This window comes from Oceanobacillus sp. B139/18 (assembly GCF_055524595.1).
Map to the genome: position 1 here is coordinate 57672 of NZ_JBVFXI010000003.1, position 57671 is coordinate 115342.

Below are 57671 nucleotides of genomic sequence, written 5' to 3' on the forward strand. Positions count from 1 at the left end.
CAAGATAGACTGCCGTCCATCGTTGTAAAAGCAGGTGATGTTTATAACAAATCAACTACCTTTACATTTGGCACGAATTAGCTTTCTGATTTTATCAATGCACGAAATAACCTTCCAAAAAAAGCGAATCCGATTGAACAGGATTCGCTTTTTTTGGAAGATGACTCGTTTCCCTTCTGAAGTTAAGCCATATTCCTATATGATTCTTTCGTTATTTTGTATTGAAGCGGCTCACCTGCCGTAAAGCGCTTTGCTTCTTCCAGCATGAAAGCCCCTAAACGAGCCCTCTCATTACCAGAACTTCCTGCTATATGCGGTGTTAAAACAACGTTAGGCAGAGTGTATAATTTGGATTGTTCCGCTGGCGGTTCTGGATAAGTCACATCTAAAACAGCTGTAATATCTGTACGTTCTTGTAAAACTTCTATCATCTCATCTTCTCGAACAATAGCACCTCTAGCTGTATTAATAAATGTTGCATTTTGCTTCATAGACTGAAAATGCTCTTTTCTAATCATTCCTTTTGTTTCGGGCAAAAGCGGGCTATGTAATGAAACAACATCTGCATGTTTAAAAATCGCTTCTAAAGAACAAAGCTCTACATTTAAATTACTAGCTTCATCTTCGTTTACAAATGGATCATAAGCTAATACATTCAAGTCAAAATGCCGTAATAAATCCGTTACTTTCCTGCCGATTTGACTCAAAGAAATAATACCTGCCGTTGCTTGATAATTGCCGATTAGCGGCTGATACATACCATTAATATAATTTTTTTCCTCTTTTAGCCATCTGGATAGCTGCCAACCGTTTTTTAAAGAAAATAGAATTTCACTTAATGTAAATTCTGCTACTGGAATGGCATTTGCCTGATTAGCTGTGGTAACTTTTATGTCTCTTTCCCATATCTCGTCTGATAATAATTTCTTCATTGTTCCAGCTGCATAAAAGATGGCTTCTAAAGATGGCGTTTTTTCTAAAAACGATTGATCAAATACCGGAGCACCCCATCCAGAGAAAATAACCTCTGCTTCTTTTAATAAATTACCTTCTTCTTGATAATTATATTTGGTCAATGGTTTTCCAATAACATCAATATATTGCGAAATCTCTCTTTGTATATCAGGTGTATAGACTTTTTCAAACAAATTTTCGTCCATTATAAACAGACCTTTTCTCATATGTTTTTACTCCTTTGACCGACGCATTGCAGAAATACTGCTGCTTGTTTTTTGTTTCTGAAACAGTTTAATAAGCGGTCCAATAATCAAAGCTGATATAATGGTTCCTTCTCGAACACCCTGAACAGAACCAAATACGATAAACGAAATAAACATTGCTAAGCATACCAAACTTATATCAAAATAAAGCTTTACCTTTCCAAACTCCTGTGAAGTTTTGTAAGAAATCACTTTTACAATTCCTTCAGCCGGATTATTTACCACTTGTGCCTTCAACTGTATCACCGTGCTAAATGCAATAATAACACAGCCAATGACAACCATATTTAATTGAACCCAGTAATAAGGTTGCGGGATATGAATAAGGAGATAAGACCAAGAATCAATAGCTATTCCTAATATTGGCCCTACTAATAATTGCAAATACTGAACTCTGGGAAAATTTTTGCCCATCATTATTATTTCGATTAAGACAAAAAGAAGATTAAACAGCATCGTCAGCATTCCAAAACTAATAGGTAAGAATAGACTAAATGCATATGGCGGACTCGTAATAGGAGTAGTACCGAGATGTGCAAGTGTAACCAGACTAATGCCGAGTCCCATAATGAAAAGACTCAGCAAGAAAAGCCCATAAGATTTTAATAGATTGGATTGTGCCAAATACATACACTTCTTTCCATAAATATTCCGATATTTTAATAGCTGCCTTTTTATTTTTTTGAACATAGATAGTTAGCGATGGAAAAATAAAATCCTGTTTTATGGACGTTTCTCTCCCTGCCCTGGACAATCTCATTCCATATTTTTAATAAGCAGCGGCACTTTTTTTCCGTAAATATCTAGTAATTTTTTATTGTGTTCATCTGAACCAGTAATATTTCCACTCAGAAATACTGGTGGAACTTGCCCTGTTTTGATAAGTAAATCAGTGACTTCTGCTAAAATAGCTTGAAGAATCGAAATGCCAATCACAGAGGACGATGGGGCAAAACGAATACCTGTGTCAGAATTACTTAACATTGCGTCTCCAACCTGTACATGGTTATCTATTGTATAATCGCAGACATCTTTCAAGTATAACCCGTCTTCATGTCTGGAAGGCTGCTGTTCAGCATATGCTGTACTGGTTAATGCCACTGTAACAGCTCCATGTTCTTTCCCATATAATGCGACATCTATTGGAACTGGGTTGATGCCTGAAGTAGAAATGACAATTAGCACATCCTTCTTAGTAATGGAATATTCCGCTAATAATGGACGAACATATCTATTTTTTCTTTCTTTTTGAGAAGATGCTGCCCCGCCTTGATGAAGCATCAATTCGTCAATCAATATAGGATAAATCGGTGCAAGTCCTCCTGCACGATAGAATACTTCCTCTGTTAAAATATGAGAATGACCACATCCGAATAAATAAACAACTCCGCCATCATTTATTTTATCTGCGATTACTTCACTCACTTTCTGCATAACGTTTGTTTCTTTATTAAACGTATTTTCAAGCTGCTCTTGTACTTTTTGATAATACTTCTTTATCATCATAATCCCCCTTGAATAATTGGTTTAAAGTTTGAAACGGCCTTCTTATCCATTGGTTATTCTCCATTTAAGAGGCAGCCCTTCCTTTCTCTTAAATGGAGATAATCATTCTAGTTTAAACGCGATGCATTCTATCTTTATATTTTTCGATTAATGACTCATTGTATTCTCGGCCGCCTTCCACGTTGGCGCTTTTCATTATCGGCGGTTCGATACCTTTTTTCACTAGATTTTCGATTGCTTGTAAAACAACACTATCAAGTAAGTAAGCTGCTGAAATAGAAGATGTAGGACCTGTTTTCATTCCATATTCCGGTATATCTATTCCGCAGTCTCCAGGGTCTCCACAGTTATCCAGGACCACATCGGCAAATTCATATAATTTTTTTCCGCTTGAGTGCAGGCTTTTCGCATTTTGAGAATCTTTTAAATTTGTAACAACAATCAGCTTATTCCCTTTTTCTTTTATATATTTAGCCATGTCAATGTGCAAAGGGTTTTTCCCAGAATTGGATATAAAAATAAAACAATCCTCATCCTGCTGGTCGACTAAACGAATAAACGCATCACCAACCCCTTCAATTACCTCAAACCAGCCATTGATTCCGTAAAACTCTTTGATAGCCTTGGAGTTAACGAATCCTCCTGCCCGGCCAGCAACTTCAATGGCAGCTGCGAAAGAATGTCCCGAGCCAAAAGATTGAATAATACCTCCCCGTTCAACCGTTTCTGTCAGGATATCGGCTGCTCTTTCAATATTCTCCCGTTGCTCTGTTCGTATTTTCTTTAAAATATAATCTATTTTCGCATAAAATTGGTCGACATAGTTCACTGCATTCACTCCTCTTACTTATCGCTTGGCTTTATTCAAAAATACTTCAATGCTTGTTTCCGGGTCATCTGGCACCATTTGAGCTGTCACCTTCACCCCGCTGTTAAGAAGTGTTTGAATCGCTTTCTCTTCATCTGCTGAGAGACTTACTGATTTTTTGATTTGCACTGTATCAAAACGATTGGAAAGATTTCCGATATTGACCTGTGGCAGCTCCAATCCTTCCTCCTGCAGACGAACTAGGATTTCTGGTGATTTAACAACCAGTAAAACACGCTGTCCCTGATAGTTGCCTGCTTTAATATTTGCGGCTGCTTTTTCAAATGGCAAAATAGATGTATTTACTCCTGATGGTGCTGCCATTCTTAATACCGCTTTCTCATGATCACTGGCAGCAATGATATCATCTATTACCATAATTCTGTTTACCCTTAAACCAGTAGACCATCGAGTAGCTACCTGTCCATGAATTAATCTATCGTCAACTCTTACATGTACAATTCCTTCCATTTCTATCTCTCCTTATGTTGTAAATATTTTTAAATTATAAGCAATAATCCCAAGTGCCATTAGAATAAAGACAACGCGTGTTGAATTTAACTTTTTCTTACCCAGCATCCAATAAGTGACTGCAACAACAAGAACTGGACCTAGGGATGGCAAAATTTGATCAGCAAGCTCTTGTATAGAAAGTGTAACTTCCCCTTGCTGGAACTCATATCCAAAAGTTGCTGTAACCACCGTTGGGATAAGCGCACCTACAACGGTAATTCCAAGGATATTAGCAGCTTTTGTAAGATTCTTTAACCTGCCGCCTATTTCGGTTACGAGTCTCACACCTTCTTGGTATCCGGACCAAACAAAGAAACGCATGGCACCAAGACGAATAAATCCAAACACAATCCAAAGAATCAAACCGATTGGGTTTCCTTCAAGTGCTAAATAGGAAGCAATGGAACCTATGATGGTAGTAGGTATAACAAAGAAAAGCGTATCACCAATCCCGGCCAGCGGTCCCATCATACCTGTTTTTAATGAAGCTACTGCTTCCATTGATTTGATTCTTTTCTCTCTTTCAAGAGCTGTATTTACACCTAATATTAAAGGGGCCATCGTATTATTCGTGTTAAAAAATTGCATATGTGTCATGGCAACTGTTTTGCGTTCTTCGGGATCCTTATATAAATTCTTAAGTAACGGCAAAATACTGAAATAATATCCTAACCCTTGAAACTTTTGATAATTCCAGCTTGCTTGTCCAAAGAAAAACCATCTCCAAAATACTTTCTTTAACTCACGATCCATCTTTCGTTTACTCATCGCCCATCCCTCCATTAGCTACCGCAGGATCATTGTTATCATTATTTTTAGTGAACCGCTGATATCCTAAAATTGCCAGAGCTAGTCCAACAAGTGCAGCTCCTAATACAGACATACTTAAATATGCTGCTACGACAAATCCAATAATAAGATAAGGGATATTTTCCTTCACAGGTAAATATCGTAATAATATGGCTATACCTAGTGCAGGAAGCATTCCGCCAGCTACACTCAAACCACTCATCAGCCAATCAGGCATATAGTTCACGATAGATTCTACAAACCTTGCACCAAATACAAGTGCTAAAAACACGGGTATCATTCTAGACAGAGAAGTAGGAAGCAATCCCCATAACCCCATCCTGGCAGCTTTATCAAGGTTCCCTTGTTTGATAAAGGTCTCTGCCCTGTTTTGAAAATACGTGTTTGTAAATCGGGCAAGAACATCGAGCTGAACCATTAACAAGCCAATCGGGATTGCTAAGGATATCCCAAACTCAGCTCCTTCGCCTGAAAAGATAGCAAAAGCTGTACCAATCAATGCACCCGTCATATAATCTGGAATCGATGCACCGCCGAAATTTCCAACTCCAAGCACCAGTAAATTCAACGTCCCTCCGACAATCAATCCTGTTTGCATATCTCCAAGAATCAGCCCGGCAAAAAAACCTGCCATTGTCGGTTTAACAAATCCCATTGTTGTGTTGTTTCCATCATAAATTGCAAATGCTGCATACAGCGTTATTAATAATACTTGCCACCAGACAATCTCCATCCTTACTGCCCCCTATTCATCTAAATCATTATTATTCAATTCAAGTGGATCCGCTTTAAAAATTGCACTTCTTGAAGATTCAATAACCCGATTAAGGTCAGAAATCATAAAATCAGTTTCATCTAAAAAGAGTGTTTCCAAGACTAGCGGCAGATTAACTCCGCTAATAACAAAGGCGTTTTGTTCCATCTCTAATTTATGTGTCAGCGCTACCGCCTGGTTGTAGGGCGTTCCCCCTTTTAAATCAGCAAGAATCACTATTTTTTTATTAGAACGCTTCCATTGTTCCAAATAAGATTCCAATTTTGAGGAAAAATCCTGAACACCAGCTTCGGTAAGTTCGATAATAGAAAGCTCTTCTTGTTCTCCCGTAATCATATCAACTGCTTTTTTTAGACCACCAGCTACTCCATGGTGAGATACTAACAAGATATTCATTTGTCCAACTCCTTTTATAAAGGTTCTATTTTATTGCTGAAATACTCCCAACGCTTATACGTTTCAATATATTCCACCACTCTTTTTTCTAGTAAGTACGTGTATCTGCGTATGAACGCAGTTGGTTTATCGCCTTCAATCTCAAGCAGCTTACTTTCCTCAGACGGCGTCGGGAAACAAATTTCTGTTATTTCTGTCGAATCTGCCTGGAAAAGATTAATTTCAAAATCATGTTTTATTTTTTCATAAATTGAGGAAAATGCTTCTAACTCTCCAATATCTTCCTTAATAAATTCAGATAAAACATAAGAGTATTGGACAAGCAACGGCAAATCATCAATCATGCGTACGCGCTTGATTAAGTAAAATGCTTCCTCTTTGTTAATATTTAATTCTTTAGCTATTCGTGGATCTGTCATTTTTTCTACATTTAGTACTCGGACAGATTCTTGCTTCCCTTGATATTTTTCCTGATCAGAAAAACGCACTACTTTTGCTTTTTTCCCTTTGGAAACGTAAGTCCCTTTGCCTTGATAACGTACAAGATAACCTTCCTGTGTCAGCTCCTGTAAAGCCTTAATTACAGTAATACCGCTTACATTGTATTCTCTTTTCAACTCCGCTTCACTGTAAAACTTATCTCCTGGAAGAAACTTTCCGTTATTAATCTTGTAAAGAAGACTTTGCTTGATTTGCAGATATTTTGGAATAGAAATAAGATAACCTCCTAACTAGTTAATCAGTTAATATATTAAGTTAAAATAAAAAAATAATAGCATTGTTTTCATAAAGTTGATATCCATCCAATTCCCTACACCTTGCAATCAATCCAGGCATTTCGTTTTGCAATAAGCTAGTATTTAAATTTATGTTTGTCCTTTACTTGGCGGAATATGATGTAATTATTGATTGAAGCACTTTTACATCATTCTTTAATTGTTCGATACTATCTTCTTTCACAAATTCCATCATTAAATAACACATTCCTTGTTGCTTTTCTAGTTGTTGTAAGTACTTTTCCCAATCAGAAATACCTGCTGAAAAAGGATACACAATGACGTTATTTTCAACAAGCTGCCAATGAAAAACATGAACATGGCTAAGCCATTGTCTTACGGTATCAATACTCTTCACATTCTTATTCACTGTTTCAAATGGCGAGGGCTGCCAGTATAAGGAAACGTTTGAATGATTAATTTTCTTCATTAGCCGTATGGCACTATCTGCCGTATCTGTTAAAGTTCGGCCATGATACTCTAGATTAATATGAATTCCTTGTTTTTCTGCTAAATCAGCAATTCGTTTGGCATCCTCTATCACTTTTTCCCATTGTCTTTCTGTTGCTTCGCTTGATCCAATATTTCCAGCCCATACTCGAATGGCAGGAGCCGTCAATTTTTCAGCAGTATCTAAGATAGCTTCAAAAGAAAATGGTTGTTCCTTTACCCCTAGACGATAATAGGAACCATAAGAGATAATATCTATTTCTGCTTGCCGGGTTATATTAGCAGCATACGCAGCATGTTCTAAGTCACCAGGCGGAACATGAATATCGCCGCCCCATTCTATTCCTTGTATATCCGTATTTTTAGCAGCTTCTATTATTTCTTCTACAGATAAGTTTCTAAAGGTTACAGAACATAAGCCTATTTGAAACATCCTTTTCCTCCTCTCAAATTTATTTTTCTTTCCTGTTAGTCCACTAGAAAAAATAACTTACCGTTTTATAGCATCTAAATCGCTTCTATTTGTATGCTGTTTTTTAATAGCTTTCTTTTAACAACTTACGCTTATCATACGAAAAATTTTTTTAGCTGTCTTATTAAAGGCGGAATAAAATTCTCAATTTCGGAAATAAACTTTTGAAGGTGTATACCTTCTTTTTTTAAATAAACTAAAAAAAGAATATACTAAATATCAGCATATTCTTTCAGCTATCTGACTCCTTTGTATATTGATATTTATTCCTGAATTTCTGAGGAGAGATATTCGTATACGCTTTAAATTTTCTATAGAAGGTAGAAATTGCTTCGAAACCTACTTCAAAACAAATAGATGCAATATCATTATTGGTTTCCATGAGTAATTTTTTGGCAATTTCCATTCTTACTTCATTTAAATATTTCATCGGTGTCATATCATATTGATCTTTAAAAATCGTATTGATATGTCTGGTACTTATCCCAAGCTTTTGAGAATAATCATTGGCATCTCTAATTTCAAAATATCGTGTTTCGAGGTAATCTTTTAAACGTTCAGCCCGAAGCACATTTGCATCCGTAATATTTAATTCTTTTTGACTTCGAAATAAAATCAGCAATAATTCTTCCAGATAGATTTTTACAGCTACTACATTAATCAAATCCCCTTGTGCTTGCTCATAAAGCATCCTGCGAAGTAACTGTCTTACATTTCCTGCTTCAAATGGACTTAAATCAATTAACCTCGGATTGCTAAAATCCTGCATTTCTAAAACCTTTTGAATATCCGAATCCAAATGGAGCACATCAAACTCAAGCACAAGTACTGTCATTTTCCCCTCTGATGTAATAGAGTGGTCTGAATATGGCGGGATAAATGCCAGACTATCTTGAAAAAAAGTGTTTTTTTGATTATTAAATGTAATCTCTCCTGTATTTTCGAGAGCATAAAGAATCTGGTGAACCTTATGATGGTGTTTCTTTACAAGATTTCTATTCGAATGTTTATTTTCTTTTAAACGAATACGATATCCCATTATAACTGCTCCTTTGGTGTGTGCTTTCTTTAATTAATTCTTAGATGTAATACATTTTTTGTTAAATACTTGTAAACAAAATAGACTTTTAACGTTACGCTAAAACATAATAACTACTTTAAAATCATGTTTAGCATTAATTATTTTTTCTTGATTTTCTCATCTAACATTTCTGTTCTTTTACTACATTTATTTTATAGCATGTCATTTCATATCGTCCATCTAAAAAATAAGGATACTATCTCCTCCAAGACAGCACCCTTATTTTTAATCTATTTTTCGTATTTAAACCAGCTTATGTCCACAATTCCCGCAGAAATTCATTCCTTGTGTTTTACTTCCGCAATTCGGACAGAAGTTTGGAATTGATTCGCTTCCTTCATTATCAGAAGCATTCTGCTGGTTTCCGGTCTGTCGATTCTGGCTTTGTTGTCCACCCTGATTTTGCTGTCCGCCCTGATTGGACTGCTGGTGATTTGCTGTATTTTGGTCATTCGTACCGTTCATCATTTCCTTTGCCATCTGCATTCCCATCATCATTCCGGCCATATCTGTTGCGGAATTGCCGCCATCTGATTTCCCGGAAGCAATCGCATCCGTCATAGCGACATCTTTATACCGTCCCATATCGCCGATCATGCCATGCGAAGCAGTTTTTGTAATCATATCCTGGATTTCTTTTGGATAATTAAAGCTCATGATTTGAAAACCTTTAATCTCAAAACCATCCTGATTGACTTGCTTATCTAAATCCTCTTTGATACCCTCGCCGATTTCAAAGGAATTCGCCTGAAGATTAAACATATCCTTTCCTTCTCTGGTAATCCACTTCATTAATAATTGATCTAAAACAGCAGTAATTCTCAGGCGAATGTCTTCCACCAGAAAACTGTCTCTGACGCCTGCGATATTATCTATCAGCTTCACATAATCTTTCACTGTAAACTGAAAGGTTCCATTAGCACGGATCGGTATACCGCCAGGAAGCTGTGGAGAAGGTATGTTTATCGCATTTTTTGTGCCCCATTTCACAGTAAACTGTTTTGTATTGACAAAAAGCACTTCCACACGCATTCCGCTGTTAAATCCAAATTTAAATCCTTTTAAGGTAGATAAAAAAGGAATAATGTCTGATTCAATTTCATATTCGCCCTCTTCTTTAAAAACCCCTTCAATTTTTCCCTGGTTGAAAAAAATAGCATCCTGGCCCGGGCGAACAATTAATTTACTCCCTTTTTTCACCTCGTTGTTATTCCATTTCCAAAAGATCATATCATCACGAAATGATTCCCATTCAATCACATTTGCTAATTGCCCTCTAAAAAAGCCCATCATTCTGTTCATCCTTTCTTTATTTCAATACCTTCATTCAATCCATAATTAAAACTTTGCACGCCCGGAAGATCGGGAATGTCCGCCGCCAGTTCTGCCTATACTGCCGCCTCCCCGGCCTCCGCCGCTGTTGTTCTTCTGAATTTTCGTTTTCGTAACGGTTTGACGTAAATATCTATCTGACTTGCTTTTAATTCTTGAATTATCTGCATCAAGATACGTACTTGCATTCGTCGTCACACGGCCGCCCATATTAAAAATCATGGAACCTACAATAACTGCACCAATTATAACAGCAGCCAGCAACTGGAACCAAGTTTGAAGAAAAATACTGTCCGGGTTGATACTCGGGTTCACACCCATATATCGCTCTACCTTTTCAAAATATAATAAGCTGGCATCGTAATAATCGTTATTTCGTAAATCAGGAACTAAATCATCGGCAAGCTGCTGCGCACGCTCAGGGCCAACATACTCTTCTCCCTTATAAAATCCGCTTACCGCAATATCTCTTTCTCCGGAAGGTCCTGAAAAATCAAGCCCCATAAATACCGTATCTCCATGTTCTCCATCATATCCGGGGCCCTGTTCATCATAGAAGTCATCGATATATTTTTGGATACCTCTTCCATCAGACTCATCCTTCGTCAATATAAGGATATCAATCTCGTTCTCTTCACTATATTCAGCCGCCCTCTGCTCCAGATCCGTCCGCTCATTATCTGTAAATATGTTTGCATCATCATAAATATACTGCTTCTCTGCAGACACTGCAGGCAGCATTAGGAAAGATATAAGTACAAGTATACCAGCCGTAATTAAAAACTTCTTCATAGTAAATCACCGCCCAGCATCATCGCTATTGCTTTAAATAAAACAAAAGACCCTCCAGCAATGCTGGAAAACCAAAGCGCTGCCTTCGAATAGCTCAACGGCGGCTTTCCGACAATTTTTCCAGTCTGCCCATTCATTGCAAAGGTATGCTCTTGCTGATCAAAATCGTAATATACCATCCAGACTGGCAGCAGGACATAGTAGCTGTTTGCTTTCTTGGTGCGTATGTTTTTTTGTTGATAGCTTACAGAGCTGTATCCCCGGATGGTGGAAGCTATATACGTATCCATAAAACCTTGAATTTTTGCCTTCACCCGGTCAAATAATTCATCATCGGTATAATTATACTTTTCAGCTAAGTATCCTGCTAGATAAGGCGTTTTAAAATCCTCCAGCTTGTTATAATCATAAGGCTCTATTTTATCCATCAGCTCATCATTCATTTTTTCTGATGCATCGACCGGCACTTTTAAATAACTGATATCAATATCTCTATGCACACGATAATACTTGGTTTCCGTATAACGATAATCGCCGCGCCGATACGTGCGTACTTTGGTACCTGTTGCCTTTACGTCTACATCATTGTCTAAATCGTACATCCAAAAAGGGACATACATTCCTGTAATATTTTTCACACGGTCTGCAGTCATAAAGCCCTTAGGCGTCAACCTGCCATTTTTACACCATTTTTTAAATGCTTCCATTGCTTCTTCTTTACTAATGGTAAACGGAATTACTTTCGCAGGTGCCAACTCCCCGGATAACCGGTCAGCAAGCACCACCCCGGCCCCGCAGAAGCTGCATGAGGTCGCCGTTGTATCTGCATCAGTTAAAACAATAGCACCGCAATTCTCACAATGATATTCCTTCGCCTCGTCTTCCTCAAAGGACTGCGAGATATTCACGTCATCATACGTATCAATATGCTCCTCATGCCCGCAGCTGTCACAGGCCAAATGACCGGAAGCACTGTCAAATTCCATATCCGCCCCGCAGTTGGGACATTTATAATGCACTAACATCCGTCTTCACCTCATTTTTCTGATCGCAATTCAAGCAGCGCCTCTGCTTCAGCAAGCTCAAACTGGATCTTCTCTTCTTGTGCTGTTGTGTATTTCATTATATCGGCTTCATTTTCTTTCGCAGAGGTCTCCCTCTCTAAAGCATCCAGCTGGTCAAAGGTTTCTGAAAATGTTTGACGCATTCGGTCATAGCTTTGCTGGAAAGGGACCATCTGTGTTTCAAAATCATATTTTTGGCGTTGTAATTTTTCAATTTCTTTCTGTGCCGCTTCTTTTTGCATTTGAAATCGGCTTTTTTCATTTGCTTGTTCCGAGCTTTCTTCATATCTGGCAAACTTATCTGCCAGTCCTTGCTGCTCTATTAGCTTTTCCTGTGTTCTGGTAATGTTTAGTTGAATAGTGTCTATTTTAGCGTGCATTTCCCGCATTACGCTATCCATTTCTTTTCTGTTTTTTTGCAGCTTTTGTCTGTTTTTCTTCGCTTCTCGTTCAGATGAAAAAAGGCCTTTAAAAAAACGCATTCTGAATCATCCTTTCTGCCTCGCTTAAATAATTGTACGTTTGAACTCCACAAAAGGTTTCACTGCCTTTTCAGAACGGTAAGGACGTTTCAAAATAATCAATTACCTTATAAGGATAACTTATTTTCTATTAAAATTCTAATTACCTTTTTAAAAATTTCGATTTCTTTTACAAGATTGTAATATTAATAGCTTTTCGAAATGAAAATGAAATGAAAAAACCGTAAATTTATCTGAAATTGTTGATAGAACTTGATTCGAAACCTGTCGATTGATGTAATATATTTTAATAATTTGTTACCGACCTTTAAAAATTTGGACACCTTCTTGTGATATCTCTATGTTACCTTGTATATAGTGAAAAAATAAAAGTTCAGCGAAAATATAGCTGAATCAGGTCTGGGTTGGTTTCAGTCCGTTATCTTCTGTTTCAATCAATTTGTACTCCCCTATATACAATACATCATAGAATAGGAGATTAACGGACGGCCATACCACGATTTGAGCGAAATCTTGCTACATAGGTTTCTGTTTTTCAACAAAATAATATAAACATTCTTAAGGAGGAATTCTTTTGGCACCATTGAATCTTGATGCAAAAAAATATGTTATTTCGACTGCGTTTGCTGCAACGTTAGCACTCACTCCAGTAGTAGGCTCCAGTGTATTAGCAAATGCGGGAGAAGGATCAACAGAAGGAGATATCACCTACGAAGAAAGTAGCCTCCCTGAAGCTCAAGAGGAACAATCTTCTGAAGAAACACCTTCTGCAACAGTTAACTCTTCTCTTGTTCAACAAGGTGATTCCGGTTCAGAGGTAGAAAATATACAAAGTTCATTGCACGATCAAGGCTATTCTTCTAGTAACGTAGATGGTATTTTTGGAGAGCTTACGGAACAAGACGTAAGAGATTTCCAATCTGATCAAGGCTTGCAAGAAGACGGTATTGTAGGACCAGCTACTTCTGATGCACTAGGTACTCCTGTTGAATCCGCTCCAAGCTCTGAAGAAGCTTCAGAATCAGAAGCTAGTGAAGAGGAAGCAACAGAAGAAACAACTGAGAATGACATTGTTATTGAAGAAGTCTCGAATGATTCCGGATCCGAAGACAATGCAGGAACACAATCTGGTTCTGTCAGCGGTTCTGACATCGTTGCAGCAGCTGAAAGTGCTTTAGGAATCCCATATCAATTTGGAGCATACACTCCGGGAGAATCAAATCCTTCTGCATTGGACAGCAGCGGATTGATTAACTATACGTTTGACCAAGTAGGCATCGATGTTTCCCGTACACACAGCCAAATGTGGGCAAATGACGGAGTTCATGTAGATTCTCCAAGCGTTGGCGATGTTGTCTTCTTTGAAGGAACATATGATACAGCTGGCGCATCTCACAGCGGAATTTACATTGGTAACAACCAAATGATCCACGCAAGCAGCGGCAGCGGTGCAATGGTTGTAGCTGACATGAGCGTTGATTATTGGCAGCAACATTACCTTGGAGCAAAATCTTTCAATTAATAGTTAAAAAAACAAGCGCAACCTGGCGCTTGTTTTTTTATGTTTGCTTTTTATTCTTTTCTAGCATTGAAAATTTTATATAGACTTTTTAAATTTTTTGCGATATACTTGTCAACAATTTATTAGAAGGATTTCCGAAAAAAGGGATAAAGGAATATTTTACATAAACATTATTTTCAGACTAATCCGATATTATTTATTTATCGCAAAGTTTGTGCATTCTATTCCGTCTATCCAAACTTAAAGTTTATTTCTTGTCTATACATACTCAGAAAATGTGCATCAAAATAAAATACGGAATCCTATTCTATTATATTGAAGTAAGGGAGTATCATAGAAGTATGAAATTATTCATTCACATCAGTAATTTTTCGAATAAGTATTTTGCATTCATCACTATTTTAGTCGCTGTTGCCGCCTTCTATATGCCTGGCGGTTTTAATTGGTTAAACAATTACATGACCATATTACTCGGAATCGTTATGTTTGGAATGGGGCTCACCATGACACCAAACGATTTTAAGCTGGTGTTAACAAAACCTGTACCAGTTATTATTGGCGTTATTCTGCAATTCACCATTATGCCGCTGCTTGCATTTGGAATTGCAAAACTTTTAAATTTACCGCCTGCTCTGGCAGCTGGAATTATCTTAGTAGGATCTGTTCCCGGAGGTACTGCATCGAATGTCATGGTATATCTCGCTAAAGGAAATGTAGCGTTATCCGTTACGATGACATCTGTTTCTACTATGCTGGCACCAATTATGACACCAGTGCTTTTGTATCTTCTAGCTGGACAATGGATCCCAGTAAATCCGTTTGCCATGTTTATTTCTATCATTCAAGTTATTATTGTTCCCATTGTGTTAGGACTTATTTTTCAAAGGTTCTTTCCAGTGGCAGTTGACAAAAGTATAGAAATTTTGCCGCTGATTTCGGTTATAGCTATTTCGGGAGTAGTGGCTGCAGTTGTTTCAGGAAATACAGAAAATATTGCATCTTCAGGAGCGCATATTTTTGTCACAGTTCTCTTGCATAATTGGTCGGGACTTTTGCTTGGCTTCTTAGTTGCCACAGTGCTTCGTCTCAATGAAGAGACAAGAAGAGCAATATCCATCGAAGTCGGCATTCAAAATGCTGGATTAGGCACCACCTTAGCGAGCGCCCATTTTGCTGCACAGCCATTGGCTGCATTGCCAGGTGCTATTGCCGTTGTGATGCATGTAATCAGCGGGTCTATCCTTGCATCCATCTGGTCAAAAATACCGGTGAATAATAATAAAAAAGGAAATAAGAGAGAAATAGCTTAATTTGCTGAGGCTATCCTCGTGGAGCTGATTAAAAATGAAACAGAGGACACAGGTGATTGAAAAGTAGAGGCACGTTCCTTTTCAATCATTTTTCAAAAAAGCGATACCCAATAAAAAGGAATAGAAAAGGAGATTCGTCCATTGCAATATACAGACAATAATCTAAGCATTCGTACAATTGAAGAAAAGGATCTACCGCGTCTGTGGGAGTTGATATTTAAGGAAGAAAAGCCAGAATGGAAAAAATGGGATGCCCCCTATTTCCCGCATCAGGCAAAATCATATGAAGCTTTTTTAACAGAACAGGCGCATTGGATAAATTCTGAAAAATATTGGGCTGTAGAGCTTGATGGTCATATTCTTGGTACGATTTCTTATTATTGGGAGCATCAGCCCTCCTGCTGGTTAGAGATTGGTATTGTTTTACATGAAGCAGCATCCTGGGGAAAGGGAATCGGCACTCGCGCTTTGAAACTATGGATCAATCATCTTTTTAATCAACTGCCGTTAGTTCGTATCGGTTTAACAACTTGGTCCGGTAACATGCGAATGATTCGGGTAGCGGAAAAACTCGGGATGCAAATGGAAGCACGAATTCGCAAGGTCCGGTATTATCAAGGTGAATATTATGATTCCATCCGCATGGGGATGCTGCGTGAAGAATGGGAGCAGCATCATTACAGCACGAGAAGACAGGTCTTAAAATAGACCTGTCTTCTCGATTACAACAAACGATTTTCCAACTCCTTTTTATCAAGCAGTTTTATCATACTTCCCTTCCTCTGAATAAGTCTTTCTCCTTCTAGCCATTTCAATTTTCGAGACAGTGTTTCTGGCGTCGTTCCCAGAAAAGAAGCCAGCTCCTTCATCTTCATAGGAATCTCTACTTGCTTGGATCCTGCAGTTTTATATAAATCAAGAAGATATGTCATTAAACGATTTTCTACTTTTTCCATCATTAAAAATTGTGCTTGCTGTTCTGCCTCCATCAATTTTTGAGCATTGATTTCTAACAGCTTCAAGCTTATTTGCGGGTATTGCAATAGTATTTTTTGAAAATCCTCCTGTTTTAACAGGCAGACTTCTGTTTTCTGCATTGCTTCCCCAAATAAATTTTCATTTTGGGCACCAAGCAGTAATCCTTCTCCTTCATAACCGTTCGGTCCGACAACTCTTAATAATTGCTCGCGGCCAGTCGCTGAAAGCTGATATACCTTCATATTTCCCTGGGCAATCACAACTAATTGCGGGTTTTCGTCTGGAGTAATAATTTGTTCACCCTTTTGAAAAATATGGTGCTTTACCAACCGGTTAATTATCCTTTGATCTTCTAAATCTAAATGCTGGAAAAGCGGTACTGCAGCTACACATAAATGCTCCTGGCTCACGGCAAGTCCTCCTTTTCAACATGGCAGCTTTTTTTAGCAGATAGATAAAGCTGCCATGTTATTGTCTTTCCGCTATTATACGCCTTGTACTTTTGTATTTTCTACTGTATACCCCAGCTTTTCAATGACTTCTGATAATTTATCCGCACTTGTTTCCTTATTATTAATTTCTGCTTTTACCTTACCGGCATGAAATAAGACATTCACCTTTGCTACGCCTTGCTGCTTCTGAACAGCACTTTCGATTTTTTGAATACATGACGGACAGGTTAAGCTTTCTAATTGAATCGTTACTTTTTCCATAATTAATCCCCACTTTCCTTTTATTTATATTTCTATCGTACTTCTAAAGTTTTATTTTGTACTTGATAGCTATCAAGTTTTTCATCCTTCGTACGATAGCGTAATAAACGCATGCCATTGATAACTACTGCTAGAATACTTAATTCATGTACCAGCATACCGCTGGCCATGTGGATATATCCAAAAATCAATCCGATGAGGAGAAAAACCACCGTCCCCACTGCAATGATGATATTTCCCTTCATATTGGCTGTTGTTTTCTTTGTTAAACCAAAGGCGTGGATCAATTTTTTAAAATGAGAGTGCATTAGGATAATATCAGAGGTTTCCACTGCTATATCCGTCCCGCTTCCCATTGCAATTCCTCCATCAGCTAAAGCAATAGAAGGGCTGTCATTCACTCCATCTCCGATAAAAGCTACCGTTCTTCCTTCTTCTTGAAGCCGTTTTATAAAGCTGGACTTATCCTCTGGAAGGAAATCCCCATGAACCTCCGTTATACCCAATTCATTTCCCACTATCTCTGCCGTTGTCTGATTATCTCCTGTCAACATCACAAAACGCTTGATCCCCATTTGTTTTAAAATACGCAACGTTCTTTTTGCATCTGGCCGAACCTGGTCTTTGATACCAATCAGCAGTGTTAATTGACGATTGATTGCTACAAATACGGTAGAATTCCCTGACTGTTGAAGATAAAGTAAATCCTGTTTTGCCTGATTATTTATCCAAACAGCATGATTCTCCATGAAGGTCTGATTACCAATCATTATTTCCTCTGAACCGACGTGAGCAATAATTCCTTGTCCTTTCACAACCTCTGTTTTATCAATTTTTGCATATTCGGTTTTCCCCACATAATCTAAGATTGCTTGCCCCAATGGATGCTCTGATTCTCTCTCCACACTCGCAGCTAACCGAAGCGCTTCTTGCAAATCATCCGTATATGCTTTCGCTTCAGAAACTGCCGGTTTGCCACTCGTTAATGTTCCAGTTTTATCAAATACCATCGTATCTGCCTTGCTGAATGCAGCCATCAATTCCCCGCTCTTGATTAGAATGCCATTTTTTGCTCCATTGCCAATTCCGGCAACATTAGAGACCGGGACACCAATAACCAGCGCCCCCGGACATCCTAAAATTAAAATCGTAATTGCCAGATGGACATTCTGAAAAATCAAACCGACAATAAGCGCAAGCAGCAACACAATCGGCGTATAATATTTGGCAAACCGATCCATAAAACGTTCCGCTTCGGATTTATTATCCTGTGCTTCTTCCACGAGTTCAATAATTTTTCCAAAGGTCGTGTCTTCTCCAATTTTCTCCGCCTCTATCTTCAACGTACCATTTTCTAAAATTGTACCGGCAAACACTTTCTCTCCGGTTGTTTTTCCTGCTGTCATGGATTCACCTGTCACACTTGCTTCATTGATATAGCCTTTTCCTTCTTGAATAATACCATCCACAGGAATTTGCGCTCCTGTCTTAACAAGGAGCAAATCCCCTTTCGTTACGTCATCAATATTAATTTCTTCTATATTATCACCGTTGATTCGTAAAGCGCTGGCGGGAGCCATTTTGGTAAGTTCCCGAATAGCAGAGCGTGTTTTTTCCAATGTCTTTTGTTCCAATAACCCTCCGAACAAAAACAGGAAAATAACAATAGCAGCTTCACTGAATTCACCGATGATAAACGCTCCAGTAACAGCAATGGATACCAACAGTTCAATACTGATTACTTTTACTTTCAGTGCTTGGTACGCTTGGATAAATATCGGCGGAATCCCGATAATTGCAGCCATTGCCATTGCAAGTGAATATACCGGATTCCAATCAAATAAAAATTTTGAAATAAATGCTGTAATAATCAACATTCCGCAGATCAAGACAACGGGATGCTTATGTTTCATAAAGAAACTCTGCAGCTTCATTTTCTCTCCCCCTATCCGATTACACTGTCATTTTATCGTGAAAGAAAGAGAAAATAATTGATGCTTATCAAGATAGGAAAACTCATTTTGCAAAACGGTTATTTGTACAAATAAAAAAAGCATCCTCGAAAGATACTTTCTTTACATATACCGAAATAAATCCCAAACAGTGGGCTATTTTGAACATAAACCTACAAAATTCCTTTTGTTATCCTCGTTAATACTTTATGAAGCAAATCTAAACAAAAAAAGAGGACGACAGCTATCGTTACAAAAAATGCAGCCGAACGGAGAAATGCAAATGGAATAAAGCTGACCAGCCAGTTTCCAGCATAGTATATTAGCACAAATGCTATCGCAATCGTTACCAAGTAGGAGATAATAACACCGATTATTTGAACAGCATGAAGTTTTGAATAGGTTGCTTTCAGCTCTTTTCTGTTTTTCCAAAAATTAAAAGCGAATAGAACTATACTCAAAAAAGAAAATACACCTGCCAAGATTCTCCTCCTTTACTTTTATATTGTAAATCTCTTATTGCTTTTTCGTAGTAATCAACGTTTTCTATTTGCCATTATTAGAAATAGCACCATAATAATCCCAGTATAAATCATTATCCATAAAAATGGAAAGCCCGATAAATAGGTCAGGTTTTCTTCCTCCCATTGAAATAGCGGCTTCTGGGTAATCGTGGCCGGTGGAATAATCCATGTAATATATTTGAGAGATGCCGGTAAAGCATTCTCGATACCTAGTGCAGCAATGGAAAGAATGACCGTCAGTGCTAAACCGCCATAGGCATTGATGGCACTTTCCATCATTACGCTACTGAAAAAAGCGGCAATACAAATTCCGAGCGCAGCCAATAGGAGATGATTCACTATCGATACGAAGCCAACTGTCATGGATACAGAATCAGAAAATAGATGAAATATAATCGGATAAAGAAAGGCAAACACTGCCAATAGCAAGGCAATCAGCCAAACCGCTGCTAATTTTGCCAAGTAGTATCGATAGCTGCTTCTCAGATTTAAAACCAGCAGCTGTCTTTGTACTGGTGAATCCAGAGACAAGACGCTCATACATAACCAGGCAGAGACCACAAACAAAAACAATGCTGTAATCGCATAGCTATCGACAACCGGATTCGGCTTATACGTATAAAAAACAGCGATTAACACAATAAAGGTGGAGACCGGCGGAAAATATTTATGAGAACGGATATAATCATGCAAGCTGTATTTAATGACTTCTTTCAAATAAATCTCTCCTTCTATGTAAAACGAACAAACACATAGTTTGTTCTTCACTCCATTTTATAATCGATGTTTCCGACGTACTCAATGCTTCCCTGCAATTCAAGAATCCTGGACAGGAGCTGATCGCTATTTTCTGAATTCACATATAGCAGCAAGCTATTTTCTCTTCTTTCTTTATTTATTAATTCGTTCCATTCCTGCACATCTATATCCGTTAAACCCTTTACTTCAATCACCTTCACAGCATCTTTTTCCACAAGTTTTTCTTCTGTTAATTGCCCATCTTTTATGTAATAGGTTTGGTCAACAACCTCTTCAAAAATGGGAGCTTCATGATAGGTTAATAGAATGGCGGTTCCTTGTTCCTTTAATTCGTCTAGAATCAAAAGTAATTCCTGCTGCGCGGAAAAATCGAGCCCGGATAACGGTTCATCTAAAACTAACAGCTCTGGCTGCGGAAGAATGGCTTGAATAATACCTACCTTTTGGATATTCCCTTTAGACAACGTGCTAATTCGCCGGTCACTCCATTTATCCAATTGAAACCGATGCAATAACGACGAAATACGCTGTTTGAGCTCAGCCTCTGAAACATCGCCTATCCTTCCGGTATAGTGCAAATATTCATTTGGTGTAAAACGGAGATAGTTTGGAAACCTTTCTGGTACATACCCTATCCGGATATTCTTATCAGTATATACTACCTGCCCTGAATCCGGTCGTTCTACTCCTGCTGCCATACGTAAAAAGGTGCTCTTTCCACTGCCATTCCCACCTAAGACAGCAATGACCTCCTTTTCTTCCAAGCGAAGTGACATGTCGTATAAAATAGTTTTCTTCCCGTATTTTTTCTTGATACTCTTTAGCTCTACAAGCTGATTCATGTAATTCTCCTTGTCATATCATTTGGTATATACTGACATACTCAATTCTGCCTTTTTACAGTTCCTTCGCTAAATGATCTATGTTCAAAGGATATTATTATAGCTATTTATCATATTATATTTATTTATCTTACAATTAAATGTAAATGATAAATAGAAACTTCATTAAAGCCAGTTACACTGCGAAAAATTGATTATAAAATAACTCTCGATGATTTCCATAAAGCTGCTGAACGATTTACTGACTTAATTCCCTTTTTCCTGCCTCCATTTATTAAATTCTAGATATTCTCTAAAATGCTCTTTCGACACACCAGATTCCATTGCTTCTTTTACAATATTCACCCATTCACTATCTAATTCTGTTTCATGTATCGAGTTGTTTTCAATTATTAAATCTTTCACAGAAACCTCTAACACTTGGCTGATTTTCTCGATGAATTGGATGGAGGGGTTTGATTGAAGGTCTCGCTCGATGGAACTTAAATAGGATTTTGCTACTCCTGCCTTTTCAGCCAGTTCTGATAGCGACATTCGCTTTTCTTGACGTAATTGTTTGATTTTTTCACCAATCAAGTTATTCACCTGCTTTTTCTGAAAATTATATCATAATATTGCTGGGGAGTTCTATTATTAAAAATTAACAGTTTGTTCTCAGATAGAGGCTAAATATAATCAGAAGAAGAATAAATTAGATGAACAATCGTTCCGTTTTTAAAACAATTTAAGTTATTTAGATAACCGATATGATTAATTCATTTAAAAGGATTTATTTTTACATATAATCTTTCCATACAAATCTGTCGAAAAAACTCAAGTAACCCACTGCGGATTATACAATGTCTCCAAGCTTTGTGTTGTTTATCTTTATTCTCTGTAATAGACTTCAAGTGTCCTGTTAGTTGGGTTGCATTACTTGAAGTGAAGACTCTTGCTGATTTTTCATTTCCGTTATCGTCATGATTTCTCTTTTTATTTTACAGAATTGAAATGAAAATATACAACTCATCCGTTCATTCTCTTATGAAAACGCATAGCCTGCAGTTACATTTTTTCTGATATTTGGCTCATACTAACTAAAAAGGAGGTATTGGAATGAGCATAGATAAAGGAAAAAAGAAGAAGAAAAAGAATAAAGAAGAATTAAATGCCATGAAGGGCGGGAAAGAAAGGCATCGCAGAAATCGTTCTTAGGTTGGTGTATAAGAGGAAGGCTGAATCAAAGTTATTTCATCGCTGAGACTCCATCATATAACGAAAGCCTCCCTGAATTGAATTCCAGGGAGGCTTTCGTTATGAACTATTTACAAGTAAAAATCGAATACATAAATACCAGCCAGCTGCCTAATTCCAATCAATTCCCGCTCAAGAATTCACTTGGAATGGAGGTTAAATCAATTCCCCAAACTATTGGAACAAAATAATACACAGCTAAAATAATAATAATTGTTCCTACGATATTGACCCAGAATCCTGTTTTGATCATCTCAATAATTTTCAGTTTTCCTGTACCGAAAATAATGGCATTCGGCGGTGTTCCAACCGGTAGCATAAATGCACAGTTTGCTGCCAGTGCACATGGAATCATCAGCGCAAACGGATGAATGTTTAACGCAACCGCCAATGCTCCAACTACCGGCAAAATCATGGTCGCTGTTGCTGTATTGGAAGTAATCTCCGTCAGAGCCATAATCATCAAGGTTGCTGCAGCAATAACCACAAGAATATGGAAGCCGTCTAAAACAGTCAGCTGCTCCCCGAGCCAGTCAGATAAGCCTGTTTCTGTAAAACCAGCCGCAATTGCCAATCCGCCTCCAAACAGCAGGAGCACCCCCCATGGAATATCACGGGAATCCTTCCAAGATAAAATACGTTCCTCTTTTTTTGCTGGAATAGCAAATAATAATACTGCGGCTACAATTGCAATCATCCCATCAGAAATCCCTGGAACGTTAACAATGCTAAAATTTCCATCTGTCCAGAGGAAATCTCTTGTAATCCACATAAATGCAGCAAAAACAAACACTACTGCGACCATCTTCTCTTCATAGCCTGTTTTCCCCAGTTTACTTCGTTCACGCTGGATTAATTCTTTTCCGCCAGGCAGCTGCTTAATACTTGTTTTAAATGCAACCTTCCCTAAATATAACCATGTAAAGAAAAGCATAAAAACAACAACGGGAAAAGCAAACAGCATCCAGGTCGCAAAAGAAATATTTACACCAAATAATTCGTCCAGCTGCCCTGCCAGAATAATATTCGGAGGTGTTCCAATCAATGTTCCCAAACCGCCGATTGTTCCAGCGTAACCAATCCCAAAAATCAGGGATTTTTCAAACTTTGGTAATTCTTTTTCTTCCGGAGTTCCTTTTAACACACTTGCTACCTGTACTGTAATCGCCAGCCCCATTGGAACCATCATCATTACCGCAGCCGTATTGGAAACCCACATAGAAAGAAAACCGGTAGCTGCCATGAAACCAAGTAGAATTCGCTGTACACTTGTTCCAATTACCGCAATGATAAAAAGGGCAATACGCTTATGCAGATTCCACTTTTCCATGGCTGTGGCAATAAAAAATCCGCCTAAAAATAGAAAAATAATATCATTTCCATAGGCAGAAGCAACATCTCCGCCTTCCATCGCTCCCGTTATCGGGATTAATATCAATGGCAGGAGAGACGTAGCCGGGATAGGCAATGCCTCTGTGATCCACCATGTGGCTACCCATAATGTCGTAGCCAGAACAGCCTTTCCTTCGGCTGATAATCCTTCCGGCTGAAAAAATAACATCGTTAAAACGAATAAAAGCGGTCCTAAAATTAAACCGACGATTTGTGCCCTGGAATAAGGTTTCTTTGGAGGTTCGTCTCCTGAATCTTCAGGCTGCCCCTGAACCGTGCTGTCCTTTGCAGAAGTTTGTTTATGTTTTTCAACATCTTTTTCAGTAACATTTTTATGGAGAGCAAAAATATTTAATAGACTTTTTGTGCGTTTATGCTGCCTCCAAAGTTCGTTCCATGCCGATGTTACATAGTTCATCGTTCATACCCCTCTCTGAAAACGCTTACCAAAAATGGTTATTCTTATTTTCGTCTATTTACTATGGTTTGTATATATTTTTTAACTAATCGAAACTAGAAATACGTGTTCAAAAAGTTCGATAAATAGGACCAAGAAGTTCAAGGCGACGAGCTATTTACGAACGGACTTTCACAGGATGTGATGACTTCTGTGTTGTCCACAGGACGTGGACGTTCTTAACAGAAGTTCTTTCGTGCTTTATAATACGTGAGTAACGGTCTTGGTGGGGCGAGTAATCGCAGACCCCATCGGAAATAGCTCGTCAACGTAGAAATTCGCCGTGTCATTTTTATTGGACTTTTTGAACATCCTCTAGAAATGACGAAAATTGTTTTTTCCTGTTTGCGAGAGTCTATACTGCTGCAGCGGACGTCCGAAGCTATGGTAAATCACATTTTTTTCAAGCAATCTTTTTTCCTCAAAAAAACGTAAATATTTACGCAGGGATACATGGGAAATGTTTGCATGAGCACTTAAATCTGCCGCTGACAGCCAATCCTCATGCTCCATCATGACCGTTAATATATTTCGACATGTTTCTTTCGTGATTCCTTTTGGCAGATCCTCCGGTTTTAACACAACAGGCTGTTCATGCGGGTGAAATAAACGATCCACTTCTGATTGATGCACCTTTCCTTCCGTCACTCTTATGGTTTGCTGATAACGTAGGAGGGACGCCTGGAAACGTTCGAAGGTAAATGGCTTCAGCAGATAATCTACGACTCCGTAGCGGTAACCAGTCTGTAACGATTGCTGATCATTGGCGGATGTGATTAAAATAACGTCCACATTTATTTCTTCTGAACGGATTTGTTTTAATACATCCAGCCCATTTTTCTGCTGTAAATAAATATCGAGTAAAATCAAATCAACATCTGGGCGCCTTGCCAGCTCAATACCCTCCTCGACCGTTTCTACACTCCCTGTACAGCAAAATCCATCAATTTTTTCAATATACTTCTGATGAAATTTAGCAATAAGCGGTTCATCTTCAATAATAGCTATCCGTATCATTGTGAATTATTCCCCTCTTTGTCGTTCCATTCATATGGCATCGTAATTTGTAAACAAACGCCTGCACCAATCTCAGATTGAATATGATAATTTCCATTGCCTGCTTTAACTGCATTAATCATAATCGTCATCCCGTAGCCGCGGTTCAATCCTTTTGTCGAATAGCCTTTTTCCAGGATAAAAGGTAAATCCTCGACATCAAATCCTTCTCCATTATCACGGATTTCATAGAATAACGCTCCGTCAAAAACATCAAAAATCAATGTGACCTTTTTTTCTTCCTGACCGACCATCGCCTCGACTGCATTTTCCAGGCTGTTTCCAATAATCGTTATCCAGCGGTCAACAGCTGTTGGATCAGAAAGGCTCGGCCATTTATTTTCCCCTTGTATATCCACATCAATTTGAAGCTGTTCCAGGCGCTCCAATTTGGTCAATAAATATCCTGCAATGGCTACATCATCAATATGAGCGGAAATAATCCCTGTTTCCCGCTGATAGATCATGGAAAGGCTATCTACATATTCCGCGAGCTCTTCATAGGATTCGGTATAGACCATTGCTCCGATAATATGAAGCTTATTCATAAACTCATGCGTCTGCATCCGTAACGTATGGGCATAGGACTCTACTCCAGAAAGCTTCTTCATCATGGCGTCCAGCTCATTTCGATCCCGGAAAGTGACAAGTGCCCCGACATTATGTTTATCCACTTGAAAGGAAACACTGTTCGTGATCATTTCTAACTCACCGAAGCGGACAGCTTTATCATAAACGGCCTTTTCCCCGTTTACGAATACTTCCAGTGACAGTTCAGGCCAGATCTCACTTATTTTTTGTCCAATAATATTCCCATGAAGCCCGGCGCGCTCCAGCATTATTTCCGCGGATGGATTCGCAATAATGATGTAACCGTCTGCATTAATAGCGATAACTCCTTCACTTACGCTGTCAAGCATTGCTTCCCGTTCCTCTATCAGATAGGCAATCTCCTGAGGCTCCAGGTTAAATAAGGTTTTCTTCAGCCTCCTTGCTAAAAGGTAAGAGCCTGCTAAACCGAGAAGAAGACTTACAGCTGTTCCGTAAATGGTTATCTTTACACTATCCCATACAGCCTGATTAATAACCTCTGTGGAAATCCCTACAGAAATAGCTCCGATCTGCATACCATCTTGATCATAAACCGGTTCAAAAGCGCGCATCGACGGTCCTAAAGTGCCAACTGCCTCAGACGTATAGCTTTTTCCTTCAAACACATTCTCAATATCCCCGCCGACAAAATGTTCTCCAATCCGCTCCGGAACAGGATGCATCAGCCGGATCCCTTCCATATTCATCAACACAATATATTGCAGATTATTATTCTCGCGAACCTCGGCTGCAATAGTGCGGAGCTCGTCATCTGCCTCCCCTTCTGCAAGCGCATCCGCAACGATAGGCATTCGGGCAAAATGACTTGCACTCAAGCTCGCTTTATCAGCAAGCGCTTCCTTTGTTCCTGTTGCTTGATTATATCCAATAAGCAGTCCTGTAACAAGCAGCGTCAGGCAGATTAATCCGCTGGTGAACAGCAGCATTTGAAGCATGAAGGGCATGTCTTTTTTCCGCATACCAGCTCGTCCTCCTCCCTGTTCAGTCAAACTGCTTCTTTTTTTACAATTGTATAATTTTTATTCATATCAAGGAGTGCAGCTTTGCCAGCACACTCCATAACTGTCCGTATATTTTAAAATAATAACACAGATTCCGTAGCTATATAAGTTGATATAAAGATTTTAGCTTCTAGTAATCACTCCAACTTTTTATATACTCCCTCTTTTTACTAACATTTTTACCTGTTTTCTTTCTTATCCCTAAAAAAATCCAGATAACCTTCACATACAATAAAGCGTATGTAAAGACCATCCAGATTTACAAAATCGATAGTAATATGAACAAACTCAATGGTCACGCAAAATCAAATAATCTAACAGCTGATAAAAGAAAGCAATATCCGGCAGCGTTGCTAACTCTTTTCTGGCTGCCATATAATGTCTCCACATTTCCTTCTGCGCCTCTTCCTTGCCAAGGATGGACACAAAGGTCGAGCTGTTATTCCGCTCGTCTCTTCCCGGCTGTTTGCCCAACAGCTTCGCATCCCCTGTTATATCTAATAAATCATCTTTGATTTGAAAGGCAATGCCTGCGTGGTACGCGAAACGCTGGACTGCCTGTTTCCGCTCGTCCGATTCTCCAGCCATAATCATCGGCATCATCAGGGCCGCTTCAAAACCAAAGGAGGTCTTATAAACCGATAATTCTCTCAGCTCATCCAGCGTTAATTGCTTTCCTTTTGCCTGCAGATCCAAAAATTGTCCCTGACACATGTTTTGGGTGGTCCGGGTGGAATAAGCAATAAGCTCCAGCAGCCTGCCAGGTTCTTGATGTTTGATTACAGCCTGCTCTTCTACAGCGCGCTGTGTTAACCAAAGTCCAGTCAGCTCCGCCGTCGCATGATTATATTTCTCATGCAGCGTCTGCTTGCCTCTTCTTTCGGGTGCATTATCCTGTGACGGCAAATCATCAAAAATAAGCGAGGCGGTATGCATATATTCTATTGATTTTACTAAGGGCAGGACCAAATGGTCTGGAAGACGAAGCCCTTCTTTTGCCAGAACCCACGTCATCATCGGGCGTAAACGCTTGGCATTGCCTGACAGGCTGTCGTTTGCCGCTTCTTCTAATGAATTTTTCGCTGACTCAAAGGGAAGCTGTTCTTCTACTTGTTCTTTGATTTCTTTCATTTTCGATACAAACTGGTTCTTTAATTGCTGATTTTGTTTTAATGTATCTAAAAATTGATCACGGATCCATTTATCAAAGAATGCTACGTTGTGCGTACGATGTACTGTTTTCTCTAAAGCTTTGTCAAAATTCGGATCAAAGGAAAACTGCTGCATCAATTTCTGATAGCGTTCTTTTCCCAATCTTGCCTTTAGCCGTTTTAAACCGTTTATTGCCCTGTCCAAAATAACATCTCTTATCTCCGGCTTTCCCGGATAGAGCTTATGAATAAAATAATAAATAACAGACCAATACATGGCAAAGGGATTGATTAAATTAGAATTCTGTTCACGATACGTCACAAAATACGTATACGGCGTGACATTCCTATTCGCCAGGTCTTCATCTAAATCTGTTAAATCATCCGCAAGCTGATTATACATCCCGTAATGAAACATATTTGCTTCGATGTTCTCGACCTCTGAAAAAGGCTTAAACGAACGGATAATCAGTCTGGAGGAAGCCGATTTTAAAATAACAGATGTATACAGGTCTTCATTGGTATACCTGTCATTATCCAAATGCTTTTGCCTGTCCAGTTCCTGTGCTTCGAAAAATAAATACGCATTTTCCAGGAAAAGCTGTCTATTCTCCTCCGGCTGGCAGGACTTTAAATAATGAAATGCTTCCGACAGCTCCTGATGCACAGCAGAAATGAATTCCCAATGATTCTTCTGCCAATCGTCAGCTTTTACTGGAAGCACCTCCCCTGTGAATAACGTCTGCCGGATAAAATAAGCGAAAGTCTTCTTCTCCGATGCCGTTAACATATCCGCATCCAGCACATCATCAATCAGCGGATAGGTCAATCCATAATAATATCCTGTACGAACAGCCTGATCTAACAGCTGCCTCCTCCGATCTTTGGACAGTTCTCCATCCAATTCTTCCAATTCATGCATAACGACACCAGCAATAATCTTCATTATTTTTCGTTTCGCTTCGTTTTTATCCAAACCATCCGGAAGTATCGCGGAGACACGTTTAAGTTTATCCGACACCCAGAAGAATACTTCTTCCAGCGATTCTTTTTGTGCCATTTGGTAAAGCTCTGTCAGATGGAACGGCACTCGCTGCTCCTTCTGATTCAAGTAATTTTTGACGCCTTCTGTGACAGCAGTTATTCTGTTCTGCATTGCTTCAGAGGTAATATCCCTTCCCAGGTCACGAAAATAAATGTACGAAATACTTCGATGCAAATAAGCATCAAGCTGGCCTGATTTCGCTAAATAAGAAATAAATAATTTGCTTGGCTGCTGCTTCCAATGATCTATATTTACCCATGTTTTCTTTTTATCTTGTTGATATTGATGAAGCGTCTCTATCAAGGCTGACGCAAAATTCTCTTCTTGTATTTGAGCCTGCAGCGTTTGAAAATATGCTTTTGCCTGCTCCTGCTTTGTCTGAAAATAATCTTTGTCCATCTGCATGTTCCGTCCTCATTTTTTTGTTAAGTAATTAAGTATACCACGATGTTCCGTACACAATAATGATGCAAGTAAAACTTAACAAAATCTTTACATTTGTTAAAAATATGCCGTTTACCTGACCTAAAAATCCCAAGTAAAACGGCATATTTTTTTAAGAGGTTATTCAAAAAGCCCGTTAAAAAATACTTTTTGAATACACACTTTAACTTATTTCTATTCATTTCGTTTATGCTCTATGAAAAATCTTTTTTGCTATTTCCATACAAACCACAGCGGCAGCTGCCAGTCCTGTTGCAATTCCCCATTCCTGGAAACCAAAGGAAGCAGGTATATTAAACACCTCTCTTGCAAAAGGAAGCAGCGTTATCCCATATAAAGCAAACCCGATTACAACTGCTCCTATCACATATTTATTAGAGAAGAAGCCAATTTTAATCGATGTCTGTGTATTCGAACGTGCAGCAAAGGTCTGCAGGGTACGTGACATAATCAACGTCGTAAATGCCATCGCCACACCCATTTCATTGGAATGGGACAAACCAATATAGAAAGAAATAACAACAGCAGCAGCAATTAAAATCCCTCTTGTCAAAACAGTCCGCAGCGTACCGCCGGCAAATATACCTTCGTTAACCGGACGCGGTTTCCGCTTCATCACGCCTGCCTCTGATTTTTCCACACCTAACGCAATTGCAGGCAGCGAGTCATTGACTAAATTAATAAACAAGAGCTGCAACGCTGTAAATGGATTCGGCAGATTGAAGATAACAGCATACAGAATCGCGAGGATGGCTCCAAGATTCCCGGCAAATAAATAACCGATTGCTTTTTTAATATTATCAAATACGGTTCTCCCGACCTGAACAGCATTAACAATAGATACAAAATTATCATCGGTCAGAATCATTGCCGACGAATCCTTGGATACATCCGTTCCGCTTCCCATCGCAATACCGATATCCGCCTGTTTTAAAGCAGGAGCGTCATTCACTCCGTCACCCGTCATGGCTGTTACAGCACCTCTTTGCTGCCAGGCTCGGACAATTCTTATTTTATTTTCAGGTGATACGCGGGCGTAAACGGAAATCTGCTCAATTTTGTCCTCTAATTCTTCCTCTGACATCTTATCGAGATCTTTTCCTGTGATTGCAATATCATCATTTTCCATTAAGCCGATATCCCGCCCAATTGCCTGGGCAGTAGTTTTATGATCGCCGGTAATCATAATGGTCCGGATCCCGGCTGCTTTTGCTTCTTCAATCGATCCGTACACCGCTTCCCTTGGCGGGTCCATCATCGCAGTCAGCCCGACTAACACAAAATCCCGCTCATCCTCATACGTAATATCTGTCTGATTATCAGGCAAGCGTTTATAACCATAAGCCAATACGCGCAGAGCCTGGTTGGAGAAGTCTTCATTGGCTCCTTCAAACCGCTCCAGCAAATCATCGGTCAATGGCTGTTCCTCACCATCGAGCAGCACATGACTTGCGCGATGAAACATTACATCTGGACCGCCCTTGGCAAATAACAGACGTTCCCCGTCCATATGGTGAACAGTGGACATCAGCTTGCGGTCAGAATCAAAGGGCAGTTCTGCTTCCCGTGGATATTTTTTTCGTAATTCCTGATAACTGTGCGCATGTTTATCCGCAAATTGAATTAAAGCAACCTCCGTCGGATCGCCAATCTCTTGGTTCTCCTGATTAATATACGAATCATTACAAAGGGCTGCAATATAGACAAGAAATCTCTCGGACTTATCCCATTCATCCGGATTCTCCGGTAAACGTTCATTTTTATGAAAAGGGATAAAATCATCGGTAACGGTCATTTTATTTTGGGTCAGTGTCCCTGTTTTGTCTGTACAAATAATCCGTGTAGATCCAAGCGTCTCTACAGCTGGCAGCTTACGAATAATGGCATGCTGCTTTGCCATTTTATTTGTGCCGACAGATAAGACAATAGTAACAATCGATTGCAAAGCCTCAGGGATAGCAGCAACTGCGATAGCTACCGAGAACATCAGCGCATTTAATAATGCAGTGGTTGTATCTGCCTCACTGTCGCCAAACCAGATACGAGCTGCCTGAACAGCAAAAATAGCAATACATAAAATCAAAATGCCGACACCGAGCTTCTTGCTGAAGCTGTTTAATTTCTGTTGTAACGGCGTTTCTTTCTGCTCTGCAGTAGAAAGCATATCGGCAATTTTACCGACCTCTGTTTGGTTTCCTGTACCGGTAACTACAAAGGTTCCCCGTCCATAAACAACCAAAGAGCTGCTGTACACCATATTTAGTCTGTCTCCTAAAGCAGCCTCGTCCTCAATGATATCGGTGTTCTTTTCTACCGCCTCCGATTCGCCGGTAAGCATTCCTTCATTTACTCGTAAAGAGCCGCTTTCCAGCATACGTCCATCCGCAGGTATATAGTCTCCCGCTTCTAAGTAGACAATATCACCGGGAACAAGCTCTTTGGCAGCGATTGTTTTTTCGGTTCCATCCCGCATCACATTCGCATCAGGGGCAGACATATCCCGTAATGCCTCCAGCGAGCTTTCCGCTTTTCTCGTCTGTACCACGCTGATTACCGAGTTAATCAGCAGAACCAAAAAGATAATAATGGATTCTACCCATTCTCCAATCAATATTTGTACTGCAGCCGCCGCTAACAGGACAATAACCATCGGATCTTTGAAGGTCTCTAAAAAAAGCTTCCACGTCGGTACTTTTTCTTTATCCGCTATCTCATTATATCCGTATTGATCCAGTCTGGATGCTGCTTCTTCGGTTGATAGCCCCTGTTGGGAAGCCTCTAATTCTTCCAAAACATCTGCAGCTTTTTTTTGATACATTTCCATTTTCAAAATCTCCCTGCTTGTTCATTTTTCAATTATAGAGTGCATTTATTGTTTATTTTGCATTCTTCAACACATTCCATCCCCATTTTCAAAATAATACAGCAATGAAAGGTTTTTCTTTATCTTGAGCTATTGCCTTTTTTCATTCGATTGAAACCTTATTACTGCAGAAAAGAAGGAATCTTTACAAAATCTTCATATTTATCTTTTAAAAATGATTTAACTTATCCTGCTGCTATGGAAGCTATTATATACTTCTTTTTCCTTTTATGCTTGCTTGGATATACTCTAATCTGCCAAAAGCCAATATAGACTTTGCAACAGTCAGTTTTTGCCCATCAAAAAAACTGACCTTGTCTCTGGTCAGTTTTTCTGCCGATGTTACTTCTACTCATTCCCCATCTCAATAATCCGCTGATTCCGGCTGCCACGAAAGGATAAGGTTAAATCCCGCTCAGCCAATATAAATGGTCCGTCCACCAGCACATCTACATAGTTAAGAAGCTCCAGCTGATGCGGATCTTTGTTCTCACGCAGCTCTTCGATCGTCCATCCAGTATACGCCCATATATTTTTCCCAAGCGCCTTCAATTGTCTGGCAATACTTGCTGCAGCCTGTGCCTGGTAAAATGGATCTCCGCCGCTTAACGTAATATCTGTCAATGGATTCCATGCCTCCTCGACAATCTGCTGCACATCCATCTCCTTGCCATTCCGTATATTCCAGGACCTTGGATTATGGCATCCCTTGCAGTAATGGGGACAGCCGGCAAAGAAAATAACCGTACGTAAGCCCTCTCCATCAACGACTGAATCATGATAAATGGATAAAATCCGTGCTGTTTCCATCATACATGCCTCACTCTGTCTCGTTCTTCCGATGCTTTTGCTGTATTCCATTTATCCATTGTTCCTACCAGATAGCCGGTAATACGGCGAATCCGGTCAAATTGTCTTTCATCCGCGATTTGACAGCTTGGACACTCGTTATCGATCGTTCCGGTATAGCCGCAGCTTTGACAGCGGTCGACCGGATGGTTTACACTGCCATAGCCAATCCCGCTTTCAGCCATGGTTTTCACAAGGGTGTCGATAGCTTTTATATTTTTGCTGACATCTCCGTCTACTTCAATATAAGTGATATGACCCGCATTGGTATATGGGTGATAGACAGCTTCCCGTTTTATTTTCTCCACAGCTCGAATCGGATAGTACACAGGAATATGAAACGAATTTGTATAATAATCTCTGTCTGTAATTCCGTCTCTTTTTCCAAAATCCTTGCAATCCTGCTTCACAAATCGGCCACTCAGCCCTTCTGCCGGTGTTGCAATCAGCGAATAATTCAAATCATAGTCTTCTGCAGCCTCGTCACATTTCTTCCGTAAAAAGGCAACAATCTCTTCTCCCAGCTCCTGCGCCTGTTCTGATTCTCCATGATGCTTGCCTGTCAATGCTTTTAAACACTCCGCCAGGCCAATAAAACCAACACTTAAACTCCCCTGCTTCAATACCTCTTCCAATGTATCCTCTGGATTTAATTCGTCACTGCCTGTCCAGACGCCTTCTCCATGCAAAAAAGTGAAGTTATTCACAAGTTTATTTGCCTGAAATACATACCGTTCATACAATTGACGAATGACCATTTCCGTATAGACCTCTAATTTCGCCATAAATGCCTCGACGGTTGATGAGGTCAGCGCTATTTTCACTAAATTAATACTGGTAAAGGAGATATTGCCGCGCCCGAGACTATTTTCTTCTCCATGACGATTAGCCATAATACGCGTACGGCAGCCCATATAAGCTACTTCCGAATCCGGATTTCCTTCTTCATAATAAACGAAGTTGAATGGCGCATCGATAAAGCTGAAGTTTGGAAAAAGCCTTTTTGCTGTTGTTTCCAAAGCCAGCTGATACAAATCATAGTTTGGATCCGCTTTATAAAAATTAACGTCTTTTTTCATTTTAAAAATTTGAATCGGAAAAATTGGTGTCTCCCCTTTTCCTAAACCAGCCTGTGTAGCTAAAAGAAGATTTTTTATAATCAGTCTTCCTTCTCTGCTTGTATCTGTTCCATAATTGATTGACGTAAATGGAACCTGACCGCCGCTTCTGGAATGGAGGCTGTTCAAATTATGAATAAACGCTTCACAGGCCTGGTAGCATTCCCGGTCCGTTTCCTCCCAAGCTAACTTCTCCAATTCCTGTGGAGCAAGGGGAAGCTGATATTGCTGTAATCTATGCAGCCGCTTTTGATAGGACTTCTTCACAAACGGCGCTAAATCATAATCAAACGCCTGGAAGCTCTGTCCACCATGCTGCTGATTTTGGTTGCTTTGAAAAACGATTGCCGCTAATGCCATCGCACTCAGAATGCTTTGTGGGGAGCGCATATGTCCATGCCCTGTGTTAAACCCTTTTTCCAACAATTTTCCTAAAGGAATTTGGCAGCAGGTCGCTGTCCCCGTGGGCATATAATCTAAATCATGAATATGAATATAATTATCCTCCATTGCCTGCTTCGCTTCTCGGCTCAACATCTTTTCTTTCGCATAAAGTTTTGCACTTTCACTAGCAAACTTGTTCATCTGCCCGCATGGTGATTTCCCGTCCACATTGGCATTCTCCTGTATTAAATCCTGATTGGTGCTGGATATAATCTCTTGAAAATCCTGCATTAAATCTGCTTCTGTACTTTCAGGAGCAGTCATTACTTCCGCCATCTTCTATTCCTCCTTCTTCGTCTCCGCAAATACGTTTCAACGCACTCAAAAACTATATATAGTATGTTTAAAAACAAATCAGAACTATATATAGTTCTATGGTAAAGGAGGTTAGAAAGAAGTTCAAATGGATATTTTATGACTTTTACCACTTTTTCTTCTCATTCTCTATCCCGATTATGAATTTTTTAAGTCATTTTTGAACCGTTTCAAGCATTTCTTCCAGAAGCTGCTGCCGGTTACCCTGCCGCAGGAATTCCTCTTCTGTAATTTTCTGCAGAATCTGCTTTTTTTGCTCGGGTGTTAAAGGCAGGGTGAGGATTCTTTTTCTTGCCTGATCAAGAAAGATAAGATCAGCTTCTATTTCTGCTGGCAGCTGATCCGCCAGCTTATTTTTTAACTGTTTTGCATAAATTGGACTCGCACCGCCGGTGGACAACGCAAGGCTTAGCGCTCCCCTTTGTAGAACAGCAGGAAAGGATACATCACTTTTCATGGCATCATTTGCAACATAAGCCAGCTGATGCGGCTGTTTGTTTTCATAAAGGGACACATTCAGTTCTTTCTTATCTGTCATCAATAAAAGAAATAGACAATTAAAATGTTCTCCCTCGTGAACCTCTCTTTCCTGCCACTTGATTTTTCCTTTTTGATAAAGCTGCTGCAAAAATGGATGAAGCTTCGGCGCAATGATAGTGATAGCAGCTCCAGCATCTAAAAAATGACGTATTTTTCTCGCTGCAACAGCTCCTCCGCCGACTGCAATGACGGTCTGATTCTTCACCTCTAAAAAAAGCGGCATGTGCATCAGCTGACTCTTCCTTTCAGCAATGTATTGACTCGATCGACTAGGACTGTAACGAGCTGATCATCAAATCCTAAGTACGGACAAAGAATAAATTGTTTATCTGTCCGTTCAGACAGTTCATCTAATTTCTGGCGCAGCTCCCTCATTAATACACCGGAGAATAGCAAATAGGGGACAACATACACCACCGAATTAGGACTTTTAAGCAATTGCTCCAGCCCCTCATCCAATGTAGGACGGGTTGCTGCCAGATAACATGTATTTACTTCATTTACCGGAGCTGCCTCCCATAATAAGCGTGCAATTTTGGCAAGGTCGCTATTGGCATCCGGATCACTGCTGCCCCGCCCGACAAGTAATACAGAAGCAGGTTCGCGTTCTTCATACACAGGCGGTTTACCGGTTTGCTTCAGTCCTCCCATTTCCAGGCGTTTGTTTAGTAAATCAATGATTGCCGGATCTACTCCCATCACCTTTCCATAGGTAAAGGTTACGTCTGGATAGCGTTTTTCTGCCTGCCCTATTTCTTTTGGGATATCCTGCTTTGCATGCCCAGCTGAAAGCAATAGAACCGGCACAACTGCAATCTGTGCTGCTCCCTGCCGGACACAGCTATCGATGCCTGTTTGGATGGATGGTGAAGCAAGTTCAATAAAGCAGGTTTCCTGTATCTGAATCTGCGGATTTTTTTTCTTCGCTCTGTCTACAAAAGCCAGAAGCTCCTCATTCCCCCGTTGTACCCGGCTTCCATGCCCGATATATAAAATAGCCTGCATCCTGTATTCCCCTTCCTCTCATTCTCTTTCAAGTCTAGCAAATTTCTGCTTAATGAACGATATTAATTGTAAAACTTAAAAATTTTAAGAAAAGGCCGCTGCAGCCAGCGGAGCTTCTTTTTGCAAAAGAACTTCCTGCAGTGCTTCTTCGGTCGGTTCAGATAATACCTCCGAAACAGCATACCCTGCTTTGACAGCAGCCTGCTTTGATTTTTCTCCAAAACAAATCACGCGTGCATAGGTACTAATGTTTTCTGGCGTTTCTCCACAAGCTTGAAACCCTTCCGTCACTGTTTTCACAGAACGCGCATTAGGAAAAATGATCGTTTCGATACGCTCCTCCTCCTGAAGACGGCTGAACGTTTGCTCCGTCTGCTGCACACGAATAAAGCTATGCGTAGCAATGAAATCAGGCTCAAATACGAATGGATAACGCTGCTCTTTTCGATGGAAGCCTTCCGGGTCTCCTAATATTACCAGCGGGGAAGCGTCGGGGCTCCGTTCTGCTATTTCTTTTCCAAAACAATGATAGGATTCTATGGCCTTTACTGTTTTTTTAGAAATTCCATAGAATTCACCTTGAATCCTTCGAATATCGATTTTATTTGCCTGCAGAGACTCGAAGAAAATGTCCACACTTGCCGGTGATAAAAAAAGAAGATCCCGATTTGCCGGAATATCGGCTTTTTTCAACAGATGCTTTTTCTTTTGCATCCGCGGAAATTCAAAAACCTCTGCTCCCTGCTCCCGTAAATGCCGGGCCATTTCACTCGGTTCTTCACCAGCCCGCCCGAGAAGCAAATGCTGACTAAACAGCGGCTTGCTTTCAAACCAGCTTTCTCCTTTTTTCAGTGTGCTTACATCTCCTACTAAGATGATAGCTGGATTTTTAAACTGTGCCGCTTTTGCTTTCTGTACAATAGTTGCAAGATTTCCCTGCAGCGTTCTCTGTTTTCCGGTCGTGCCCCATTGAATTAATAAAACTGGCGTATCCGAAGACCGCCCATATGAGATGAGCTGTTCTGAAATGTAAGGCAGATTGCCCAATCCCATATAGAACGCAATGGTGTCGATCCCGTTCGCTAAAGCATGCCAGTCAATCAGCGGTTCACCTGAAGGCGACTTATCATGACCTGTAATAACAGCAAAGGATAAGCTATGCTCACGATGTGTAACAGGCACGCCCGCATAAGCAGCAGCTCCGATTCCCGCCGTTATCCCTGGAACAATCTCGTAAGGCACACCGGCCTGTTCCAGTGCAGCTGTCTCCTCGCCTACCCGGCCAAATACGCTTGGGTCGCCGCCTTTCAAACGCACAACATTCTTTCCTTCTAAGCCATGCTTTACTAATAACTCATTAATTGCTTCCTGACGCAGTATATGTTTTTTAGGCATTTTACCACAATATATAAATTCTGCTTGCGGTGAAGCATATTCCAGTAAGAGAGGGTTAACCAGCCTATCGTATAAAACAACTTCTGCCTGCTGCAAATACGTATAACCTTTTAAAGTCATTAACCCAATATCTCCAGGACCAGCTCCGACTAAGTACACACATCCTGGTTTTGTCATCATTCGTCACCCTCATTTCATCCATTTCTAAGCTTTTTCGTATCAAATCGGCTTTTCAAGTCAATAGCCCTGCTTTTCTTAAAGTTAAAGAAGAGCAGGGCGATAACCGCAGCCCTGTCTCTTCTTTAAAGTTTTCAACCTTAAAACGTTTAATCATGAAAGTTTACTCCAGAAGTAACAGCCTTCACATACTCTTTTCGAACTACAAAATCACCGAAGTGTTCGCCATCCAGACGTTCCTTTGCATAATGCCGAATAATCGGCTGCAGCGTTTCTAAAATTTCTTTTTCTCCAATGCTTTCCCGGTAAATCTTGCTTAAACGCTGTCCGGCAAATCCTGCTCCTAGATACATATTATATTTTCCTGGGGCTTTCCCAATAAAGCCAATTTCTCCTAATGCTGCTCGTGAGCATCCGTTCGGGCAGCCAGACATCCGAATGACAATTTCTTCATCACGTAGCCCTTCTTCTTCCAGCAGTGTTTCCAGTTTCTCAATCAAGGAAGGCAGATAACGCTCTGATTCAGCCATCGCCAAGCCGCAGGTCGGAAAAGCAACACAAGCCATGGAATTACGGCGTAATGCAGATTGCTCCTTTCCATCTGACAGTCCATACTGCTCGATAAGTGCGATGATTTCCTTTTTCTTCTGACTGGTGACATTTCCGATTACCAGGTTTTGGTTTGCCGTTAAACGGAAATCTCCGGTATGAATTTTGGCAATTTCCCGCAGTCCCGTCATCAGCTGATAGTCTTCTTTATCCTGAATACGTCCATTTTGAATAAAAAGCGTAAAATTCCAGCGATTCTTCGTCCCTTTCACCCAGCCATAGCGGTCGCCGTTATGGTCAAAATGAAAGTCGTGTGCTTCGTCCAGCTGCCAGCCTAAACGTTCCGTCAGCTCATTTTTAAGCCAATCAATCCCTCTGGCATCAATCGTATATTTAAAACGTGCGTATTTTCGTTCGGAACGGTTTCCATAATCCCGCTGGATGGTAATGATTTTTTCAGCAACATCCGTGATTTGGTCCGGCTTACAGAAACCAATCACTCTTCCCAGCTGCGGATACGTATTGGTATCGCCATGTGTCATGCCCATACCGCCGCCAACCGATACATTGAATCCTTGAAGCTGTCCATCCTCCAGAACAGCAATAAAACCTAAATCCTGCGAAAAGATATCTACATCATTGGATGGCGGAACTGCAATTCCAATCTTAAACTTTCTTGGCAGATAAACCGTTCCATACATTGGCTCTACTTCATCAGTTTCTTTAGAATCAACCACCTTATCCCCATCAAGCCAAATTTCATGGTACGCATTTGTGCGCGGAGATAAATAGTCACTCAATACTTTTGACCACTCGTGGACTTCTGCATGCACCTCCGATTGATCCGGGTTAGGATTACACATAACATTCCTGTTAACGTCTCCGCAGGCTGCAAGGGTATCCATCAAAGCATCATTAATCCCTTTGATACTTGCTTTCATATTCCACTTTAAAATGCCATGCATCTGAAACGCCTGTCTGGTAGTCAATTTAATCGTCTGATTCCCGTAGGTGTTAGCCAATTCATCAATAACCAGCCATTGCTCCGGTGTAGCAACTCCTCCGGGTACACGGACCCGCACCATAAATTGATAGGCAGGCTCAAGCTTCTGCCGCTGCCGTTCGGTACGCAGATCCCGGTCATCCTGTAAATAGCTTCCATGGAATTTCATTAACCGGTTATCGTCATCCGGGATACCTGCACTTAACGGATCACTCAGCGTTTCTTCCAATGTCCCGCGTAAATAATTACTCTCTTTTTTGATTCTTTCTACATCGCTTGGCGGTCCATCCTGAATATGGACCGGTTTATGAACTGTTTTACTATCTGACATTTCTGATTCTCCTTTACTTACTAATAGACATCCCGCTGGTAGCGTTTCTCCTGCTGCATCTCCATTAAATAATGCTGCGCATCTTCTGTACTGAGATTTCCTTCCCGTTCCAGGATAGTCACTAGCGTATCGTGGACATCACTTGCCATGTTTTTCTCATCACCGCATACGTAGACGACTGCGCCTTCTTTCAGCCATTCATAAAGCTCCTTGCTTTGCTCCAGCATACGATGCTGTACATAGACTTTTTCTGCTTTATCCCGCGAAAAAGCCACATCTACTTTAGATAAAACGCCGCTCTTCAACCAGCGCTGCCAATCTGTCTGATAAAGAAAATCGGTAACAAAATGCTGGTCTCCAAAGAACAGCCATGACTTTCCGTTTGCTTCCATTATTTCACGTTCTTCTACGAAGGAGCGGAATGGGGCGATTCCAGTTCCCGGGCCAATCATGATAATTGGTTTATCCGGATCAGCCGGCAGCTTGAAATTCGGGTTTTTATGAACATAAACGGAAAGGGTCTGCCCCGGCTCTTTTCGATCTGCGCATTGCACAGAGCAAACGCCGCTCCGCTCTCTGCCATAAGTTTGGTAACGTACTGCTCCAACCGTCAAATGAACCTCCTCCGGATTTGCTTTGTAGCTGCTTGCTACAGAATATAGTCTCGGTGGCATTTTTCGTAACAGCGCAATAAATTCCTTTGCCGGAAGATCCTTTATCTGATAATCACGAATCAAATCTAATAAATCACGTCCGTATATATATTCTGTTACCGCTTCTTCGTTCCCCTGCTCCAGTAATTGCTGTAATTCCGGAATTTGTGTGAATTCCGCTATTTTTTTCAGCAATGGCTTTGTCAGTACAGTGATTTCATAATTTTTTTGCAATGCTTCTTGCAGAGGAACTTCATCCCCTTTTTTATTCACTGGAATCAGCTCATTCGGAGCCCACCCTGTTTCTTTGATAAGCTCTTCGACAATGACCGGATCGTTTTCAGGATAAATTCCAATGCTGTCTCCTGGTTCATACTCCAGGTTCGACCCTTCCAGCGACAATTCCATATGATAGGTTTCTTTATTCGAGCCGCGCCCATTTATATTCAGACTTTCAAAGATTTCTGCTTCAAATGGATTCGTTCTTGAAAATGCGGAAGCTTGTGTTTCTACGGCAGCAGCTGCTTCAGCTATTGTCGGAGCCTGAGCCGTTTCCTGTGACTCAGACAGCTTATTTAATACATTTTCCAGCCATTCCTCAGCCGCTTCATCATAATCCAAATCACAATCCACACGGTCGATAATTCGATTTCCTCCCAATTCTGCCAATCTCTCATCAAACTGTCTGCCAGTTTCACAGAAAAGGTCATAAGAGCTGTCTCCGAGCGCCAATACGGAATAATTCAAGTCCTCCAGCTTTGGAGCCCGGCGTCCGTGGAGAAATTCATGAAATTGAAGCGCTGTATCCGGCGGATCTCCTTCTCCCTGTGTACTGATTACAACCAGCAGGTTTTGAAGGTTTTTCAGCTTATTGGGTTTAAAATCAGCCATAGAGGCAAGGGTAACCTTCATTCCTTTTTCTTTTAGCTTTCCTGACACCTCTGTTGCCAATCCTTGACAATTCCCTGTCTGTGACCCGAAAAGAACCGTCACCTCTACCGGGGAAGCTTCTGTTACAGCAGCGGTTGGCAATTGCGCTGTGACTGCTTCTGCGACAGGTGCAGCCGGGGCGGCGCCGGCATTTTGTAAAGCAGAAAGATAACCGCCAAGCCATATTTGTTGAGTTTCCGTCAATGTTGGAAATAGACGATTGAGCAGCTCAACCTGCTCTTGATTAAATGGACTATTATTCACTTGAAATTGCAACGCTATCTACCTCTCAAAATTAATTTTAAATTTAAAGGATGTGTTCAAATTAAATATCTTCTTAATGTGTTATGCGAACCTATTAATCTGGCAAATAATTTCTTTCTCGTAAGAATGCAATCATCTGATCAACGCATGCTTCAATAGAATGCTGGTCGGAATCAACAACCAATTCCGGCTGCAGCGGTTCCTCATAAGGAGAACTGATACCGGTAAAATTACTGATTTCTCCTGTACGTGCTTTTTTATACAACCCTTTCGGATCACGGTCTTCACAGGCTTCTAAGGAGCACCGTACATAAATTTCCACAAATTCATCCTCTTGAACCAGCGCTCTCACCCGATTTCGATCCTCTGCAAATGGAGAAATAAATGCTGTGCAGACAATCAACCCTGCATCTACAAACAGCTTCGCCACCTCGCCGATTCGGCGGATATTTTCCTTTCGATCTTCTTCACCGAAGCCAAGTCCTTTATTCAGGCCGTGCCGGACATTATCGCCATCCAGCACATAGCTGTTTAAACCTTGTTCAAATAAACGATGCTCCAATGCATTAGCTAGTGTTGACTTCCCTGCTCCGGAAAGTCCGGTAAACCATAAAATACAGCTTTTATGCTGATTTCTCTGCTGCCGTTCTTGTTTCTGTACAGCAGTATCATGCCAAACGATATGTTTTGTTTCTTGTTTCAAATAAACACCATCCTTCTATAACTGTTCATTCTGATGTATTTACTAAGGTTTAACACATTAAATGCCTCCGCCTTCGTCATACGTGGAACGACGCTCTGCTCTTGTAGACAAATAAAGACTGTAGACACCTGCTGTGGCAATAAAAACGGAAAGGATTACGAAAAGCGTATAATAATCCGTTGTTTTAAATAAAAGAATAAGACCGTACGACAGTACTAATGAAATAATCGGTGAAACAACCCAGACTTTAATAATTTGTTTCACAATGCTCTGCTGCCACATTTGAAATCCTTTGTCTGCTGTTCCAACGCCAACGATGGCAGAGGTTGTTATTTGTGTCAGCGGCACCGGCAAGCCAAAAATGGATGCCGTTATCACCAGACTGCCTCCCGTCAAAGAAACAGCACTCCCCTGCAGCAAGGACAGCCGCGTAATTTTTTTCCCATTTGTTTCTAACACGCGGCCTCCCAGTAACACTGCTCCAAGAGATACGAAAAGTCCGCCAAGCAATACTGCCATAGTCACATCAAGCAGCCCGACACCAACTAACGGGCCGACAGCATTAGCTACATTATTCATTCCAGCAGCATATGCCTCGATACAGCCGGCCGCGATGAGCAAAAAAGCCAGTGGTTTTTTCCATTTACCAAGCTCTGTAAGCTCCTTCCAGCGATTTTCCGCATAGCGTATCCATTTCCCTAACACCAATCCAAGCAAAAAAGCGGTAATAGGAGTAATCAGCCAAAATGCAATGATGATAATCAACTGATCGAATAGGAGTGCCTGATAAGCGATACCTGCTCCAATAATTGCACCGACAACCACTTCACTCGTAGATAGCGGAATTCCTAATACGTTGGCAAAGAATAAAGTCAGACAAGCTGCCGCTAAAATAATAATGACAATTTCTACATCAAGGACCCCCGGGGAAATGATTCCATTTCCAATCGTGCGGACAACCTCGCCTCCAGATAAGGCGCCCAATAAAGCAAAAATACTAACCAGGATCATTGCCGTTCTTTTCTTGGGGATAGCACCGCTCCCATAAGCCGGCCCCATCGAAGCAGCCGTTCCGCTGGCTCCAATGTTCATCGCAAAAAATAAAGCAATTATAAAAGCAACAGCAACCAGCATAATTCTAAAACACCTCTCTCTTTCTTACTTACACACTTGCTTGCTGCTGCATCCCCCGGATAAGCACCTCGACAACCTCTTTCCGGCTGAATTCAGGAGGTGGAGTAATTCCATTGGTCAACATCTCTCGTACCTTTGTTCCAGACAAGATCACATGGCTTTCTTTGTCATGAGGACATGTTTTCGTCGATGCCATATTCCCGCATGCTTTGCAATAAAAGCTATGCTCAAAAAATAATGGCGTAATCTCGAGATCTTCTTCTGAAAATTGCTGGAAGATAACCTGCGCATCATAGGTTCCATAATAGTCGCCTACCCCTGCATGGTCGCGCCCGACAATAAAATGGGTACAGCCATAATTTTTTCGGACTAATGCATGAAAAATCGCTTCTCTTGGCCCGGCATAACGCATCGCTGCTGGAAATACAGCGAGAAATACCCGGTTTCGCGGATAATATTTGGACAATAGCACTTCATAGCTTTCCATTCTGACATCTGCCGGAATATCATCTGCTTTCGTATCTCCTACCAATGGGTTTAAGAATAACCCATCCACAATTTCGAGTGCTGATTTCTGAATATATTCATGAGCCCGGTGAACCGGATTCCTCGTTTGAAAGCCGACTACCTTTTTCCAGCCTTGTTTTTCAAAATGCGCTCTGGTTTCTTTTGGATCGAGATAATAGGCTTGAAAACGATCACGCTGCAGCCGCTTAGTTAATGTAATTGGACCAGCTGCATAATAATCAGGACGTTCAAACAGCTTCTTCACACCTGGATGCGCCTGATCATCCGTCCGGTATACCTGTTTTGCCTCTTTCCATTTATTTGGTTCATACACCTCGGTAATATCGATGACACCATACACTTCGTTGTTAAAAGTTAACTTAGCGCGTGTTCCGATTTCCAATGTGTTTGCTGCTGTCTCTGAAATTGGCAATGTGATTGGTATACTCCAAACCGTTCCATCTGCTAGGCGCATATCGCTGACTACCGATTCGTAATCTGCTTTTCCCATAAAACCTGTTAACGGGCTGAATCCCCCAATACCAATCAGCTCTAAATCGGAAAGAGCAAAGGAATCCAGCTCTATTTCCTGTGTGATTCCCTGTGTATCATAGTCTGGCTCATACTGTTGAATCAATGTTCCTCCATGTGGAGCAATGGTTGTCATAACGTTTACCTCCAATAATATTCAATTTCATCCTGGCTAGATTGCTTATTTATCCAGATGTAAGCCGCATTCTGTTTTGTTTGTGTCTGCCCATCTGCCGCTTCTTGCGTCTTCCCCTGCCAACACCGCTTTTGTACAATGTTCACAGCCAATGCTCGGGTAATTTTTATCATGAAGCTCATTATAAGGCAGCTGATGCAGACGGATATACATCCAGATTTCTTCTTCTGTCCAATGAATCAAAGGACAAATTTTAATCGAGTGAAACCGTCTGTCTTGATTAACAAATTCCGTATTAGCTCTTGTGGGGGATTGCTCCCGCCGTAAGCCGGATATCCAGGCAGTGTGTTGATTTAATTGCTGCTCCAAAGGAATCAGCTTACGAATGCTGCAGCATAAATCAGGATTCACCTTCCATAGCTCAGGACCATGAACTTCCGCCTGCTCCTCCGGTGTCAGCTCCGGTTTCGTCATTTCAATCCGTAAACTCGGATACCGTTCTTTTACTCGATCAATGAGTTCGTAGGTTTCTTTAAAATGAAAATCGGTATCCAGAAAAACGATGACAGCATCTTTTTTTACCTTATGGATCATATCAATCAAAACAATACCTTCCGCCCCAAAGCTGCAGGCGTAGACAAGCTCATCACCATAGGTCTGATATGCCCATTTCAATATCTCCAGGCTGTCTTTCTTTTTAAGCTTTTGATTCAGAGATTCATAATCCTCTGCCGCAGCTTTTTGATAGGTTAATTGCATGCATAAACCTTCTTTCTCAGATAATACTTGACCATTAAAAAAGACGCCGCTCCTCCAGATTTTCTTCTGAACAGAACGCCGCCTCTAGTTGTCTAGTCAGCAGTGTTTTTTCGTGTTTACTTTAATCTTACTTTTTCATTTTTCTCTAATTGGATTACCTTTCCATCTTGAACCACAATCGTTATGGTGCCATAATTCAAGTCATTTAATAATTCCTTCAACTTCACATAAAAATCATCCATTTCATGCTCTTTTGACATGTTATCTTCCCCCTAATTATTTTTCGTTGCTTGAGGAAGTTCAATTCCCTGTAATTTGATAAGATTTATTAGTATTCTATCCATATTTCTGCCTTTTGTCAATCACTCATTTAAAAATTTTTAAATGTAATGAAAATTGCTTTGATTTTCTGTTAAAAAACCAGGAAAATCACTTTGTCTTTAAAACATCGGTGCCCTTGCCAAAGAGATGTCCGCTGCGACGTTTTTCGATGGGGCGAGTAATCGCAATGGTTTTGGGTGGGGCGAGTAACCGCAGTCCCAGCCCCTGTGGGAAGAACCCCGCAGGAAATAAGCGTGACTTTAGCTCTGTCTGCGCCTGTCGGCTTGCCAATCAGCAAGTCTTCTTTAAAGAATGCTGAGCTCGGGGCCCACCGAAAGCTTAGTGTATTTCTGGGACCTAAGATTACTCACCCCATGAAACCCGTTGGAGCGGCTATCCTTAACATTTTATTTCTTACTCTTTAAAAAACTTTATATGAGCTTCAATTCTTTTTGATTAATTACTTATTATACTATCAAACTTCATAAAAAAGTATTCTTATCTTAATGATATGATTTATTTTCAAAAAAGACACTTTTTCAGTTATTATATTTTAATAAAAAACACGAAATAATGGCTCACACTGCGAATGGTTTCGCTCCAAGCCACTATTTCGTGCCTAAAAAGTTAATTTACTTTAAGCTGACAAATTTTCCTTAATACACATGCTCCACTTCATAGCCTTTGTCTTCAAGCTCTGTGATAATACTTGGTTCTACGGTAAAGTGTGCTGTGCCTACGAAAACAAAATACACCTGACCGCTATCCTCCTGTAAAATATCATCCAGGCTATTTGCCATGTCAATATTCCGGTTATCATTTAATTCTTCCATATACTCCGCATTGATTCCAGCTTCTCCATAGTCATCAGACATCGTTTCCATCGCTTCAATGTCTCCTTCAAGCCAAGCTTCAGCAAGCTCCTCCATCTCTTCTGGAGCCTCTTCATAGCCATCAATCGCTAGTTCCAATGTCTGTATTTGCGTTTCCATCGAATAACCGCTCAGCACTTCAAATTGTTCCTCTGCACTTTCTAATGAAATAATTTCCTTCTCATCCTCTGTTGCTTTTTCAAGGAAGTATAAATCAACAGCTTCTTGTGAATCAACGTCGCTGGACATGGTTGTAAATTCAAGCAGCATCATCTCTACGAACCATGGCTGAAATTCATTCATTGTTTCCAAATCTAATCCATTCTCTTCAAAAATAGAAGCAAGCTCTTCATATGTCTCATCGGAAAGTTCATCTTCCAATGTTGTCCCCTCTTCCAGCATGGCATACTCTAAGACCTCTTCCTGAGCTGGCATTTCCTCCAGCAGATTAAATTCTGGCAGTACCACATCCGCACTGTCAAACGCTTCTTCAATCGCTGGATCTAATGGATAAAAGTCATCCGTTCCTAAATGGATGGTTCCTTGTAAGTACATTTCGGTATCACCGGATTCTACCTTCCATAAGAAACCGCCTTTTCCTTCACCGCTCTCTGCTTCTTCTTTCTCTGCTTCATCAGCACCAGCCTCATCCTCTTCTGTTGCCGGCTCCTCTGCAGGATTTTCTGTTTCAGACGCGTCCTCATCCCCGCTGCATGCCGTAAGCATACCAGCAAGCAGAAGCGTGAATAATGCTAATAAAAGTTTTTTCATTCCCATTTTCCTCCTTAGTCTGCCTCATCATTTTTATTTATAAAAAATACAATACGTTCATTCTAACAGAATAACTTGAGTATTTGGAAAGCTTTTGAAATAATTCTATATTTTACTCACAAAGAATTGCTCCTAAAGATTTACTAAGAATGATTATTTATGTACAAACTCGTTTACTAAAATACTTTTTATCATATAAATCATACGCATCAATGTACAAAAAAAAGTGACTTCCACAGAAGCCACTTTTTTTATTCAATCTTTTTAGCATACTTAACCGATAGAACCTTCCATTTCGAAGCTGATCAATCGATTCATCTCAACCGCATATTCCATTGGAAGTTCTTTTGTAAATGGTTCAATGAAGCCCATAACGATCATTTCTGTTGCTTCTTCCTCTGATAAGCCGCGGCTCATTAGATAGAAGAGCTGTTCCTCAGATACTTTCGAAACTTTTGCTTCGTGCTCTAAGGAAATGTTGTCGTTTAGAATTTCATTGTACGGAATCGTATCTGAAGTAGACTCGTTATCCATAATCAGCGTATCACACTCAATATTGGAACGAGCTCCGTCTGCTTTACGTCCAAAGTGTACCAGTCCGCGGTAAGATACTTTTCCGCCTTGTTTAGAGATAGACTTCGAAACAATGGTAGAAGACGTATTTGGAGCCAAGTGATGCATTTTCGCACCAGCATCCTGTAATTGTCCTTTTCCAGCTAAAGCGATAGAAAGCGTATTTCCGCGTGCGCCTTCTCCTTTGAGCAGGATAGCAGGATATTTCATCGTTAACTTCGAACCAATGTTTCCGTCAATCCATTCCATGGTTGCATTCGCATCACAGGTCGCACGTTTCGTAACCAGATTATAAACGTTATTTGCCCAGTTTTGAATCGTTGTATAACGGCAGTAGGCATCCTTTTTAACAATAATCTCAACAACAGCACTGTGAAGCGAGTTCGTTGTATAAACAGGTGCTGTACAGCCTTCGACATAGTGTACAGATGCGCCTTCGTCTACAATAATCAGCGTACGTTCAAACTGTCCCATATTTTCAGAGTTAATACGGAAGTAAGCTTGTAATGGCGTTGTTGCTTCCACGCCTTTTGGCACATAGATAAATGAGCCGCCGGACCAAACTGCCGAGTTTAATGCAGAAAACTTATTGTCTGAGTAAGGAATAACCTTACCAAAATATTCTTTAAACAGCTCTTCATTTTCTTTAAGTGCTGTATCTGTGTCCTTAAAGACGATGCCAAGCTCTTGAAGATCTTCTTTCAAGCTGTGGTAAACAACTTCTGATTCATACTGTGCAGATACACCGGCAAGATATTTTTGTTCTGCCTCCGGGATACCTAATTTATCAAACGTCTGCTTGATTTCATCAGGCACTTCATCCCATGTTCTGCCTTGTTTCTCAGAAGGTTTTACATAATAAACAATCTCATCGAAGTCTAAACCTGTAAGGTCTCCGCCCCATTGCGGCATTGGACGGCTATAGAAATGCTCCAGTGCCTTCAAGCGATAATCCAGCATCCACTGCGGCTCTTCCTTCATTTTCGAAATTTCTTTAACAATATTTGGCGTTAATCCTTTTTCTGTACGGAAAATAGATACGTCTTTATCGTGAAATCCATATTTATACTCTTCCATTTCCGGCATATTTTTTGCCATTGTTAATAACCTCCCTCTGACAGATTAAAAGCTCTGTCTTATTCGTTGTGTACACCCTTTTCCATGGCTTTCCAAGCGAGTGTTGCACATTTGATCCGTGCAGGAAATTTGGAAACTCCCTGAAGTGCTTCAATATCTCCCATCTCCTCTGAATCGACGTCATGTCCTAACATCATTTCAGAGAAGGCTTCTGACATTTTCAATGCTGCTTCCACTTCCATTCCCTTGATTGCCTGTGTCATCATCGATGCGGATGCCATACTGATCGAACAGCCTTCTCCCTGGAATTTCGCGTCCTTTACAATGCCATCTTGTACATCTAATTGTAATTGAATACGATCCCCGCAGGTCGGATTGTTCATATCTACTGTCACAGATTCTTTCTCCAGGGTTCCTTTGTTACGCGGATTTTTATAATGATCCATAATAACTTGTCTATAAAGTGTATCGAGGTTATTCAAAGCCATTCCCAAAATACTCCTTTGTCTTTAACAGCCCAGCTACTAAAAGGTCAATATCCTCTTTGGTATTATAAAGATAGAAACTCGCTCTGGCTGTTGCTGTTACATCCAGCCATTTCATCAAAGGCTGAGCACAATGATGTCCGGCACGAACAGCGATTCCTTCTGCATCAAGCACGGTTGCTGTATCATGCGGATGTACATCATCCAGATTAAACGTAACCAGCCCGGCTCGTTTCTCCGGTCCATAGAGCTGAATACCATCGATGGTGCGCATCTGTTCCAGTGCGTAGGCTGCCAGCTCTGTTTCATGAGCTAGTATTTCATCTTGACCGACTTCTTGAAGAAAGTCGATTGCTGCTGCAAGTCCAATTGCTCCTGCAATGATAGGTGTACCGCCTTCGAATTTCCAAGGCAGCTCCTTCCATGTAGAATCGTATAGATTTACAAAATCAATCATCTCTCCGCCAAATTCAATCGGCTCCATGTTTTCTAAAAGCTCCTGCTTCCCATAAAGAACGCCAATGCCGGTCGGCCCGCACATCTTATGCCCTGAGAAAGCATAGAAATCGCAATCGATATCCTGCACATCCACGTTGATATGTGGAGCACCCTGTGCGCCATCCACAACCATCACAGCTTGATGCTGGTGTGCAATTTCGGCTATTTCTTTTATTGGGTTAATCGTTCCAAGAACATTGGAAACATGTGTTATCGCAACGATTTTTGTTTTTTCATTCACTATATTCTTTACATCGTCTAATAAAATCGAGCCGTCTTCCTGTAATGGCAGATATACCAGACGGGCTCCAGTTACTTTAGCAACCTGCTGCCACGGTATCAAATTACTATGATGCTCCATTGGCGTAATCACTATTTCATCATCCGGGCCGACGTTATCTCTGGCATAGCTTGATGCTACCAAGTTGAGTCCCGCGGTGGTACCCCGGTTAAAGATAATTTCTTTCGTGCTTCCCGCATTGATAAACTCCCGGACCTTTTCGCGTGCTCCTTCGTATTGATCGGTTGCTCTTGACCCGAGGGTATGGACCCCGCGATGAACGTTGGAATTATTTTGCTTATAATAATCATTCACCGCTTCAATCACCTGAATCGGCTTTTGCGACGTCGCAGAAGAATCCAAATATACTAAGGGGTGTCCATTTACTTCCTGTTGAAGGATTGGAAATTGTTCTTTAATGGCCTTGATATCCATTAATAAACTTTCCTTTCAATCACTTGTGTTAATTGCTTACGTACTGACTCAATTGGAATTTGAGCTACCACAGGAGCCAAGAAACCATGAATAACCAGGCGTTCTGCTTCTTCACGCTCTAACCCTCTGCTCATAAGATAATACATTTGCAGCGGATCCACACGGCCTACAGAAGCAGCGTGACCTGCTGTTACGTCATCCTCATCAATAAGAAGAATTGGATTGGCATCTCCACGGGATTTTTCACTCAGCATCAATACACGGGACTCCTGCTCAGAGTTCGATTTTGTGCCGCCATGTTCAATTTTACCGATAGCATTGAAAATCGTAGAGGCAGAACCCTTCATCACACCGCGCTGTAAAATATACGCATCGGTTTCTTTTCCGAATTGGCGAATGCTTGACGTGAAGTTCTGTGTCTGCTTTCCGCGTCCGACAGATACTGCTTTTGCTTCGGAAGCTGAATTATCCTCCATAAGGTAGGTAATGTTTTCAGAAACCGTATTTCCATCGTTCATTTGTCCAAGTGCCCAGTCAATTCTTGCATCACGTTTAGCAACACCGCGACGGTTCACATACGTAGTTGTGCCGGCAGCAAAGTTATCTACTGCACCGTAAGCAACCTGTGCGTTATCATGCGCAAATACTTCCGTTACAAGGTTCGCAACGTTTTCTTCTGTATCATTATGAGAAATATAGTTTTCTACATAGGTTAATGAGCTGCCTTCTTCTGCTACAACAAGCACGTGATTCAATAATGCGCTGCTGTTATCTTCCTGCCAGAAGATTGCTTGAAGCGGTTCTTCCACCTGTACATTTTTAGGAACATATACAAATACGCCGCCGTTCATCAGTGCTGCATGAAGCGCTGTTAAACGGTTCTGATCAACAGCAACTGCATCATTCATATAATATTTTTCAACCAGCTCGCTGTGCTCTCTGACTGCTGTAAAAATATCTGTGAAAATAACCCCTTTATCCTGAAGCTTCTGCGCAAGGCTGTTATATGCAGCTGTCTGATTACGCTGAATATATAGATTCTCCATGCTGGCATCTTCATCGAAGTATTCTTTTAATTCTTCAGGCAGTTCATCAAGAGAAGCGATTTTTGCCGCTTCTTTATAGGAATGCTGGAAATCTGTAAAATTCCAGTTTGAAATCTTTGTTTTATCTGGTTTTGGCATTTCTAGCGAATCAGCCATTTCCAAAGCTTTGGAACGAAGCGTAGCCATCCAGCCGGGTTCATTTCGTTCTTTGGAAAATGCCTGGATATATTCTTGATTGAATGAAAGCTTTGTTTCTACAGTCATGATTATCCCTCCTTACATTACGCGTTTTGTTCTGCAGTTTCTTCGTCTTCGATTCCTAATTCTTCTTTAATCCACTCGTAACCTTCTGCTTCAAGACGTTTTGCTAACTCTGGTCCGCCAGACTTCACAACGCGTCCCTGCATCATTACGTGTACGAAATCAGGTGTAATATAGTTTAATAGACGTTGATAGTGAGTAATAATCAAGCAGCCAAAATTATCCGAACGCATTTGGTTGATTCCTTTTGATACTACTTTTAATGCGTCGATATCCAGCCCTGAATCAATTTCATCAAGGATAGCAATGTTTGGCTCCAGCTGCATTAATTGCAGGATTTCGTTACGCTTTTTCTCCCCGCCGGAGAAACCTTCATTAAGGTAACGTGTTGCCATATTTTGATCAATATCAAGGTAATCTAAGTCCTTATCCAATTTTTTGATGAATTTCATCAATGGAATTTCATCGCCTTCTTCGCGTTTTGCATTAATCGCAGAACGTAAGAAGTCAGAAGTAGTTACACCGCTGATTTCACTTGGGTACTGCATTGCTAAAAACAGACCGGCACGGGCACGTTCGTCTACTTCCATCTCTAAAACATCTTCCCCGTCGAGGGTGATGGATCCTTCTGTTATTTCATATTTAGGGTGACCCATAATGGCAGATGCCAATGTGGATTTACCTGTACCATTCGGTCCCATGACAGCATGGAATTCTCCACCTTTAATGGTTAGGTCTACCCCTTTTAATATCTCCTTATCTTCAATAGATACGTGAAGATTCTTAACTTCTAATACTGAGCCTGACATAAATCATACCTCCAAAAACTGTATTTTAAATGAAATGAATATGATATCCATTCTCAATTTATTCTCATTACAATCTTAAAGCATTTCAAATTAATTCGCAACTGTTATCATTCGTCTTTAAAAAGCTTTTAACTATGCTTCTTTAGACGCTTTTTTCATGATCTGTTCCCATTTAAAAAGCTGATGCCCCGTGACATCAGCTTTTGTTATTTTTATCTTAAATTACCAGAAACTGCTTCTGTAGAAAGTCTCTTCGCCTTCTGGTATTCCTGTTCTCTTTCTTTTTCCACTTTTAACTTTTTATTCAAGCTTCGGTCATATTCCTCGTAATTGACACCTCTTGATTGACCAATTCCTTTTTCCATTTCCGAAGTGTAGCTTAAACCATTTTCAGTGGTAATAATAAATCATCCTTTCGGTTTGTTTAACACATTCAATATGCTAACACAGGTATGATTCCCGCTCAAAATCGATTTAAACTTATATTTTCGGATAATTTATGAAAATCTTTCGCTATAGGTGGATATACTCTCACATTCTTAGTATTCTTCGGAAATGCTCTTTATTCTGCATCAGTTGGTGTTGGAATTACAGCACCATCATAGTTATCCGTAATAAAATCCTGTATTTCTTGAGATTGCAGTACCTCTACTAATGTATTTAATGCTTCGCTGTCTTTGTCTTCTGAACGTACAGCTATAACATTTACATAATCTGATTCATCGCCTTCAATGAAAAGCGCATCTTCAAGTGGATTTAATCCTGCTCCGATAGCAAAGTTGGTGTTAATAACCACTAATGAATCTTCTTCACTATTATAAATATCCGGTGTAATCTCAGGAGCAACGTCCGGGTGGAAGGATAAATCTTTCGGATTTTCCTCAATATCGTCTATTGTTGCAGCAACTTTATCCACATCTTCATTTAATGTAATTAATCCATTTGCTTCAAATAAAGATAAAATTCTCCCCTGATCTGATACAGAGTTACTTAATACTACCTCTGTTCCATCTGGAATATCATCAATACTTTCAATACCTTGAGAATAGACTCCCATTGGTTCTACATGAACCCCGCCAATAGATTCGATCTCATATCCGGCATCCTCTATCGTTTGGTCAAGAAACGGCTGATGCTGGAAGAAATTCGCATCCAGTGTTCCATTATCTAAATCATCATTTGGTAAAACATAGTCCTCATACTGTTCAATTTCTAATGTAATTCCTTCTTCTTCTAATAATGGTGCAGCTTCTTCTAAAATTTCAGCATGCGGGATACTGGAAGCACCAACTGTAATTTCAGTCGGCTCGTCCCCTTCACTGCCTGTACCTTCTTCATTATTGGAAGAATCATCATTTCCTCCGCATGCTGCTAAGAATAAAATCAAACTTACAGCTGCTAAAAACCAAAGCTTTTTCATGTTGAACGCCCCTTTTTTATTTTTTATTATGTGAATCAAGAAATTCTTGAATAGCACCTTTCTTAACGCTTGTCTATCTTTCTGGTTATAGCATCCCCAATAAACTGGAAGATAAATACGATAATCACAATGATGACTGTGCTGACAAATACAACATCCCAGCTTTTCCGCTGAAATCCGAAATAGTAGGCATGGTTTCCTAATCCGCCTGCTCCAATCGCTCCTGCCATCGCAGTATAACCGATTAAAGCAATCGCTGTAACCGTCAGCCCCGATACAAGTGCAGGCTTGGACTCTGGAAGCAGCACCTTAAAAATAATCGTACTTGCTTTAGCTCCCATTGCTTTGGCAGCTTCTACAACCCCTTTATCTACTTCCTTCAATGCAATCTCCACTAATCTTGCATAGAATGGAGCAGACCCGAGGATTAAAGCCGGTAAAGCAGCATTAGGTCCACGCAGTGTCCCCACTACAAAATCGGTGAAAGGAAATAACAGCAGGATCAATATAATAAACGGAACAGCACGAAATACATTGACAAATGTTGCAACAACAAAATTAATCAATCGATTTTCCCAAAAGTTCCCTTTCGACGTTAAAAATAACAGCAGCCCTAAAAGTAAGCCAATAATGGCTGTGCCGACTAAAGCTATAATGGTCATGTAAAGTGTTTCTTGAGAAGCTTCTACTAAATCTTCTATCGTAACGTTTGGAAATAATTCCTCAAGCATGCTGAATTACCTCCAATTCAATAACATCCTGTTCTTCCAGGTACTTTATTGCCTCTTCCTGCTGATTACCTACCAGCTGAACGATCAATGTCCCATAGCTCCCGACCTGTGTCTGGGTGATTTTCCCCTGCAAAATATTAACATGGATATCAAAATTCTTCACAAGCTGGCTGATTACAGTCTGGTTTGCACTTTCTCCTAAAAACTGAATCCGTAATAACGCGCCCTCTTGATATCTTTTCTTCAACTCTGTCATGTCTTCCTCTTCCTCATCTGATCCAGTCAGCTGTTCAACAAATTTCTGCGTTACCGGCTGCTTTGGTCTGGTAAATACATCGAGAACCGTTCCTTCTTCTACTACTTTCCCCTGCTCCATCACTGCAACTCGATTACAAATTTTGCGGATAACATGCATTTCATGGGTAATCAAAATAATGGTTAAACCCAGCTTTTCATTAATATCCTGCAGTAAACGCAAGATTTGATTCGTTGTTTCCGGGTCAAGTGCAGAGGTTGCTTCATCACAAAGCAGCACCTTCGGAGAGTTTGCTAATGCTCTTGCAATTCCTACCCGCTGCTTTTGTCCGCCGCTCAGCTGTGCAGGATAGGCATTTTCCTTTCCTGATAAGCCTACTAATTCAACCAATTCCAGTACCCGCTTTTTCCGGTCGCTTTTCTCCACACCGGAAATCTCAAGCGGAAATTCTATATTTTCAGCGACTGTCCGGGACCAGAGCAGGTTAAAATGCTGGAATATCATTCCAATATCCTGTCTGGCGATACGCAAATCCTTTTTCGATAAGGAGGTAATAACCTGATCGCCGATTTTTATCGTACCTGTCGTTGGTTCTTCCAGCCTGTTAATCAAACGCACAAAAGTACTTTTCCCCGCGCCGCTGTATCCGATGACGCCATAGATATCTCCATCCGCTACGTTTAGATTTAAATTATCTACGGCGACAATATCTTTTTTTTCTAAAGAGAATATTTTCTTCAATCCTTCAATGGATATCACTTTATTTCACTCCTATATGTGTACAAACCTATTTTATTGTGTACGCTATATTTTCCTCTTCATTGAAAAAGCGTCTTTCTGCAAGAGAACAGAAAGACGCTTTATTATACACAATATCGTCCATTGCTCCCTTATCTTTACAGTTTCCTGCAGGAATTGGCACCTTTTCAATGATTGAAGGTTGCCGCGGTTTCAATGGGCCAGTCCCTCCACCGCTCTTGATAAGAGTTTGCCTATTTTTAAATGAAGTGCCATTATAGTAGCATGCCATTTGTGCCTTGTCAATCACAATCCCTAGCCATTCACTCAGGTTTCTGTGGAATCTGCTGCTTCTCGTATATTGAACCGTCCTCTTGTACAGAAAAAACTTAGTTGTTTATTGCTGTGAATAATTCCGGTTTGTATTTCATCAAATACTGATAAATATTTGCTGTCGATTGAAACGTGTACACTTTCTCAATCATTTTACCGTTTTCCATAAATGCAAGACATGGCACGCTTTCGACTTGATGAGACTGCATAAAATCAGGGTGCATGGACGCGTTCATCTCCGTAAAAATATCAGTTTTATGCAGTCTTTCTATTTTTTCAAGCATAGCGCGGGCTACCGTACATGTCCCGCAAAATGGTGTATAAATATATAGTATGAATCGTTGATGATTCTTTTCTTCTCCACTAAACTGTTTCAAGTTCATTCCCCTCAATCTTTTTCTTCCCATAAAATAATATATGCTGAGTGAAAGGATTACACTGATTGCGTATAAAACGACTTCGCATCTTTCCTTATTTATTTCCTCGGCGAATAGAATCCATTCTTATTTTAACGTTTTACGTTACCATTTTGCAAGGTAATTGAGATTGATTCCAATGCGTTTTCCTGCCAGAATACTTGCCAACATTCTTTTTGGGGTGGCGGCAACCTCACGAAATTCACTGCTTACATAAATATGCTCTGCGTGCGGCAGTTCCCTGGCTAGCTGTTTTCGGAGTTTCATTCCCGAATCATCCTCGTCCACCAGAATAAATACATCTGTATCGTCCAAATGATAATATTCCAACAGCTCTTCAAATTTTTCTACACCGATGGTTCCATTTGTACAAACAATGGTGATGGTATTGTCGTCAAGAATTTTTTCTAGATGCTTTTTATCAGATAACCCTTCAACGATTATGACTTTGTTGTAATCATCTTCCATCATCGTTTTGCACTCCTTATCGAAGTGATTAGGTAAACATCTTTTTTAACCTAATCCTATCCTATGCTTTTTCTATATTATATGAAAAGAAAAGAGCTAACTATACACGAATGTGGAAAAGTCAGCTCTTTTTCACCTATTTTTAGA

The 57671-nt window shown here is 40.3% G+C and carries 55 protein-coding genes and 1 riboswitch (1 of these 56 only partly in view); of the genes, 4 read left to right on the forward strand and 51 right to left on the reverse strand.

Going from position 1 to position 57671, the window contains the following annotated elements:
• On the forward strand, positions 1–81 hold the final stretch of the coding sequence (locus ACZSMY_RS10740) for an aldose epimerase family protein (RefSeq protein ID WP_212928790.1). It extends 951 nt beyond the left edge of the window; the window shows 81 of its 1032 coding nt (coding positions 952–1032); its start codon lies off the left edge, out of view; the stop codon is at positions 79–81.
• A gap of 101 nt (positions 82–182) precedes the next feature.
• Here the strand turns inward: ACZSMY_RS10740 and ACZSMY_RS10745 are convergent, their stop codons facing one another.
• The 15 genes from ACZSMY_RS10745 to ACZSMY_RS10815 all read right to left on the reverse strand — a co-directional run bounded on the left by ACZSMY_RS10745 (position 183) and on the right by ACZSMY_RS10815 (position 12537).
• Positions 183–1181, reverse strand: coding sequence for a hydroxyacid dehydrogenase (locus ACZSMY_RS10745; protein ID WP_212928789.1), 999 nt, complete (start codon positions 1179–1181; stop codon positions 183–185).
• A 6-nt stretch (positions 1182–1187) separates the two neighbouring features.
• Positions 1188–1850 (reverse strand): YczE/YyaS/YitT family protein, encoded by a 663-nt coding sequence (locus tag ACZSMY_RS10750; RefSeq protein WP_332094354.1) that lies wholly within the window; start codon positions 1848–1850, stop codon positions 1188–1190.
• 126 nt (positions 1851–1976) lie between these two features.
• Complete coding sequence (locus tag ACZSMY_RS10755) at positions 1977–2723, reverse strand: SIS domain-containing protein (protein ID WP_212928787.1); 747 nt, start codon at positions 2721–2723, stop codon at positions 1977–1979.
• Positions 2724–2838: 115 nt separating this feature from the next.
• Entirely contained in the window at positions 2839–3555 is a 717-nt protein-coding gene (locus ACZSMY_RS10760; protein WP_193063646.1) for an SIS domain-containing protein, read from the reverse strand.
• Positions 3556–3573: 18 nt separating this feature from the next.
• A complete protein-coding gene (locus ACZSMY_RS10765; RefSeq protein ID WP_212928786.1) occupies positions 3574–4065 on the reverse strand; it encodes a PTS sugar transporter subunit IIB in 492 nt (163 codons plus the stop codon).
• Between the two features lie 12 nt (positions 4066–4077).
• Positions 4078–4875, reverse strand: coding sequence for a PTS system mannose/fructose/sorbose family transporter subunit IID (locus ACZSMY_RS10770; RefSeq protein ID WP_246529001.1), 798 nt, complete (start codon positions 4873–4875; stop codon positions 4078–4080).
• On the reverse strand, positions 4868–5650 hold the full coding sequence (locus ACZSMY_RS10775; protein ID WP_193063640.1) for a PTS mannose/fructose/sorbose/N-acetylgalactosamine transporter subunit IIC: 783 nt from the start codon (positions 5648–5650) through the stop codon (positions 4868–4870). Before ACZSMY_RS10775 ends, ACZSMY_RS10770 begins: the two co-directional genes overlap by 8 nt.
• Positions 5651–5662: 12 nt before the next feature.
• Positions 5663–6088 (reverse strand): PTS sugar transporter subunit IIA, encoded by a 426-nt coding sequence (locus ACZSMY_RS10780; protein ID WP_193063638.1) that lies wholly within the window; start codon positions 6086–6088, stop codon positions 5663–5665.
• 14 nt (positions 6089–6102) lie between these two features.
• Positions 6103–6804 carry a GntR family transcriptional regulator gene (locus tag ACZSMY_RS10785; RefSeq protein ID WP_332094423.1) on the reverse strand — a complete coding sequence of 234 codons (702 nt, stop codon included), beginning with the start codon at positions 6802–6804 and terminating at the stop codon, positions 6103–6105.
• Positions 6805–6967: 163 nt separating this feature from the next.
• Positions 6968–7747, reverse strand: a complete 780-nt coding sequence (locus tag ACZSMY_RS10790) for a sugar phosphate isomerase/epimerase family protein (protein ID WP_193063636.1) — start codon at positions 7745–7747, stop codon at positions 6968–6970.
• 271 nt (positions 7748–8018) lie between these two features.
• A complete protein-coding gene (locus ACZSMY_RS10795) occupies positions 8019–8825 on the reverse strand; it encodes an AraC family transcriptional regulator (RefSeq protein ID WP_193063634.1) in 807 nt (268 codons plus the stop codon).
• A gap of 285 nt (positions 8826–9110) precedes the next feature.
• Positions 9111–10157, reverse strand: coding sequence for an SPFH domain-containing protein (locus ACZSMY_RS10800; protein ID WP_465147844.1), 1047 nt, complete (start codon positions 10155–10157; stop codon positions 9111–9113).
• A 48-nt stretch (positions 10158–10205) separates the two neighbouring features.
• Positions 10206–10991: a TPM domain-containing protein gene (locus ACZSMY_RS10805; RefSeq protein WP_465147777.1), complete on the reverse strand. Its 786-nt coding sequence runs from the start codon at positions 10989–10991 to the stop codon at positions 10206–10208.
• Positions 10988–12016 (reverse strand): TFIIB-type zinc ribbon-containing protein, encoded by a 1029-nt coding sequence (locus ACZSMY_RS10810; protein WP_193063632.1) that lies wholly within the window; start codon positions 12014–12016, stop codon positions 10988–10990. The genes ACZSMY_RS10805 and ACZSMY_RS10810 overlap by 4 nt, the downstream gene beginning before the upstream one ends.
• Positions 12017–12027: 11 nt before the next feature.
• Positions 12028–12537 carry a hypothetical protein gene (locus ACZSMY_RS10815; RefSeq protein ID WP_193063630.1) on the reverse strand — a complete coding sequence of 170 codons (510 nt, stop codon included), beginning with the start codon at positions 12535–12537 and terminating at the stop codon, positions 12028–12030.
• 574 nt (positions 12538–13111) lie between these two features.
• Here ACZSMY_RS10815 and ACZSMY_RS10820 point away from each other — a divergent pair.
• From ACZSMY_RS10820 to ACZSMY_RS10830, 3 genes are all read left to right on the forward strand, one after another.
• Positions 13112–14059, forward strand: a complete 948-nt coding sequence (locus ACZSMY_RS10820; protein WP_193063628.1) for a C40 family peptidase — start codon at positions 13112–13114, stop codon at positions 14057–14059.
• A 341-nt stretch (positions 14060–14400) separates the two neighbouring features.
• Positions 14401–15369, forward strand: a complete 969-nt coding sequence (locus ACZSMY_RS10825; RefSeq protein WP_465147778.1) for a bile acid:sodium symporter family protein — start codon at positions 14401–14403, stop codon at positions 15367–15369.
• Positions 15370–15510: 141 nt separating this feature from the next.
• A complete protein-coding gene (locus ACZSMY_RS10830) occupies positions 15511–16077 on the forward strand; it encodes a GNAT family N-acetyltransferase (RefSeq protein ID WP_193063624.1) in 567 nt (188 codons plus the stop codon).
• Between the two features lie 14 nt (positions 16078–16091).
• On the opposite strand, the gene ACZSMY_RS10835 is transcribed toward ACZSMY_RS10830, so the two are convergent.
• The 36 genes from ACZSMY_RS10835 to ACZSMY_RS11010 all read right to left on the reverse strand — a co-directional run bounded on the left by ACZSMY_RS10835 (position 16092) and on the right by ACZSMY_RS11010 (position 57527).
• A complete protein-coding gene (locus tag ACZSMY_RS10835) occupies positions 16092–16757 on the reverse strand; it encodes a Crp/Fnr family transcriptional regulator (protein WP_193063623.1) in 666 nt (221 codons plus the stop codon).
• A gap of 75 nt (positions 16758–16832) precedes the next feature.
• Entirely contained in the window at positions 16833–17060 is a 228-nt protein-coding gene (locus tag ACZSMY_RS10840) for a heavy-metal-associated domain-containing protein (protein ID WP_193063621.1), read from the reverse strand.
• Between the two features lie 32 nt (positions 17061–17092).
• Positions 17093–18994 carry a heavy metal translocating P-type ATPase gene (locus ACZSMY_RS10845; protein ID WP_341173144.1) on the reverse strand — a complete coding sequence of 634 codons (1902 nt, stop codon included), beginning with the start codon at positions 18992–18994 and terminating at the stop codon, positions 17093–17095.
• A gap of 191 nt (positions 18995–19185) precedes the next feature.
• Complete coding sequence (locus ACZSMY_RS10850) at positions 19186–19494, reverse strand: hypothetical protein (RefSeq protein ID WP_212928778.1); 309 nt, start codon at positions 19492–19494, stop codon at positions 19186–19188.
• Positions 19495–19548: 54 nt separating this feature from the next.
• On the reverse strand, positions 19549–20253 hold the full coding sequence (locus ACZSMY_RS10855; protein ID WP_212928777.1) for an ABC transporter permease: 705 nt from the start codon (positions 20251–20253) through the stop codon (positions 19549–19551).
• 47 nt (positions 20254–20300) lie between these two features.
• Complete coding sequence (locus tag ACZSMY_RS10860; protein ID WP_193063613.1) at positions 20301–21137, reverse strand: ABC transporter ATP-binding protein; 837 nt, start codon at positions 21135–21137, stop codon at positions 20301–20303.
• Between the two features lie 246 nt (positions 21138–21383).
• Positions 21384–21713 carry a helix-turn-helix domain-containing protein gene (locus ACZSMY_RS10865; protein WP_212928776.1) on the reverse strand — a complete coding sequence of 110 codons (330 nt, stop codon included), beginning with the start codon at positions 21711–21713 and terminating at the stop codon, positions 21384–21386.
• Positions 21714–22491: 778 nt separating this feature from the next.
• A complete protein-coding gene (locus ACZSMY_RS10870) occupies positions 22492–24180 on the reverse strand; it encodes an SLC13 family permease (RefSeq protein WP_193063609.1) in 1689 nt (562 codons plus the stop codon).
• A gap of 354 nt (positions 24181–24534) precedes the next feature.
• Positions 24535–25236, reverse strand: coding sequence for a response regulator (locus ACZSMY_RS10875; RefSeq protein ID WP_193063607.1), 702 nt, complete (start codon positions 25234–25236; stop codon positions 24535–24537).
• The gene (locus ACZSMY_RS10880) at positions 25233–26846 is read right to left on the reverse strand and encodes an ATP-binding protein (RefSeq protein WP_465147779.1); all 1614 of its coding nucleotides are present in this window, start codon (positions 26844–26846) and stop codon (positions 25233–25235) included. Before ACZSMY_RS10880 ends, ACZSMY_RS10875 begins: the two co-directional genes overlap by 4 nt.
• Before the next feature lie 330 nt (positions 26847–27176).
• Positions 27177–29489, reverse strand: coding sequence for a polyprenyl synthetase family protein (locus ACZSMY_RS10885; protein WP_341173145.1), 2313 nt, complete (start codon positions 29487–29489; stop codon positions 27177–27179).
• Positions 29490–29715: 226 nt separating this feature from the next.
• Positions 29716–32352, reverse strand: coding sequence for a cation-translocating P-type ATPase (locus ACZSMY_RS10890; protein WP_193063602.1), 2637 nt, complete (start codon positions 32350–32352; stop codon positions 29716–29718).
• A 387-nt stretch (positions 32353–32739) separates the two neighbouring features.
• Positions 32740–33204, reverse strand: a complete 465-nt coding sequence (gene nrdG / locus ACZSMY_RS10895; protein ID WP_226894831.1) for an anaerobic ribonucleoside-triphosphate reductase activating protein — start codon at positions 33202–33204, stop codon at positions 32740–32742.
• On the reverse strand, positions 33201–35078 hold the full coding sequence (locus tag ACZSMY_RS10900) for an anaerobic ribonucleoside triphosphate reductase (RefSeq protein WP_368901422.1): 1878 nt from the start codon (positions 35076–35078) through the stop codon (positions 33201–33203). The genes nrdG and ACZSMY_RS10900 overlap by 4 nt, the downstream gene beginning before the upstream one ends.
• A gap of 193 nt (positions 35079–35271) precedes the next feature.
• Positions 35272–35886 carry a precorrin-2 dehydrogenase/sirohydrochlorin ferrochelatase family protein gene (locus tag ACZSMY_RS10905; RefSeq protein WP_193063598.1) on the reverse strand — a complete coding sequence of 205 codons (615 nt, stop codon included), beginning with the start codon at positions 35884–35886 and terminating at the stop codon, positions 35272–35274.
• On the reverse strand, positions 35886–36662 hold the full coding sequence (locus ACZSMY_RS10910; protein ID WP_256704948.1) for a sirohydrochlorin chelatase: 777 nt from the start codon (positions 36660–36662) through the stop codon (positions 35886–35888). The genes ACZSMY_RS10905 and ACZSMY_RS10910 overlap by 1 nt, the downstream gene beginning before the upstream one ends.
• An 84-nt stretch (positions 36663–36746) precedes the next feature.
• The gene (gene cobA, locus ACZSMY_RS10915) at positions 36747–38237 is read right to left on the reverse strand and encodes a uroporphyrinogen-III C-methyltransferase (protein ID WP_226894829.1); all 1491 of its coding nucleotides are present in this window, start codon (positions 38235–38237) and stop codon (positions 36747–36749) included.
• Positions 38238–38383: 146 nt separating this feature from the next.
• On the reverse strand, positions 38384–40117 hold the full coding sequence (cysI, locus tag ACZSMY_RS10920; protein ID WP_193063594.1) for an assimilatory sulfite reductase (NADPH) hemoprotein subunit: 1734 nt from the start codon (positions 40115–40117) through the stop codon (positions 38384–38386).
• Between the two features lie 20 nt (positions 40118–40137).
• Entirely contained in the window at positions 40138–41976 is a 1839-nt protein-coding gene (locus ACZSMY_RS10925; protein ID WP_193063592.1) for an assimilatory sulfite reductase (NADPH) flavoprotein subunit, read from the reverse strand.
• Between the two features lie 82 nt (positions 41977–42058).
• On the reverse strand, positions 42059–42667 hold the full coding sequence (gene cysC, locus ACZSMY_RS10930; RefSeq protein WP_193063590.1) for an adenylyl-sulfate kinase: 609 nt from the start codon (positions 42665–42667) through the stop codon (positions 42059–42061).
• 57 nt (positions 42668–42724) lie between these two features.
• Complete coding sequence (locus ACZSMY_RS10935; RefSeq protein WP_465147780.1) at positions 42725–43801, reverse strand: anion permease; 1077 nt, start codon at positions 43799–43801, stop codon at positions 42725–42727.
• A gap of 28 nt (positions 43802–43829) precedes the next feature.
• Complete coding sequence (gene sat, locus ACZSMY_RS10940) at positions 43830–44975, reverse strand: sulfate adenylyltransferase (protein WP_193063588.1); 1146 nt, start codon at positions 44973–44975, stop codon at positions 43830–43832.
• Positions 44976–45020: 45 nt separating this feature from the next.
• Positions 45021–45734 (reverse strand): phosphoadenylyl-sulfate reductase, encoded by a 714-nt coding sequence (locus tag ACZSMY_RS10945; RefSeq protein WP_465147781.1) that lies wholly within the window; start codon positions 45732–45734, stop codon positions 45021–45023.
• 116 nt (positions 45735–45850) lie between these two features.
• Positions 45851–45976 (reverse strand): YezD family protein, encoded by a 126-nt coding sequence (locus ACZSMY_RS10950; RefSeq protein WP_226894844.1) that lies wholly within the window; start codon positions 45974–45976, stop codon positions 45851–45853.
• 735 nt (positions 45977–46711) lie between these two features.
• On the reverse strand, positions 46712–47698 hold the full coding sequence (locus ACZSMY_RS10955; RefSeq protein WP_193063585.1) for a TraB/GumN family protein: 987 nt from the start codon (positions 47696–47698) through the stop codon (positions 46712–46714).
• Positions 47699–47971: 273 nt separating this feature from the next.
• Positions 47972–49369, reverse strand: a complete 1398-nt coding sequence (gene sufB / locus ACZSMY_RS10960) for a Fe-S cluster assembly protein SufB (protein ID WP_193063583.1) — start codon at positions 49367–49369, stop codon at positions 47972–47974.
• A 38-nt stretch (positions 49370–49407) separates the two neighbouring features.
• Positions 49408–49836 carry a Fe-S cluster assembly sulfur transfer protein SufU gene (sufU, locus tag ACZSMY_RS10965; protein ID WP_042530566.1) on the reverse strand — a complete coding sequence of 143 codons (429 nt, stop codon included), beginning with the start codon at positions 49834–49836 and terminating at the stop codon, positions 49408–49410.
• Complete coding sequence (locus ACZSMY_RS10970) at positions 49823–51046, reverse strand: cysteine desulfurase (protein ID WP_212928770.1); 1224 nt, start codon at positions 51044–51046, stop codon at positions 49823–49825. The genes sufU and ACZSMY_RS10970 overlap by 14 nt, the downstream gene beginning before the upstream one ends.
• Positions 51046–52356, reverse strand: a complete 1311-nt coding sequence (gene sufD, locus ACZSMY_RS10975; protein WP_042530562.1) for a Fe-S cluster assembly protein SufD — start codon at positions 52354–52356, stop codon at positions 51046–51048. Before sufD ends, ACZSMY_RS10970 begins: the two co-directional genes overlap by 1 nt.
• Positions 52357–52373: 17 nt before the next feature.
• A complete protein-coding gene (gene sufC, locus ACZSMY_RS10980; RefSeq protein WP_042530560.1) occupies positions 52374–53162 on the reverse strand; it encodes a Fe-S cluster assembly ATPase SufC in 789 nt (262 codons plus the stop codon).
• A 212-nt stretch (positions 53163–53374) separates the two neighbouring features.
• Positions 53375–53527, reverse strand: coding sequence for a hypothetical protein (locus tag ACZSMY_RS10985; protein ID WP_175297017.1), 153 nt, complete (start codon positions 53525–53527; stop codon positions 53375–53377).
• Positions 53528–53724: 197 nt separating this feature from the next.
• A complete protein-coding gene (locus ACZSMY_RS10990) occupies positions 53725–54582 on the reverse strand; it encodes a MetQ/NlpA family ABC transporter substrate-binding protein (protein WP_341173150.1) in 858 nt (285 codons plus the stop codon).
• A gap of 62 nt (positions 54583–54644) precedes the next feature.
• Positions 54645–55313 carry a methionine ABC transporter permease gene (locus ACZSMY_RS10995; RefSeq protein WP_042530557.1) on the reverse strand — a complete coding sequence of 223 codons (669 nt, stop codon included), beginning with the start codon at positions 55311–55313 and terminating at the stop codon, positions 54645–54647.
• Positions 55306–56328, reverse strand: a complete 1023-nt coding sequence (locus ACZSMY_RS11000) for a methionine ABC transporter ATP-binding protein (RefSeq protein ID WP_465147782.1) — start codon at positions 56326–56328, stop codon at positions 55306–55308. The genes ACZSMY_RS10995 and ACZSMY_RS11000 overlap by 8 nt, the downstream gene beginning before the upstream one ends.
• Before the next feature lie 128 nt (positions 56329–56456).
• Positions 56457–56556: riboswitch (SAM riboswitch) on the reverse strand.
• Positions 56557–56696: 140 nt separating this feature from the next.
• On the reverse strand, positions 56697–57017 hold the full coding sequence (locus ACZSMY_RS11005) for a thioredoxin family protein (RefSeq protein ID WP_374705738.1): 321 nt from the start codon (positions 57015–57017) through the stop codon (positions 56697–56699).
• Positions 57018–57161: 144 nt separating this feature from the next.
• A complete protein-coding gene (locus ACZSMY_RS11010; RefSeq protein ID WP_042530551.1) occupies positions 57162–57527 on the reverse strand; it encodes a toprim domain-containing protein in 366 nt (121 codons plus the stop codon).
• Positions 57528–57671: the final 144 nt, after the last annotated feature.

Coding starts and splice junctions, on each gene's coding strand:
- ACZSMY_RS10945 (WP_465147781.1), bottom strand. CDS start 45,734: ATGCAATTAACCTATCAAAAAGCTGCGGCAGAGGATTATGAATCTCTG.
- nrdG (WP_226894831.1), bottom strand. CDS start 33,204: ATGATGGAAACAGCACGGATTTTATCCATTTATCATGATTCAGTCGTT.
- ACZSMY_RS10770 (WP_246529001.1), bottom strand. CDS start 4,875: ATGAGTAAACGAAAGATGGATCGTGAGTTAAAGAAAGTATTTTGGAGA.
- ACZSMY_RS10885 (WP_341173145.1), bottom strand. CDS start 29,489: ATGCAGATGGACAAAGATTATTTTCAGACAAAGCAGGAGCAGGCAAAA.
- cobA (WP_226894829.1), bottom strand. CDS start 38,237: ATGATGACAAAACCAGGATGTGTGTACTTAGTCGGAGCTGGTCCTGGA.
- ACZSMY_RS10805 (WP_465147777.1), bottom strand. CDS start 10,991: ATGAAGAAGTTTTTAATTACGGCTGGTATACTTGTACTTATATCTTTC.
- sufB (WP_193063583.1), bottom strand. CDS start 49,369: ATGGCAAAAAATATGCCGGAAATGGAAGAGTATAAATATGGATTTCAC.
- ACZSMY_RS10810 (WP_193063632.1), bottom strand. CDS start 12,016: ATGTTAGTGCATTATAAATGTCCCAACTGCGGGGCGGATATGGAATTT.
- ACZSMY_RS10800 (WP_465147844.1), bottom strand. CDS start 10,157: ATGGGCTTTTTTAGAGGGCAATTAGCAAATGTGATTGAATGGGAATCA.
- ACZSMY_RS10935 (WP_465147780.1), bottom strand. CDS start 43,801: ATGCTGGTTGCTGTTGCTTTTATAATTGCTTTATTTTTTGCGATGAAC.
- ACZSMY_RS10775 (WP_193063640.1), bottom strand. CDS start 5,650: ATGGAGATTGTCTGGTGGCAAGTATTATTAATAACGCTGTATGCAGCA.
- ACZSMY_RS10995 (WP_042530557.1), bottom strand. CDS start 55,313: ATGCTTGAGGAATTATTTCCAAACGTTACGATAGAAGATTTAGTAGAA.
- ACZSMY_RS10765 (WP_212928786.1), bottom strand. CDS start 4,065: ATGGAAGGAATTGTACATGTAAGAGTTGACGATAGATTAATTCATGGA.
- sufU (WP_042530566.1), bottom strand. CDS start 49,836: ATGGCTTTGAATAACCTCGATACACTTTATAGACAAGTTATTATGGAT.
- ACZSMY_RS10870 (WP_193063609.1), bottom strand. CDS start 24,180: ATGAACTATGTAACATCGGCATGGAACGAACTTTGGAGGCAGCATAAA.
- sufD (WP_042530562.1), bottom strand. CDS start 52,356: ATGACTGTAGAAACAAAGCTTTCATTCAATCAAGAATATATCCAGGCA.
- ACZSMY_RS10790 (WP_193063636.1), bottom strand. CDS start 7,747: ATGTTTCAAATAGGCTTATGTTCTGTAACCTTTAGAAACTTATCTGTA.
- ACZSMY_RS10795 (WP_193063634.1), bottom strand. CDS start 8,825: ATGGGATATCGTATTCGTTTAAAAGAAAATAAACATTCGAATAGAAAT.
- ACZSMY_RS10985 (WP_175297017.1), bottom strand. CDS start 53,527: ATGGAAAAAGGAATTGGTCAATCAAGAGGTGTCAATTACGAGGAATAT.
- ACZSMY_RS11010 (WP_042530551.1), bottom strand. CDS start 57,527: ATGATGGAAGATGATTACAACAAAGTCATAATCGTTGAAGGGTTATCT.
- ACZSMY_RS10875 (WP_193063607.1), bottom strand. CDS start 25,236: ATGATACGGATAGCTATTATTGAAGATGAACCGCTTATTGCTAAATTT.
- ACZSMY_RS10755 (WP_212928787.1), bottom strand. CDS start 2,723: ATGATAAAGAAGTATTATCAAAAAGTACAAGAGCAGCTTGAAAATACG.
- ACZSMY_RS10845 (WP_341173144.1), bottom strand. CDS start 18,994: ATGAAGCTGCAGAGTTTCTTTATGAAACATAAGCATCCCGTTGTCTTG.
- ACZSMY_RS10825 (WP_465147778.1), top strand. CDS start 14,401: ATGAAATTATTCATTCACATCAGTAATTTTTCGAATAAGTATTTTGCA.
- ACZSMY_RS10890 (WP_193063602.1), bottom strand. CDS start 32,352: ATGGAAATGTATCAAAAAAAAGCTGCAGATGTTTTGGAAGAATTAGAG.
- sufC (WP_042530560.1), bottom strand. CDS start 53,162: ATGTCAGGCTCAGTATTAGAAGTTAAGAATCTTCACGTATCTATTGAA.
- ACZSMY_RS10880 (WP_465147779.1), bottom strand. CDS start 26,846: ATGCGGAAAAAAGACATGCCCTTCATGCTTCAAATGCTGCTGTTCACC.
- ACZSMY_RS10910 (WP_256704948.1), bottom strand. CDS start 36,662: ATGCAGGCTATTTTATATATCGGGCATGGAAGCCGGGTACAACGGGGG.
- ACZSMY_RS10955 (WP_193063585.1), bottom strand. CDS start 47,698: ATGAAAAAACTTTTATTAGCATTATTCACGCTTCTGCTTGCTGGTATG.
- cysI (WP_193063594.1), bottom strand. CDS start 40,117: ATGTCAGATAGTAAAACAGTTCATAAACCGGTCCATATTCAGGATGGA.
- ACZSMY_RS10815 (WP_193063630.1), bottom strand. CDS start 12,537: ATGCGTTTTTTTAAAGGCCTTTTTTCATCTGAACGAGAAGCGAAGAAA.
- ACZSMY_RS10750 (WP_332094354.1), bottom strand. CDS start 1,850: ATGTATTTGGCACAATCCAATCTATTAAAATCTTATGGGCTTTTCTTG.
- sat (WP_193063588.1), bottom strand. CDS start 44,975: ATGACAACCATTGCTCCACATGGAGGAACATTGATTCAACAGTATGAG.
- ACZSMY_RS10950 (WP_226894844.1), bottom strand. CDS start 45,976: ATGGATGATTTTTATGTGAAGTTGAAGGAATTATTAAATGACTTGAAT.
- ACZSMY_RS10780 (WP_193063638.1), bottom strand. CDS start 6,088: ATGAATATCTTGTTAGTATCTCACCATGGAGTAGCTGGTGGTCTAAAA.
- ACZSMY_RS10745 (WP_212928789.1), bottom strand. CDS start 1,181: ATGAGAAAAGGTCTGTTTATAATGGACGAAAATTTGTTTGAAAAAGTC.
- ACZSMY_RS10900 (WP_368901422.1), bottom strand. CDS start 35,078: ATGGCGGAAGTAATGACTGCTCCTGAAAGTACAGAAGCAGATTTAATG.
- ACZSMY_RS10990 (WP_341173150.1), bottom strand. CDS start 54,582: ATGAAAAAGCTTTGGTTTTTAGCAGCTGTAAGTTTGATTTTATTCTTA.
- ACZSMY_RS10840 (WP_193063621.1), bottom strand. CDS start 17,060: ATGGAAAAAGTAACGATTCAATTAGAAAGCTTAACCTGTCCGTCATGT.
- ACZSMY_RS10860 (WP_193063613.1), bottom strand. CDS start 21,137: ATGAATCAGCTTGTAGAGCTAAAGAGTATCAAGAAAAAATACGGGAAG.
- ACZSMY_RS10905 (WP_193063598.1), bottom strand. CDS start 35,886: ATGCACATGCCGCTTTTTTTAGAGGTGAAGAATCAGACCGTCATTGCA.
- ACZSMY_RS10970 (WP_212928770.1), bottom strand. CDS start 51,046: ATGGATATCAAGGCCATTAAAGAACAATTTCCAATCCTTCAACAGGAA.